The sequence below is a fragment of the Actinoallomurus sp. NPDC052274 genome (genome assembly GCF_040679475.1).
Lineage (GTDB): Bacteria > Actinomycetota > Actinomycetes > Streptosporangiales > Streptosporangiaceae > Actinoallomurus > Actinoallomurus liliacearum.
Genome location: NZ_JBFAUT010000057.1, coordinates 1 through 56734, shown reverse-complemented (window position 1 = coordinate 56734; position 56734 = coordinate 1). Strand labels below are relative to the sequence as shown.

Sequence of the window (56734 nt, the reverse complement as noted above, 5' to 3'; positions counted from 1 at the left end):
CGTAACCGTTTCGTCCCGCTCCGCTCATCATTACGGTGCACGTGACGACTTTTCATTTTTCGGCACTTTAAATGTCCGTACCGCCCTACACTCCTCTCGCAATCCGGTCTCGATCACCATGCGATCGCCCTCTGGAGAGGCAGGTCGATGCCGAGGACGCACCACAGGCAAGGACGGCTCGACCCCCCGCGGCGCCGGAGGCTGACGGCGTCGCTGGGCGACAGGATCTCCGCGCTGGGCGGAGTGGTCGTCATCGCGGTGGGTCTCGCGCTGGCCGCCATCGTCGAGCAGGCCGTCATGCCGCCGGTCGCCCGGCACGCGGTCGCCGACCGCCGCCCCGTGCGCGTCAGGCACTCGCGCACGCCGCGTCCGGCCCCGTCCCGGTCCTCGCCGTCGCCGGCTCCGGTGAGCCCGGCCGTCCAGCTCAGCCGGAAGGTCGAGACGGTCGTCCTCGCCGAGCGCAGCCGCGTGGCCCGGCGGGACTACGGAGTCGGGGCGCTGCCGACCCCCATCGTGCGGCTGACCAGGATGGACCGCGCGCGCACCTGGGCGTTCGGCACCGAGACGATCCCGCCCCCGCGCGGGATGACGGTCATGCCGGAGTCCTCGCTCTATGTCGCGCAGCGCACCCGCGCCGGCTGGCAGGTGGCCCTGGCCGGCACCCCGCAGTTCACCACGCTCCTGCGCAAGGCGCCCGCCGCGGTCGTTCCGGCCGGCGAACGACCGGTGCTCGAGAGGTTCAGCGCCGCGGCCGACCCGCCGCTGGACACCGGCCTGATGCTCCCCTGGGGAGTCGGCCAGTCCTGGACCCTCCTGGCCACGGACGACGGCGTGTCGGGCTTCGACGGCGGTGACGGGCGGGTCCTCGCCCCGGGTGACGGCCGGATCTACCGGCTCTGCTCCTCCGCCGCCGGTCACGGGCTCGTGCTCCTCATCCACCCGAACGGCCTGGCCACCGAGTACTACCAGATGTCCGACGTGACGAAGGTCCGCGACGGCGGCCTCGTGAAGCGCGGCGACTACCTCGGCCGAACCGGTACGGAACAGCCGTGCGGAGGCGGGGAGGCGCCGCAGCGGATGGTGCGGTTCGCGGTCACCGACGCGACCGGCACGATGCGGCTCGACCACTTCCAGCTGGGCGGCTGGACACTGCGCGAGACGGCGGCCGCGACGTTCGCCGAGCGCGCCGGCGTCCGCGTCGACGCCGGCAACCCGCTGCTGAACTTCGGGGCCGCGCCCCCGTCTCCCACCCCCGCGCCGTCCGGGAGCCCCTCCCCTGGCCGTACGCCCAAGTCGGGTCCGCCGAGCGTGCGCGTTCCCAACGTCCCCCTGCCCGGCGGGAGCCCCGGTGCCGTCGTCTGAGCGGGCCACCGCCCCGCGTCACGCTCCCAGGGAGCCCGGGGCACGGAGGCGGGCGCGGCGCCGCCCCTCCCGAAGACCCGGGCGTACCCGGGCGACCTTCCTGACGCTGGTGCTCCTCGCGGTCGTCCTCGTCGTCGGCCGGACCTCGTGGGGAGCGGTGGAGATCGAGCGGCTGCGGCGGTTCCTGGAGTTCTACGTCGGCGTGTTCACCCTGCTGGCGGCGACCGCGGCGGTCGTCGCCGGGGTGGCCGCCGCGCAGCGGACCCTGCCGATCGGACTGCGCATCCTCGCCCAGGGCGCCCACCGCGCGACCGCGGTCATGGCCGTCGGCTTCCTGGTCACGCACATCGCCTTGAAGGTCATGGAGGCGCACGCGACCGTCTTCGACGCGTTCCTGCCCTTCACCGGCCACGGGCGGCGCGCCGTCCTGGTCGGCCTGGGCACCATCGCCGGTGACCTGCTGATCGTCGTCGTCGCCACCGGCGTGCTGCGCGGCCGGTTCGTCACCGGCTCCCGGCCATGGCTGTGGCGCACGGTGCACGCGCTCGCGTACGTCATGTGGGCCGTGGCGATCGGCCACGGCCTGACGGCCGGCCGCGCTCCCAAGGCCTGGGTCACCTGGAGCTACCTGGTCTGCGCCGCCCTGGTACTGGTCGCGGCGACGAGCCGGCTCCCGCGCCTGGCCCGTGACCGTCGCATGCTGCGCGCGCGCAAGGCCAGAGGCGACGGCCGGGTGACGGGAACCGGGACGCGTCACGGCGCCGCCGACCCCCGCGACCGGGTGAGCGCGGAGGCCCGGGCCGCCGCGGAGACCGGCGACCTGCCCGACGAACAGTTCTGGGCGGCGCTGCGCGCCGAGACCGCCCCATGGCTCGGTGACCGGAGATGACGGACTTCCGGTACGTGGGGCCGCCACGCCTCGGCCGCGGACTGGACCGGCACCAGCGCATCGACCAGACGGCCCACCGCGCGGTGCACGGGGAGTTCCGGCGGCGCGGCCTGCGCGAACTGCTGGCACTGGCCGAAGAGGTCGACCTGCGCGGCCGCGGCGGCGCGGCCTTCCCCTTCGCCCGCAAGCTGAAGGCGGTCGTGTCGGCGGCCCGCCGTCAGGACGCCCAGACCGTCGTCCTGGTCAACGCCACCGAGGGCGAGCCGGCCAGCGCCAAGGACAAGCTGCTGATGTCCCGCGCCCCGCACCTCATCCTCGACGGGGCGATGCTCGCCGCCCTCGCGCTCGGCGCCCGCGAGGTGGTCATCGGCGTGACCGACGGCGGCCGGGCCGGCCGGTCCATCCGCAGCGCGGTCGTGGAGAGCAACCTCGGCGGGTTCGTCCGCGTCGTCCGCCTCCCGGAGCGGTTCGTCACCGGGGAGGGCGGCGCGCTGGTCAACGGCGTCAACGGCGCCCCGGCCCTGCCTCCGGGCCGCAAGGTGCGGGCCGCGGAACGCGGCGTGGACGGGCTGCCCACCCTGCTGTCGAACGCCGAGACGTTCGCCCAGCTGGCGCTGTTGTCCCAGCTCGGCGCGGACCTCTACCGGGCGATCGGAACACCCGAGGAACCGGGCACCGTCCTCCTCACCGTCTGGGGGCCGAGCGGCCGGCCCGTCGTCGTCGAGGCACCGGCCGGCACCCCGCTGTTCCAGGTGCTCGACCTGGGCCGGGCGGACGTCGGCCAGGGCGTCCTGATGGGCGGCTACCACGGCGCGTGGCTCACTCCCACCGCCGCGAACCGGGCCCGCGTCTCCCGCGCGGACATCGCCCGGGCGGGCGCCGCCCTCGGGGCCGGCATCATCCTGCCGCTCGCCGCGGACGTCTGCCCGCTGGGCGAGGTCGCCCGGGTCGCCGTCTACATGGGCATGGAGACCGCCGGGCAGTGCGGTCCCTGCCGCCTGGGGCTGCCGGCCCTCGCCCGGTCGCTCCGCGCGCTCGCGGAGGGCGACTCGCGCTCCGAGGCCCTCGCGGCCGTACGGCAGGGCATGCAGGTCGTCAAGGGACGCGGAGCCTGCCACCATCCGGACGGCACGTCCCGGTTCATCGCCTCGGCGCTCGAGGTCTTCGAGGAGGACGTCGCCGCCCACCTGGCCGCCGGAGGCTGCGGCCGCCCGGTACGCGGGCTGCTGCCGATCGACGGCGAGGAGGCGGCCGCGGAGAAGTCCGAGGACACCGGACTGCGGCTGACCGTGGACTGGACCCGCTGCGCCGGGCACGGCCTGTGCGGGCACCTCGTCCCCGGCCTCGTGAGCCTCGACGAACACGGCTTCCCGGTCGTCGAGAGCACGTCGGTGCCGCGGCGACTGCTCCGTCAGGCCCATCAGGCGATCGAGATGTGCCCCGCCCTCGCCCTGCGGTTCAAAGACCCCTGATCACACCTCTGGAGACGCCGTCTCCCCACCGGTCGCGTCCAGGTGGTCCGCGAGGATCCGGCTGATCGCGCCGAGCGACTGGACCTGTTCGGCGTCGAGCGCGTCGAACAGCGCCCGGCGGACGGCCTCGACGTGCCCCGGTGCCGCGGCGGCCAGTGCGGCGAACCCCTCGTCGGTGAGGACGGCGAGCTGACCGCGCCGGTCGGTGGGGCAGTCCTCCCGGCGCACCCAGCCGCGTTCCTCGAGCCGGGTGATCGCGTGGGACAGCCGGCTCGCGGAGACACGGGTGCCCTCGGCGAGCACGGACATCCGCAGCGTACGACCGGGCGTCTCCGAGAGGCGCACCAGGATCTCGTAGTAGGCGTGTGGGATGCCCGAGTCGCGGCGCAACTGCGCGTCGATCTCGTCAAGCAGCAGGCGGTGCGCCGTCAGGTACGCACGCCAGGTGCGCTGCTCATCGGGGCTCAGCCATCGGGTCTCGCTCATCCGGACGAGTCTAGTCCTGTTGTTGAGCTTTCAAGTAGCTGCTAGATTCCTTGAACGTTCAAGTAATCGCCTTTCCGGAGGAGTCCCGACTCATGTCCCGTCGCATTCCCTCACCCGTGGTCGACGTGGCCCTGCTCGTCGCCCGTGTCGCGATCGGCGTCGTCTTCGTCGCGCACGGCTGGCAGAAGCTGCACACCAACGGCCTGACCGCGACCGGGCACGCGTTCAAGATGATGGGCGTCCCCGCGCCGACGCTGTCGGCCTACTACGCCACCTTCGTCGAGCTCGGCGCGGGGCTGTTGCTGATCCTCGGGCTCCTGACGCCCATCGCCGGCGTGCTGCTCTTCCTCGACATGGTCGGCGCGTTCCTGACGGTGCACGTCGACAAGGGCCTGTTCGTGGACAAGGGCGGCTACGAGCTCGTCCTCACCCTCGCCGCCGTCACCCTGGCCTTCGCGGCGGTGGGCGCAGGCCGCCTCAGCGTCGACGGCCTGTTCGGTCGACGCACGCCCACGACCGCGCCCTGAGCGACCGCGTCCTGAGCGACCGCGTCCTGCGACCGCGTCCTGAGCGACCGCGCCCGGCCTGCCAGGGCCGCCTACCGGCCGGGCGCGGCGGGCGGCCCGTCCTCGCTCAGGTCGTGCAGGCCGATCCCGTGCCGCCGCAGCAGCCGTTCCAGCTCGACCAGGTGATAGCAGTAGCCGTCGCCGACCAGGTAGCCCCACCGGCTGACGCGATAGCAGGGACGGTCGTCGAGGACGATCGCCTCGACGACCCAGCCGCCTGCCGCGCTCCAGCGTCCCACCACGCCGCAAAGGCTATGTGACCTGCGACGATGGCCGGAACCGCGAGGAGCGCGGCAGCCCTCCACGCCAGCAGGCGTCGCGCGGGGCGGCCGACGCGCCGCGCCCGTGGAGCTTCGCCCGCGGTGGCCCGCGTTACGCCCGCGGAGCGTCGCCCGCGGTGGCCGGCGTCACGCCGGCAGGGCGTCGCGCGCGGCGATCGCGGCGCCGCGGGCCCCGGCCATGTCGAGGTCGGGGACCAGGGAGAATCGCGCGGCGCGGGCCTGCTCGTCCCGGAGCACCGTGTGCTCGCGGACCTTGTCCAGGAACCACTCGCGGAACTTCGGGCCGGTCTCGACGACGCCCCCGCCGACGAAGTACGCGCTCGGGTCGGTGAAGTTCGCGGCGATCGTGAAGAGGCGGCCGAGCGCGATCGCCTGCTGCTCGAAGATCTTCAGGGCGAGCGGGTCCTCCTTCTCGGCGTACCCCCGTACGAGCTTGGCCGCCTTGCCCGGTGTCTCGTCCGCCAGCGGATGCCCCTCGAACCGCGTGAGCCAGTACGGCAGCAGGTTGTTGGCGATGCCGGTGAGCGAGGCCACGCTCTCGGCGTCGGCGGAGAAGCCGCAGTTGCAGGCGGGCATCGGCTGGGCGTCCTCCAGCAGCCCGTGCATCGGGATGTGGACGTGCCCGAGCTCACCGGCCATCCCGGCGGCGCCCTTGACGACCTTCCCGGCCTCGACCACGCCGCCGCCCAGGCCCGTGCCGACGATCGCGGAGACCGACGAGTGCCGGAACGCGTCGGCCCCGAAGTGGGCGTGGTGGGCGTACAGCGCCGCGGCGTTCCCGTCGTTGTTGTAGACGACCGGCAGCCGCAGGCGCTCCTCGAGAGCGGTGCGGATGTCGAAGCCCCACCACTCGGGCTGGGGGAAGTTGGTGGCGCCCTTACTCGAGATCACGCCGGTCGCGCTCGCCGGGCCCGGGGTGTCCAGGCCGACGGCGCGTACCCGCGCCGGGTCTACACCGGTCACCTCGAGGACCCCCGCCAGGGACGCGGCCAGGGCCTCCACGGCCACCTCGGGCCCTTCCAGCACCCGGCTGGGGGCTTCCACGAGACGGTCGACGAGGAAGTTCCCCTCGGCGTCCAGCACCGTCGCGTTGTTGCTGGTCCCGCCGTTGTCCAACCCGACGACCACCCACGTCTCCGGCATTCCACATCCCCTTTCGGCCCCATGATGGTAAGGCTCGTGACGACACGCACGGGAGGGGCCTGATCCGGCCGCGGTCGTCCCGACTCGCTCACCCCGATCGGCCGGTCGCGTCCCCGTCCCCGCGGTGGCCCGCGCACGCGGTCCGTCGGCGGTGACCCACCCGGTTCAGCGCTCGGGGACCGCTCCAGCGGGCGGCTTGACCGCGACGCCGCCGTATCCCCAGATGTTCCGGACGGCGCGTTCCAGAATCTCCGTGGGCTCCCCGTCGGGGTTCCAGGTGGCGGCCAGTCCGGGCTCGACCAGGTCCAGGCCGTCGAAGAATCGCAGGATCTCGTCGTAGGTCCGCATGTTCATCGTCGACGAGGCGTTGGCCCAGCCGGCGGAGGCGGCCAGGCCGGTCTCCGGGTCCGGGTCCAGTGACGCGTGCGTCAGGATGAGCATGCTGCCGGGCGCGAGGCCGGCCCAGAGCCGCTTCACCAGGCCGTACGGGTCCTCGTCGTCGCGGACGAAGTGCAGCACCGACACCAGCATCAGCGCGACCGGCCGGTCGAAGTCGATGACGTCCCGTATCTCGGGAGTCGCGAGGATCTTCTCCGGCTCGCGCAGGTCGGCCAGGACGATGGTGACGCGGTCCCGGTGCTCGCCGGACAGCAGGGCCCGGGCGTGGGTCAGCACGATCGGGTCATGGTCGACGTAGGCGATGCGGGCGTCGGGCGCCAGTTCGTGGGCGACCTCGTGCACGTTGCCGGCGGTCGGGATCCCGGTGCCGATGTCGAGGAACTGGGTGACGCCCCGGCGCACGGCGTACCGGACCGCGCGGCGCAGGAACAGCCGGCTCAGCCGGATGCTCTGCGGCATGTCCGGCATCGCCTCGAGCACCTTCTTCACGGCCGCCCGGTCGACCGCGAAGTTGTCCTTGCCGCCCAGCAGGTAGTCGTACATGCGAGCCGTGTGCGGCACCGAGGTGTCGAGGCCGGGGCCCCGGCGGGCGTGCGCGTCGGCGTCGGCGGGCGACGAGTCCCCGGGCCTCGCGGAGTCGGACGCCATGGCACCTCCAGCTTCACATCACCACGGATCCGGCGCGGTGATCAAGGATACGACGACGCGCGCCGCACGATCACGCCGCGACGTGGCGTTCCCGAGCGGGTCCGCTCACTTGCGCATGACCTCCGGCTCCTGGCGGCGGAGCATGCGGGCGACCAGGAAGGACAGCACGACCACCTGCAGGAGCATGACACCCATGTCCAGGCTCCAGGTGCCGAGGTCCTGCTTCCACAGCGGGTCCGGCGGGTTGTCGCGGTGGGGGATCAGCTGACCGGCGTCGAGCGTGCCGGCCATCGCGGCGAGCGCCCATCGGGCGGGCACCAGCCACGAGATCTGCTCCAGCACCGGCTTGCCGTCCAGGTGGACGAGGGCGCCGCAGAAGACCACCTGGACCAGCGTCGACATGACCAGGAGCGGCATCGTCATCTCGCTGGTCTTGACCAGCGCGGAGATCAGCAGGCCCATCGTCATCGCGGTGAAGGACAACAGGGCGATCGCGAGCACCAGCTCGATGAGCGGAGTCGTGAGCACGCCCTTGTCGTGCGTCTTCACGCCGAGCATGGCCACCAGGGTCAGGACGATCCCCTGCCCGATGGTGATCAGGCCGAGCACCAGCAGCTTCGAGGCGAGATACGCGGATCTGGACAGCCCGACCGCGCGTTCTCGCTGATAGATCGGTCTTTCCTTGACGAGTTCGCGCACCGCGTTGGCGGCCCCGGTGAGGCATCCGCCGATGCACAGGATGAGCAGGAGGTTGGCCGCCTGACCGTTCGTGCCCGGGCGTGCGAGCAGGTCGCCGGTGGGCACCACCCGGGCCAGCAGACCCATGATGATCGGGAGCAGCACGGTGATGCCGAGGAACATCGGGTCCGCGACGATGCCCCGCACATACCGGCGGATCAGCGTGCTGAGCTGCTCCGGCCAGCTCTGCGGCTTGGGCGTCGGCTGGTACGTCGTGACCGGCCCGGTCTGCGGGGCGGCCGGCTGGACCAGCTCCGACTGGACGTACCGCTGGTGCTCGGCGGACCGCAGGTAGCGGCCGCCCCAGTCGATGGACGGGTCGTCGAACGCCTGGAAGACGTCCGCCCAGTCGTCGAAGCCCAGGAACGGCAGCGCCTCCTTCGGCGGGCCGAAGTAGGCGATCCGGCCACCCGGCGCCATGACGAGCAGGCGGTCGCAGATGTCGAGGTTCGCGACGCTGTGGGTGACCACCGCGACCGTACGGCCGTCGTCGGCCAGGCCGCGCAGCATCTGCATCACCGACTTGTCCAGGCCCGGGTCCAGACCGGAGGTCGGCTCGTCGAGGAAGAGCAGCGACGGCTTGGTCAGCAGCTCCAGGGCGACGCTGACGCGCTTGCGCTGGCCGCCGGACAGCGCGGAGACCTTGTTGTCCCTGCGGTGGTCCAGCGCGAGTTCCTTGAGCACCTCGTCGACGCGCGCCTTGCGCTCGCTCTGCCGGGTGTCGTCGGGGAACCGCAGCTCCGCGGCGTACAGGAGCGCCCGGCGCACCGTCAGCTGGGTGTGCAGGATGTCGTCCTGGGGCACGAGCCCGATCCGGGAGCGCAGCTCGGCGTAGTCGCGGTACAGGTCGCGCCCGTCGTAGGACACCACACCCTGGTCGGCGGGGCGCAGACCGGTGAGGGCGCGCAGCAGCGTCGACTTGCCCGAGCCGCTGGGCCCGATGACCGCGACGAGGCACTTCTCCCCGAGCGGGAACGTCACGTGGTCGAGCAGCACCTTGCCCTTGTCGACGGTGACGGTGAGGTCGTGCGCGCTGAGCCGCACCGCGCCGGCGTCGACGTACTCCATGAGGACGTCGTCGACGAGGTGGAACGTCGAGGGTCCGATGCCGATGATGTCCTGCGGGCCGATCGGCGCCCGCTGCACCAGCCGTCCGTTGACGTAGGTGCCGCTCCGGCTGCCCAGGTCGACGATCTCGTACGTTCCGCCGGTGGAGCGCAGCTCGGCGTGCTGACGTGACACCCGCAGGTCCGCGATGACCATGTCGTTCTCGGGGCCGCGGCCGATGCGCACCACCCGCGAGCCGTCGAGCCGGCGGATCTGCGTGGGCTCGCGGTACTGGCCGCTCATCGTCTGCACGATCGGCGACCGCGGCCGTGGACCGTGCGCCGGCTGCCCGGCCGCGGCCGCCGGCCGGCCGGGAACGCCGCCGGGACCGGGCGGAGCCTGCTGGTACGGAGCCGGGCCGCCGCCGTATCCGGGGGGCGCCTGAGGAGCGGAGCCGCCGTACGGGGCGGAACGGCCCGCGGCGGACGGATCCACCGTCGGGCGCTGACCGGGGTAGGCCTCGGGGGCGGGCGGGTACCCCTGCGGCGCGGTCCCACCGGGGGTGGTGCCGGGGGCGGGCGGGTACCCCTGCGCCGCGGTTCCACCCGGGGCGGCGCCGCCGGAGGCGGGCGGGTATCCGTACGGCGCGGTGCCACCCGCCGGGGCGCCGCCGGAGGTCTGCGGATAGCCGTGCGGCGCGGTCCCGCCCTGCGGCTGCGCTTCGGGCGCGGGCGGGTGGCCGTAGGGCGCGGTCCCGCCCGTGGCGGTCTGCGGAGACGGGGGGTACTGGCCGGGGACGCCCGGCTGTGACGGGCCGGCGGGCGACGCCGCCTGCCAGGGGCCGTCCTGCTGGTACGGCGCGGCCGGGCGGGGGGACGGCTCGGACGCGGGCGGCCGGCCGGGAGACGTGAAACCGCCGCTCTGCCCGGCGGGCGACGCACCGGGAGAGCCCGGCTGTACGGGTCCCGGCCCGGCCGGCGAGGCCTGAGCGGCCCGGAAGACGAGCGGGACGCCCTCCTCCGGGTGACCCAGGCGGACCTGGCTGCCCGGAGCGACGGCGGTCCGCTGGACCCGCCGGCCGTTCTGGAAGGTGCCGTTCGCGCTGCCGTTGTCCTCCAGCACCCACTGGCCGGCTTCGAAGCGAAGGATCGCGTGCGTCCGGGAGACCCCGTCGACGGCGATGACGATGTCCGATCCCGGATCCCGGCCCACGCGGTAGGCGCGTCGTGGATCCAGAGCCACCGAAGTGCCGTTGCCATCCACGAAAAGCTGAGTCACGAAACCGCCTTCCCGTCAACGCCCCGTAGCCCGGCGGAGCGCCTTGCCAGACCCGCGCACCCCACTGGCCGAGGCTAAACATTAGGGGTTCGCCGACATAAGCTGCAATCTTTCGGAAAAGTGGTCGACGTCCCCGAGGACCGCGATGTTGCGGGGGACATCCAATGTCCGGGCGGCGCGCCGGATTTGCCCCCGCGCCGCCTATCCTCGATCATTGACCGAATGTCCCCCGAGCCTCAGGCGTCTCATCAGGCGCATCCGGAGAGTGCCCCCGGGCGATGACCACCACGCTGCAGCCGGCCCCCAGGGCCGATATTCCACGTACCCGCCGGGCGACCCATCGGCGATGGCTGTTCCATCCGATCGTGCTCGCGACGGCCGCCGCGGCGATCCTGCACCTGCTGTGGGCCAGGTTCGCCGCGACCGACGGCGGCGACCTCGCCGCGCAGTACGCCTGGACGCACTTCGCCCTGCGACATCCCGGTTCCGCCTACGACTTCGCGTGGTACGGCGGCATGCACCCAGCGTCCTACAGCGTCATCTCGGCGTACCTCATGGCGCTGATCGGCGTGCGCACGGCCGCGGTGATCGCCGGCACACTATCGGCCGCCCTGGTCGCGCTGCTGCTCGTCCGCTCCGGCGTATCCCGCCCGCTGGCACCGGCCCTCTGGGCCGCGTTCTCCCTGTCCTGCAACGCCGTGTCCGGCCGCGTGACGTTCGCGCTGGGCGTCCTCTTCGGGCTGGCCGCCGTCACCGTGGTGTTCGTGCCGCGCGGGCCGCGGGCACTCCGCGCCGTCGCCGTCATCGCCCTCGGCGTGCTGGCGACGCTCGCCAGCCCGGTCGCGGGGCTGTTCCTGGAGGTCATCGCCGCCGCGCTGTTCCTCACCCGGCGCCGCCCGGCCGCCTACGCGGTGGCCGTCGGCCCACCGATGGTCGTGGGGGGATCCGCGCTGTTCTTCCCCTTCTCGGGTGTCCAGCCGTTCCCCTGGTACCTCGTGGTGGCCCCCGTCGTCGCCTCGGTGGCGGTGGTCGCGTTCGCGCCGCGCGGCTGGCGCGCCGTACGCATGGGAGCGGTGGTCTACGCGATCGGGACCCTCCTCACCTGGGCGATCCCCTCCCAGGTGGGCAGCAACGTCGATCGGATGGCGCTGCTGTTCGGCGGCACCGTGCTGCTGGCCGCGGCACTGCACCGCCGCGCGGCCGTCCTGTACATCGCCTTCGCGGCCACGGTCGTCTCCCAGGTGGCGCGACCGGTCTTCGACCTCGTCAACACGGCCGCGACCGGCGGGCACACGGCGAGCCTGGTGGCCGAGCTGCGCCGGGTGCGCGCCGACCAGAGCCGGGTCGAGGTCGTGCCGGAGCGCACCCACCTGGAGGCGTCCACGCTCGCCACGGAGGTGAACCTGGCGCGCGGCTGGAATCGCCAGGCCGACGTGCAGCGCAACGCCGTGTTCTACGACGGGACCCTCAGCCCGGACACCTACCACGCCTGGCTGCGCCGCTGGGCCGTGGGCTACGTCGTCCTGCCCTCCGCCCAGCCCGACTGGCAGGCCATCGACGAGGCGCGCATCGTCCGGGCGGGCCAGCCCTGGCTGCGGCCGGTGTGGCACAACCGGCACTGGCGGCTGTACCGCGTCACCGACGCCGTCCCGCTCGCCGACGCGCCGGCGACGGTGAACCAGGCGCTCGACAACGAGCTGGACGTCACGGTCCCGACCGGAGGGTCGGTGCTGATCCGGGTTCCCTGGTCCCCGTGGATGAAGGTCCTCGACGGCCGGCCGGGCTGCCTGGCCAAGGACGGCGACTGGACCCGCCTGTACGCCCCCGAACCCGGCCGCTACCGCATCGGCGCGCCGTACCGCCTCCCCCGCGGCTCCTCCTGCCCGAGCTGAGCGACGCCCCGGCGGCACGGCCCACCGGCCGCCGGGTCTTCGCCGCCGGCGTCGCCCGCGCGGCGAGGACGAGCGGGATGTCGGGCGGCCCACCGCGGCGGCGCCGCGACCGCCGAGTCGCCGGAGTCGAGTCGCCAAGGCGGCGTCACGGCGCGCGCCGCGGTCGCGGCGGGCGCGGTCGCGCCGAGGAGACCCGCTCAACCCGCGGAGCGGATCCAGTCCGCGGGCGCGGTCGCGCCGAGGCGGCCGACCAGCCGACGGAGCACAGGGGGAGCCGGCGGGCGCGGTCGCGCCGAGGAGCCCCATCAGCCGACGGAGCCCGGAGTGAGCCGGCGGGCGCCTCACACGCCGAGGCGGCCGTTCAGCCAGCGGAGCGCGGGGGTGAGCTCGCGGTTCCACACGCTGAAGTGGTGCCCGCCGGTGGGCAGGGTGATCGAGGCGACGCGCATCGGGGGACGGGCGAGCGCGATGAACCGCCGCGTCGCCTGGTAGTCCTTCTCCCCCACCTTGCTGGTGGTGACCAGGATGTCGACCGGCGGGGCGGGCCGGTGCCGAAGCCGCCAGGCCAGGTCGTTCTCGTTCCGGTAGGCCGGGCTCCCGCCGTACAGGTCGCCGGTGGTGATGTCGCGCAGCGCCTTGTAGTAGCCCGACAGGGAGATCGCGGCGGCGAACCGGTCGGAGTGGCGCATCGCGAGCTTCAGCGCGCAGTATCCGCCGGTCGAGTCACCCATCGCGCTCCACCCGGTCGGCGCGGGCACCGTGCGGTACGCCGTCTCGACCGCGGCGGGCAGGTCCCGCGCGAAGAACGTCTCGGCGAGCGGGCCGTTCGGGACGTCGGTGCACTCGGTGTCGCGCGGCGGAGTGAGCATGGGCCGCATCATGACGAAGATCATCGGCTTGAGGCGGTGGGCGGTGATCTCCTGGGCGGCGGTCTGCGGCAGGCGCAGGCGGGTGACGAGGTTCTGGGCGTTCCCGGGGTAGCCGGTGAGCGCCAGCGTCACGGGGAAGCGGCGGGTCCGGTCCTGGAAGTACTGCGGCGGCAGGTAGACGTAGGCCAGGGCGGTGATCCCCGATCGCGCGCCGTGGATCGTCACGGCCTCCAGCCGGCCGTCCTTGGCGGGCAGCTGGTGGCCGTCGACGAAGGCGTCGTGCGTCGGAACGAGCAGCGGGTCCCGTCCGCCGAGGACGCTCGCGCCCCGGGCGTGCGGGGCGGCCGGATCGCCGGTGCCGCCTCCCCCGCCTCCGGGCATGCCGAGCAGGTCGCCCCAGGACCCGTAAAAGGCGAAGTACGCGTTGGCGACGGTGAGCAGGGCGGCCAGGAGCAGGACCTGGGAGACCAGCAGCAGGCCGACCCGCGCCGGGACCCGGCGCGCGGCGCGCGGCGCGACCCATATGACACCGGCCAGCGCGGCCAGGGCGAGGACGCAGACGAACAGGATGAAGGGGGTGCCGGTGAGGCCCATCGACGTCAGCTCTCCGGACTCAGCCGGCCGCTGAGCCATCGCAGTACGGCAGGAAGGTCCCGCTGCCAGGTCGGGAGCGTGCCACCGCCGGTGACGGTGAGGGAGTCGGCACTCGTCGGCGGGCGGACCAGGGCGGTGAGCCGCCGGGCCGGCTCGGTGGCCCCGCCGGCGGTGATGACGAGCAGGTGCGCCGGGGGCGGCGGGCGGTGGCCCAGCGTCCAGAGCAGATCGTTCTCGTTCCGGATGGCCGCGCTGCGCCCGTAGAGGTCGCCGGGCGGCGCGCCGTACGACGACGCCGCGCAGGCCGCCGCGGTGAACCGGTCGCCGGCCCGCAGGGCGAGCCGGGCCGCGCAGTAACCGCCGGCCGCGTCACCGATCACCCCCCAGCCGGGGCCGTCCCGCGCGACCCGGTACGAGGCCGTCACCGCCATCGGCACGTCCTCGGCGAAGAACGTGCCGGCCTGCTGGCCGCCGGGCGCGTCGACGCAGGCGCCGACCGGGCTCATGAGGACGTACACGGTCGGTTGCACCGCGCCGCTCGCGATCTGGCCGGCCGCGACCGAAGGCAGGCGCAGCCGGGTGAGCGTGCCCGGCACGTCCGCCGTGAGGACCAGGACGACGGGCAGGCGCCGGCTCCGATAGGCGTGATGGGAGTACTGCGGCGGCACGTACACGTAACCCGTGGCCGTGATGCCGGAGCGGAGGCCGTGGAAGACGACCGCGTCCAGGCGTCCCTCGCGGGCGGGCAGGCCACGCGACAGCGTGTCGGACCGGGGCCGCAGGGACGGCTGCGCCGCCGCGGCGGGCGGCGCCGTCGCGCCCGTTCCGCCGACGACCCGTACCCGGCTCTTGTCCGTGCCGAGCAGGTCGCCCCAGGAGCCGAAGAAGCCGAACGAGGAGTTGACCGCCACGAGCACCGCGAACACCACCACGGACTGGGTGCCCACGACGAGGCCCGCCCGCGCCGCCGCCTGGCGCACGCCGCGGCCCGCGACCAGGGGCAGCAGGACGACGCAGGTCACGAACGCGGCGAACCCCAGGATGCCGAGCAGGATGACGAACGGGCGGTCGGTCAAGCCCATCAAGAGACCTTCCCCGGCCCGGCGATCGGCCGCAGCCGGGTCCGGCGGGCCCGCGCGACGAGACGCCGTACGGGCCCCTCGAACAGGACGAAACCGATCAACGTCACCGTCACCCCGACGACGGCGCCGCCCGCGATGTCCTTCAGCGGAACGCCGCCGACGGCGAAGGTCACAGCCATGATCACCGCGGCGCCGCCCGCCAGCAGGCCCAGCCGGCGGCTCACGAGGAGCAGCCCGGCGGCGGTGGCCGCCGCGACCGCCACGTGGTCGCTCGGCGCGGGCAGCTCGGCCGTACGCGCCGCCATGCCGTGCGGCAGGGGCAGCGGGACGGTCGTCAGGTGCTCGATCGGCTGGTTGACCAGGGCGGCGGCGACGGCGCCGACGGGCGCCCAGATCGCCGCGGCCATGACCGGGGCGCGCCGGTGCCGGGCCGTCCACCACCCGGCCACGAGCAGCACGGCGTACAGGCCCGGCCCGAAGGTCACCCAGCCCACCAGGGCCAGGTGCGACCAGTGGCCGCCGGGCGAATAAGCGCTCATTATGTGTTCTCGCTCCCGTAGGAGCATTGATCCCCTCGACATCGCTGTCGCAAGCGTAGGAACACGTTGGTCAGCGCTCGTTCAACGCATGGTTAGCGTGATCCTCACCTTTCCCGCCGCCGCCCGGCCGCGCGAGAAGCATGATCACCCACAGCAGTCACGTTGTACCATTCAGGCAGTGAGTCGCCCACGGCGGCCGGTGGTCGGCCTGGCCTCGTCCGCCAGTGGATCTGGAGGAACCATCACGTCAGCCGTCCCTCATCCCCTGTTTCACCGATGCTCCATTCGACAGGGGAGGTTGAGGCCATGAGCCCGCGAATCCTGACCCGCCGACGCGAGACCGAGCCGCTCGTCGAACGGTTCGACGGGTCGGTCGTGGGGCGGCTCCCGGTACGGACCTGGGTCGCCGCCGGACTGCTCGCCGCCGCGCTGTGCGGGGTGGTCCTCGGCACCCGGCTGACCGACCTCGGCTTCCACGACATCGACGTGCGCGGTTGGGCCGGGGCGCTGTCCGCCCGGGCCGGCCGGATCCGGTGGGAGTTCGTGCCGCTGGTCGCCGCCCTGGCGACGCTGCACTACCTCGCGTCGGGGCTCGGCGTGCGGGCCGCGGCCGACGGCGTGTCCGGCCGGCGGCTCCGCCTGTGGGAGGTGACGGCGTCGCAGTTCGCCGGGGCCGCGGCCAACCGCCTGGCGCCCAGCGGGCTCGGCTCCGCCGCGGTCACCTGCCGGTACCTCACCCGGCGCGGCCTGCCGATGTACGAGGCGACGGCGGCGATGGCCGCGGCCGGCCTCATGCGGGGCGTGACGAAGCTCGGCCTCGTCGTGCTGGCCGTCGGCGTGTGCAACGGCCTGGACGACCCGTCGATGCCGGACATCCGCGTCGGCCGGGTCATGAGCCGCCACTCCGGGATCATCGTCCCGGTCCTCCTCTCCGCCGCGGGCGTGGCCGTCCTGCTCGCCCTCGTCGTGTTCTACTGGCCGGGCGGCCGGGGACGCGCCTGGGCCCGTGCCACGGTCACGGGTGTCGGCAGGTCGCTGCGGCACCTCATCCACCGGCCGCGCTGCCTGCTGTGGACGGTCGCCGCGTCGACCGGCGCGCACATCGCGCTGGCGCTGGCGTTCGCGGTCAGCCTGCTCGCCGTGCCCGGTACGAACAGCGGCGCCTTCGGCGCGCTGCTGGCCGTCTACCTGCTCGGCGCCACGGCGGGTGCCGCGATCCCGACCCCCGCCGGGGTGGGCTCGACCGAGGCCGCGTTGATCACCGCGCTGGCGGCCGCGCACGTCCCGACCGGCCAGGCGGCCGAGGGGGTCCTGCTGTTCCGGGCCATGACGTTCTGGGCGCCCGTCCCGGTGGGCGTGCTCAGCACCCGGCTCCTGCGCCGCACGCACGCCCTGTAGCCCCGCCCCCCGAGACCGGCCCCGCCGGGCCGGCTCGGCCCCGATCGGCTCGGCCCTGGTGGGCTTGGCCCTGATCGACTCGGCTCGGCTGCTCGTGGCGGTGGTCGGGGGCTTCCTCGCCTCCTCGATCACCTTCATGAAGACGATCGGCGTGGGCCTGGTCATCGCGATCGTCGTCGACGCGACCGTCGTGCGCGGGCTGCTCGTGCCCGCGACGATGCGCCTGCTGGGCGCGCGTCTGGTGGGCGCCACGGCCGCTGGCGCGCTGGCGGGACCGCCACGGCCTGCGCGAGGACGCCGGCCCGGCGGCCCCGGGCCGAACCGACCCGGCGACCTCCCCCACCGGCGCGGCCCGGGCGTAGCGACGCGAGGCACGGACCCGGCTCAGCGGGGTGCGGTCCGGCTCAGCGGGGTGCGGTCCGGCGCAGCCAGAGCAGGCCGAGCACCGGCAGCACGAGCGGCACGAAGCCGTACCCGCTGCCGTAGCCGGACCACACCGTCGGGTCGGGGAAGGCGGCGCGGTCGGTGAGGCTGTAGGTGCCGACCGCCAGCACGCCGATGAATTCGACGGTGCAGGAGACGACGGCGACGCGATGCGAGGTACGGCCGGAGCGGGCCAGCATCACGGTGGCGAGCACGTACACGACCGCGGCGAACGCCGACAGCAGGTAGGCCACCGGCGCCTGGTGGAACTTGGTGGCCATCTGCACCCCGGCCCGCGACGAGGCGGCGAGGGCGAACACTCCGTACACGGCGACCAGCACCCGCCCCGGCCCGGATCGCCGCGCGGTCGGCTCAGCCATGCCACACCTGCTGCATGCGGACGATGAGGACGGCGATCACGAGGAAGCCGGCGGCCAGGACGACCGGGCCCCAGCGGGTGCGCTCGGCCAGTCCCCAGAACGCGGCGATGGGCAGGATCACCAGCGACCCCGCGAGGTAGCCGATGAACATCGGCATCCCGCCGACCGGCCGCGCGCCGCCCGCCAGCCGGACGATCGCCCAGACGACCTGGACGAGCAGGCCGGCCTCGCCCAGCGCGGCGGCGCCCAGCAGGACCACGCCGACCCGGCGGTTCAGGGCGGCCGTCACGAGCGCCAGACCGGCGAGCACGAGCACGCCGATGATCAGTGACACCGCCAGGGCCTGGACCACGCGTCAGCCTTCCTCAGGGATTCGCCGTTCGGTTCGCCTTCGGACGAAGACCGTACTACGGGATGTAGTACACGCCGTCGGCGACCCCGGGGCGCCGTTCGACGCGGCTCTCAGCGCTTCACGAGCTCGATGTCGAGTTCGACCCGGAGGGTGCCGCCGACCGTGGCGATCCCGACGCGCACGGCCTGGTTCCAGTCGACGGCGAACTCGTCGCGGTTCAGCTCCGTGACCGCGTGGAAGCCGCAGCGCGTGCCGCCCCACGGGTCCGGCCCGGTGCCGAGGTACGTCGTGTCCAGCGTCACCGGGCGCGTCGTGCCGCGGATGGTCAGCTCGCCGTCCATCGCCCACCGGTCGTCGGCGAGCCGCCGCAGCCCCTTGCTGCGGAAGGTGATGTCGGGGTACTCCTCGACGTACAGGAAGTCCTTGCTGCGCAGGTGGGTGTCGCGGTCGGGGTTCCCGGTGTCGATGCTGGCCGGCCGCAGGGTGACCTCCACGGTGGAGTTCTCCACGGGGTCGGTGACGACGATCTCGCCGCTGAAGTCGGTGATCCGCCCGCGGACGCTGACGAGCCCGATGTGGCGGGCACGGATCTGGACGGAGGAGTGCACCGGGTCGATGTCCCAGACTCCCGGTTCGGGGAGCCGGCGCCCGCCGGTCCCGGCGATCTCGATGTCCCCGAGGTCGAGGCCGGCCGGGCCGACCACCGCGGTCCGGGCCTCCGGCTGGTGTCCCGCGGCCGAGACGATGAGCGTGTAGACGCCCGGCGGGACTCCCTCCATGGAGGCGCGGCCGCTCGTGTCGACCGCGGCGCGGGCCGCCTGGCGGCCCGTGGAGTCGGTGAGTGTCAGGATCGCGTGCTCGACCGGCCATCCCCCGGGGGCGACGATCCGGGCCGTCACAGCGGCGTTCGCGTAGTTCACTGAGAGGCCCCTTTCAGGCGGTCAGCGTGACGTCGGCGTCCACGGGCCGGCCGCCGGTGATCTGGACGGGGACGGCGGCCGGGCCATGACCGGCGGCGACGAGCGTGTACGTCCCCGGTTCGAGGTCTTCGAAGGAGAACTCACCGGCCGCGCCGCTCACCGCGGTGCCGACGATGCTCCCGGCCTGGTCCATCAGCGTGAGCCGCGCGCCGTCGTACGGCCGGTCCCGCAGCCATACCTCGCCGTTCAGCGTGCCGCGCGCCAGGAGCTCCAGGTCCTGCCGGGTCTGCGTGCCCTGCCGGACCGTGACCGCGGCGGCCACCGGCCGCTGGCCGGGAGCGGAGGCGACCAGCGTGTAGGAGCCCTCGGGGAGGCTGATGAACGAGAAACCGCCGCCCTCGGTGCTGCGCGCCGTCGCGACGACGTCGCCCTGGACGTCGGTCACGGTGATCGCCGCGTCCGCGACGGGCTGGCGGGTGCCGGACATCCGGACGATGCCGATCAGCCCGCCGACACCGGCGATGGTCATGTCGTGGCGGACGGTCCCGGTCCCGACCGCCACGAGCGAGGCGATCGGCTCGTGGCCGGGCGCCGAGGCGATGATCAGGTAGGTGCCGCCCTTCTGCACGGTGAGGCGGTACTCCCCGTCCATCCCGGTGTACGCGGAACCGATCTTGCGGCCGGACATGTCGGCCAGCGTGACCACCGCGTCGGCGACCGGCGGGCCCTCCGTCCGCTGCACCGTGCCGAAGACGGTGAGCGTCTCGCTCAGCGCCGTGTTCTCAGTCATCGGTCCATTCCTCCGTTGTGCGGCCGTTCCGGGGCCGCGGCCAGGGCTTCGAGGGCGGGCAGGGCGGCGGCGAGGCCGGCCCGCTGATCCGCCGGCAGCAGGCGGATCCGGTCCGCGAGGAACCCGGTGGTGCGCCGCCCGAGATCGTCCAGCAGTTCGTCACCGGCGTCGCTGAGGACGAGCCGGCATACCCGGCGGTCCCGTGGGTCGGGCCGCCGGTCGATCAGTTGCAGCTTCGCCAGGGCGTCCACGATGTGGGAGACGGTCGGGGTGCTGACCGCCATCCGGCGGGCGAGCTCCCCCACGGGCAGCGGCCCGCCGGCGGCGATGGTGGTCAACGCCGACAGCCGGCTCGGGGTCAGGTGATCCGGCCAGTCCTTGCGCAACCGGCGGTTGAGGGCTTCGAGCGCGACCCGGAGCCGTCCGGCGACCTCGGCGGACTCCTCGGCTCCGTCCGCGCCGTCGGCCGGCGCCTGTTCCACCCGCGCCTCGGCCTCCCCGCCCGGCGCCGGACCGGCATCCGCGCCGGCGTCCGCAGGGCGGGGTGCCGCCTCCCCGTCCGGGCCGGGGCCGGCGGCCGGGCGGCCCGCGGTCACGCGGTCCGCCCGGGGATCGGCGTCCATGGTCACTCGCCCAGCGCGACGCGCACGGTGGACGGCACTCCGGACGGGACCCGGACGGTGGTCGTCACGGGACGGTGACCCGCCGCGACCAGCGTGTAGCCGCCGTCCGCGAGGCCGGTGATCCGGTAGGCGCCGTTCTCGTCGGTGACCGTGGTCGCGACCACCTCACCGCTCTCGTCGGTGACGGTCGTGGTGATCCCGCCGACCGGCTCGCCGTGCGGAGACCGCACCACGCCGGACAGCACACCGGTCGGAGGGGCGCTGTCGGGTACGAGCGGGAAGTCCCGGACGATCGACGCCTCTCCCACGAGGACGGTCGCGGCCTGCGGGACGCGGCCCGGCGCGGTGACGATGACGAGGTGGTCACCGTCGGTGACCGCGATCGAGTACCGGCCGTCCGGTCCGGTCGTGGCCCGCCCGAGCTGGTGCCCGTCCGGCCCGGTGACCGTGACGGCGGCGCCGGGCACGGGCGTGCCCGCCCCGTCGTGGATGAGGCCCGCGATGACCGGCCCGGACCGGCCGTTCGACATGGCCCGCTGGGCGGCCGCCGGCGCGTGGGAGGTCGTCGGCGCGTGAGAGGTCGTCGGCACCATCTGCGGGACGGTCGGCTCGCTGAGCGCCAGCCCGGCCTCGCCGGTCACCCCGGCCAGCTCCGAGCCGAGCGACTCGTGCTCGGTGGGCTCCTCGCCGGGCTTGTTCCGCTTGGTCAGCAGCGACGCGATCGCGGCGACGACGCAGGCGGCGATCGCGAACCAGAACGCGATCGTCAGGCCGTCGTGGAACGGCTGGGTGATCAGGTGCGGGAAGAAGCTGCGCCCGGTGAGGTAGGAGGCGTGGTCGGCGGACAGCTTGTGCAGCTCCGGGCCGAGGAGCTGCTGCATCGGGTTGTAGCCGAGGAAGGCCGCGAACAGCACCGCGATCGGCGGCAGATGCGAGATCGACTGAGCCGTCTGGTCCGGGACGCCCTGGGCGGTCAGCCCGCCGTACATCGACGACGGCAGGCTGTGCGACAGGCCCGCCACCATGAGGCTGAAGAAGATGCCGATGGACAGCACCATCGCGGCGTTCTGGAACGTTGCGGTCATGCCGGCGCCGACGCCCCGCTGGTCGGCCGGCACCGAGTTCATGATGTCGGCGCGGTTCGGGGAGGCGAACATGCCGGAGCCGATGCCGTTGACGACGAGCAGCACGGCGAACACCCAGTAGGAGAAGTTCACCGGGATGGCGAGGAGCAGCAGGAAGCTGAGGCCCGTGACGAGCGCGCCTCCCACCGTGAACACCCGGACGCCGATCCGGTCGGACAGGATCCCGGACAGCGGCGCCGACAGCAGGAAGCCGACGGTCAGCGGGATCATGTAGATGCCCGCCCACAGCGGCGTGTCCTCGAAGCTGTAGCCGTGCTGCGGCAGCCAGATGCCCTGCAGCCAGATGATCAACATGAACTGCAGGCCGCCGCGGCCGAGCGCGGTCAGCAGGCTCGCCAGGTTCCCCGCGGTGAAGGTGCGGTTCTTGAAGAGCGAGAGGTTGAACAGCGGCTCAGCGATCTTCGTCTCGATGTAGAGGAAGGCGCACAGGACGAGCGCGCCGCCGATCAGCGCGGTGAGCACCCACGGGTTGGTCCATCCCATGGTGTGATCTTTGTACGGCTGGATGCCGTACGTGATGCCAATCAGAACCGAGATCAAACCGATAGCGAAGGTGAGGTTCCCCCACCAGTCGATCCGCGCCTTCTTGCGGACGCCGGTGTCGTGCAGCTTGATGTAGGCCCAGAACGTTCCAAAGACGCCGAACGGCACCGAGACCAGGAACACGTAGTGCCAGTTGACCGGGCCGAGGATGCCGCCGAGGATCAGTCCGATGAAGGATCCGGCGATGCCCGCGATGGCGTTGATGCCGAGCGCCATGCCGCGCTTGGTGGCGGGGAACGCGTCGGTGAGGATGGCGGTGGAGTTCGCGAACAGCAGCGCGCCGCCGACGCCCTGGACGATGCGCCAGCCGATGAGCCAGAGGGCCGCGGACGATCCGTGCATCCAGCTGACCGACAGCAGGATCGAACAGACCGTGAAGACGGCGAAGCCGAGGTTGTACATCTTGACCCGGCCGTACATGTCGCCGAGGCGGCCGAAGGACACCACCAGCACCGCGGTGACGACCATGAAGCCCATCATCATCCACAGCAGGTAGCTGGTGTTTCCAGCGCCGAGGGGGTCGAGGCCGATGCCGTCGAAGATGTTCGGCAGCGCGATGAGCACGATCGACTGATTGATCATGACCATCAGCACGCCGAGCGTCGTGTTCGACAGCGCGATCCACTTGTACCCGGGACCGAGGGCCCGGTGGTCCGGCCGTCCCGGCGCGTGGGCGCCCGTCGTCATAGAGGATTCGCTCCTGTAGTTCGTCAGCACAAATGTTGCTTAGTGCTAACTAACTATAGAGCAAGCCGATTCGCCCGAGACGCCCGCCCAGAGAGGAACATCCCCGAACGCACCCTCGGAGAGCGGCGTTCAGGCCGTATGACGTGCGGAAAGGCCGCCATGCGTCGACGACCCGCCTCGCCGACCTGACCGCCGGCTGATCGGGCCGGCCGCCGGAAATCCGCTCGCCCGCGGCCGGACCGCTCGTGCAGGATCGATCCCGACCGCGAGCAGAGGAGGGCAGGGACATGCGGAAGATCCCGACCGCGTTCGTCCGCGACTGGGACGGTGACCGGCGCTACGTCACCCGCACCCCGAACCCCGAGTGCGGCTGGGTCTTCGACGGCCACGGCCGGCCGACGCGCAAGTTCGACGGCACCTGCGTCCGCTACGACGGCGAGCGCTGGTGGGCACGCCGCGAGGTCAAGCAGGGCAAGGAGCGGCCACCCGGCTTCGTCGAGATCTCCCACGACGAGCAGACCGGCAAGACGGTCGGCTGGGAGCCCGCCGAGCAGTCGGGTTTCCAGAAGTTCCTCGCCGAGGCGATCGGCGCCGATCGCTGGGAGGCCGGCACGTACGAACTCGTCGGGCCCAAGGTCAACGGCAACCCGGAGGGCCTGGACCGCCACACCCTGGTACGCCACGGCGCGGAGGACCTCGGCGACGTCCCCCGCGACTACGCCGGCCTGGCCGCCTGGCTGCGTGCCCACCCGTGGGAGGGCATCGTCTGGCACCACCCGGACGGCCGAATGGCCAAGCTCAAGCGCCGCGATCTCCCGCCGGCCTGAACCTGAGCGCCGAGGATCTCCGTCGTTCCGGCGACGGGAATCCTCGGCCGTACTCGGGAGGACCGCAGGCCGGTCGGCCATGGTCACAGCTCACCGCGGTACCAGGCGTCGACCTCGGCGTCGAGAGCCGCCTGGTCGAGGCGGGCGGGCCGGGCGTTCTCGATCCACCGCCGGATGAGCCGGGCGAGAACATCCACGGTCCCGTCGGTCGCGATCTCATGGACGGCGAAGAAAGTGACGATCGGCCCGGTGATCGGATCATCGAGGTCGCAGCGAGCGCACAGCACGATCTCCGTGAAGCCGGTGACCTCGGTGCCCTGTTCGGTCCGCCAGCCGTGCGGAAGCCGCAGTACGGCGAGGATGTCCCCGGCGCACCGCGGGCACGCGCGGTCCGTCCAGAGCGGTCGCCCCGCCCGGTGGCGCGTGGGCTCGGCGGTCATGCGCCGATCGCGTTCGCGCCCAGAAGGGACTTGATGTCCCCGAAGAACGACGGTTCCGGCTGGACGCGGAACCGGTCGAGTGCGATGAGCAGCCCCTTCGCGCCGGGACGCCCCGGCCGCAGCCTCAGGTGCACGGGGGCGTGGCCGGGGTGGGAGTCCAGGATGCGTTTCAGCTCCCGGACGACGTCGGCGGACACGCGGGCCTCCGAAAGGGAGATCACCACGGGCGGCTCGGCGGCGGTGGCCTGGGAGACGTCGAGGACGGTGACCTCCTCCCCGTAGACGCTCAGTGTCTCGTCCCGCACGTTGACGCGGCCGCGGATCGTGACCACCCGGTCCTCTGCCAGCGTCTCGCCGTACAGGGCGTAGCTCTTGGGGAAGATCAGGCACTCGACCGACGCCTCATGGTCTTCGAGGTTGACGATCGCCCAGGTGTCCCCGTTCTTGGTGATCTTGCGTTGCAGGCCGGAGATGATCCCGGCGACCCGTACGAAGCCCTCCGTACGACCGGAGGCGAGCAGTTCGGCGAGCGTGGTGTCGCGGGCGGCCTCCAGGACGCGCTCGGCGCCGTCGAGGGGATGAGACGAGACGTACAGGCCGAGCATCTCCCGTTCGAAGGTCAGCAGGCTGCTCTTGTCCCATTCCTCTTCGGGGATCGCGACGGAGAACACGCCTCCGCCGCCGTCCTGCGGTTCGTCGAGGGAACCGAACAGGGAGTCCTGGCCGCGGGCCTCGTTGCGTTTGACATCGATGACCGAGTCGATGGCCTGTTCGTGGACCATGACGAGGCCCTTGCGGTGATGTCCGAGGCTGTCGAACGCGCCCGCCTTGGCCAGGGACTCGATGACGCGCTTGTTGCAGACGATCGTCGGGACCTTGTTCAGGAAGTCGTTGAAGTCGACGTATTCGCCCTTCTCCCGACGGGTCTTGACGACCGCGTCGACGACATTGGAACCGACGTTGCGGATCGCGCCCAACCCGAACCGGATGTCCTTCCCGACGGCGGCGAAGTTCAGCTCGGACTCGTTGACGTCGGGCGGGAGGACCTTGATGCCGAGGCGGCGGCAGTCTGACAGATAGACCGCCATCTTGTCCTTGTCGTCACCGACCGAGGTGAGCAGCGCGGCGAGGTACTCGGCGGGGTGGTTCGCCTTCAGGTAGGCGGTCCAGTACGACACGACGCCGTACCCGGCGGTGTGCGACTTGTTGAACCCGTACCCGGAGAAGGGAACGAGGACATCCCAGACGGCCTTGATGGCCTCATCGGAGAAGCCGCGTTCCTTCATTCCGGCGGAGAATCTGCCCCACTCGGCGTCCAGGACGTCCTTCTTCTTCTTGCCCATCGCACGACGCAGCATGTCCGCGCCACCGAGGGAGTATCCGGCGAGTTGCTGGGCGATCGCCATGACCTGCTCCTGGAAGACCACCAGATGGTAGGTGTCGCCCAGGATCGGGTCGAGCGCTTCTTTCAGGTCCGGGTGGATCGGCTCGACATCTTGTCTGCCGGTCTTGCGCAGCGCGTAGTTGGTGTGCGCGTTCATCTCCATCGGACCAGGCCGGTAGAGGGCCGAGACCGCGGCGATGTCGGTGAACTCGCTCGGCTGCATCAGCTTCAGGAGCGTACGCATTCCGCCACCGTCAAGCTGGAACACCCCGAGTGTGTCTCCGCGCGCCAGCAGCTCGTAGGTCTTTCCATCATCGAGAGGGACTTCGAGGATGTCGATCTCGATGCCTTTGTTGGCCTTGACGTTGGCGATGGCGTCGTTGATGACGGTGAGGTTCCGCAGACCAAGGAAGTCCATCTTGAGCAGACCCATGTCCTCGGCCTGGGTGAACGGGAAACCGGTGATGATCGGCCCGTCGGCCTTCGGCTTCACCAGAGGGAGGACATCGATCAGCGGTTTGGAGGACAGGATGACGCCGGCGGCGTGGATCCCGGTGCCGCGGGTCAGGCCTTCGACGCCCATGGCGGTGTCGATGACCCGTTTGACGTCGGGTTCTTCCTCGTACAGCTTCCGCAGTTCGGCCGCCTCGCCGTGCCGGGGGTGCTCCTCGTCGTGGATCGCCGACAGGGGGATCTCCTTGCCGCCGACGGCGGCCGGGAACGCCTTGGTGATGCGGTCGCCGAGCGCGTAGGGGTAGCCGAGGACGCGGCAGGCGTCCTTGACGGCGGCCTTGGCCTTGATGGTGCCGAAAGTGACGATCTGGCAGACCCGGTCGTCACCGTACTTCTTGGTGACGTAATCGATCATCTCGTCGCGGCGGCGGTCGTCGAAATCGAGGTCGACGTCGGGCATCGTGATGCGTTCGGGGTTGAGGAACCGCTCGAAGATGAGTTTGTGCTCGATCGGGTCGAGCTCGGTGATGCCCGTGCAGTAGGCGACCATTGAGCCGGTGGCCGAGCCTCGGCCGGGCCCGAGGCCGATGCCGTTCGCTCGCGCGTACCGGCAGATGTCGGCGACGACGAGGAAGTAGCCGGGGAAGCCCATGTTGTCGATGACGGACAGCTCGTAGTCGATGCGGTCCAGGACCTCTTGCGATGGGTCGCCCTTGTACCGGCGCCGCGCGCCGGCCAGTGTCTCCTTCCGCAGCCACGACGATTCGGTCTCCCCGTCGGGAACCGGGTATTTCGGCATCAGATCGCGGTGGGCGAAGACCTCGCTGTAGTCGTCGACGCGTTCGGCGACCAGGAGGGTGTTGTCGCAGGCGCCGGGGACCTCGCCGTCCCACAGGGACCGCATCTCCCGGGCGGTCTTGAGGTAGTAGCCGGAGCCGGAGAACCGGAAGCGGTTCTGGTCGGCGAGTTGCTTGCCGGTGCCGATGCACAGGAGCGCGTCGTGCGCGTCGGCCTGGTTCTGGGTGACATAGTGGGAGTCGTTGGTGGCCAGTGGCGGCAGGCCGAGCTCTTTACCGAGGCGCAGCAGGTCGTCGCGGACTCGGCGTTCGATGGCGATGCCGTGGTCCATCAGCTCGAGGAAGTAGTTGTCCTCGCCGAAGATGTCCCGGTACTTCGCGGCGGCCTCGACCGCCTTGTCGTACTGGCCCAGCCGGATCCGGGTCTGCACGGCGCCCGACGGGCAGCCGGTCGTGGCGATGATGCCTTCACCGTGCTCGGCGAGGAGGTCATCGTCCATCCGGGGGTACTTCTGGACGTGGCCTTCGAGCCAGGCCCGCGACTGGAGCCGGAACAGGTTTCGCAGGCCCTCAGCGGTGGCAGCCCACATCGTCATGTGGGTGTAGAGGCCGCGACCGGATACGTCGCCGCCCTCACCGGTGTCGTCGTTGGACTTGCGCAGCGAGAGGTTGTCGCTCCAGTACACGGCCTTTTTGTGGTACCGGGAGGCGGGCGCGACGTAGCCCTCGATGCCGATGATCGGCTTGACGCCCGCCCTCTTCGCCGAGTGGTAGAACTCGTACGCCCCGTGCACGTTCCCGTGATCGCTCATCGCGACGGCCGGCATCCCCAGGCGGCCCGCCTCCTCCAAGAGGCGTCCGACCTTCGCGGCACCGTCGAGCATCGAGTACTCGGTATGAACGTGCAGATGGACGAACGAATCCACCGGCCCACTCCCTTCGGTTGTACGGCGTCACGGACGTCCGACATTCGACCGAAGGTGGGGACGGGTTGTCTAACAACCGACAGCCCGGCCTGTGACAACCTCTGGTTGTAAGGCAAGACGAGCCGGACCTCGGCCGTACGCCACCGGCCTCAGCCCTCCAGCCGACGGCCGTCCTCGTACTCGGCGGGCACCTCGTCCTCCCAGGGGTCGATGCCCTTGCGGTCGAGTTCGTCGAACCAGCGCTCCCGCCGTGACTCCGACAACCGGGACCCGCACCATGGACAGAAGTCGATCACCATTTCCTTACATCACGCACCAGGGCCGACCGCGCCGAGCCGTGGGAGGTGGCCGGCGTTATGGTCTTCCTGGCCATCGACTACTCGTCGTACTGACGGGTGAGGTCGTCGCCGTCTCCAGCCAGCACTCCTGAGTCAGCTCCGAGGAAGTCCCATGAGTCCACGACGGCGTGACGCCGAGGGCACCGCCGCCGCCCGAGCCGAGCGGCGGGCCGAACTGCTCGCCACCGCCGCGGAGGTCTTCGCCACCCGCGGATACGCCGCCACCACCGTACGGGAGGTCGCGGACGCCGCCGGCATCCTCGGCGGCAGCCTGTATTACCACTTCGACTCCAAGGAGTCGATGGCCGACGAGATCCTCTCGACCTTCCTGAACGAGATGTGGGCGGCGTACGACCGCGTGCTCGCCATGGACCTGGGCGCGCGCGACACGCTCACCGCCCTCGTCGCCGCGTCGTTCGACTGCATCGACCGGCACCGGCCGGCGGTCGTGATGTACCAGAACGAGTCGCGGCACCTGGCGACCGGTCCACGGTTCGCGTACCTGACCGAGTCGCGGCGGCGGTTCGAGGAGATGTGGATGACGCTGCTCGAGCGCGGCGTCCGGGAGGGCGCGTTCCGCTCCGACCTGGACACCGCCCTGGTCTACCGCTTCATCCGCGACACCGTGTGGGTGGCGGCGACCTGGTACCAGCCCGGCGGGCGGCTCACCGCCGCGCAGATCGCCGAGCAGTACCTCGCCATGGTCCTCGGAGGGATCCAGCACGAGCAGGTCCACTAGTGTGGGCCGGTGGCACACCGGCAGAGCGCTCGAACGGTCGAGGCGAAGGTCGACTCGGGCACCGCGGAGCTGGTCCCCGATCCCTACCGCCCGCGCGCCCACGTCCTCATGCTGGACGGCGCGCCGCAGTCCCACGTGGATCTCGACGACCCCACCTATCTCGACTTCGAGTACGTGCGGCGGCTCGGCCACGTCGTGGACCTCGCGGCCCCGGCGCGGCGGCCGCTCCGGGTGCTGCACCTGGGCGGCGGCGCCCTGACCCTGCCGCGCTACGTCGCCGCGACCCGGCCGCGCTCGACCCAGCAGGTCGTCGAGATCGACGCGGCGCTCATCGAGTTCGTCCGCCGGGAACTGCCCCTCGACCGGGGCCACCGGATCCGGATCCGGCACGGCGACGCCCGCGAGGTCCTGACTCGCGCTCCCGAGGACTCCTTCGACCTGGTGATCGGGGACGCGTACGCGGGAGCCCGGTCGCCCGCGCACCTGACCACCGTCGAGTTCGTCGCGGCCGTCGCCCGGGTCCTGCGCCCGGGCGGGTTGTACGCCGCCAACGTGGCCGACGGGGCGCCGCTGTCCTTCGCCCGGGCCCAGGTGGCGACGCTGCGGTCCGTGCTCCCGGAGGCCGCCCTCATCGCCGACCCCGCCGTGCTGCGCGGCCGCCGGTTCGGCAACCTGGTCCTCGTCGCCGGGCGGACGCCGCCGCCCGTGGCGGAGCTCACCCGCAGCGCCGCCGGGGACCCCTTCCCGGGACGGGTCCTGGACGGGGAGGAGCTGGCCAGGTTCGCGGCCGGGGCCGTCCCGGCCACCGACGCGACCGCCCGCCCGTCACCGCCTCCGCCCAAGGGCGTCTTCGACCGGAGCTGACCGTCGCCGGCCCCGGCCCCTGGAGCGCGACGTGTCCTCGGCCGTTCCCCGCCGGAACGTCTCAGTCCTTGCGGCCGGTGACCGCGACGCCGAGGCACACACGATCCGCTTCGGGTCAGAGCGTGGGGGCGGCTCCGACGTAGTTCTCGGCGAGCGTCGTCGCGGCGGCCTTCGACGCGGCGACGTACTCCAGGTGGGACAGCTGCAGCCGATGCCCGAAGGCGTCCTGACGGGGATCCTTGTGCAGGAGGGTCGTCATCCAGTACGAGAAGTGCTCGGCCCGCCACACCCGCCGGAGGCAGGTGTCGGAGTACGCGTCGAGCAGTTCGGTCGTGCCGGAGTCGTACCAGGCGCCCAGCGCCTCGGCGAGGACGATGACGTCGGAGATCGCGAGGTTCAGGCCCTTCGCGCCGGTGGGCGGGACGATGTGCGCGGCGTCTCCGGCGAGGAACAGGCGGTCGTGCCGCATCGGCTCCGCGACGAAGCTGCGCATCGGCGTGATCGACTTCTCCAGGATCGGCCCGTCCCGCAGCTCCCAGCCGTCGTCGGTGGCGAACCGCGCCCGAAGCTCGGACCAGATCCGCTCGTCAGGCCACGCGGCGACGTCCTCCGCCGGGTCGACCTGGAGATACAGCCTGCTGATCTTCGGGGACCGCAGGCTGTGCAGGGCGAACCCGCGCTCGCTGTACGCGTAGATCAGCTCGTCCGTGGACGGCGGGACGTCGGCGAGGATGCCCAGCCACGCGAAGGGGAACTCGCGCTCGTGGAGCCGGGTGTCCGGAACCGCCGGGCGGCAGACCCCGTGGAAGCCGTCACAGCCCGCGATGACGTCGCACTCCAGCGTCTCGACGCGACCGTCACGGCGGTAGGTCACCGACGGCGCGCTCGGGTCCACCGAGAGGACCTCGGTCTCGAAATGGATCTCTCCCCCGGCGGCCGGCCGCGCGGCGATCAGGTCCTTGACGATCTCGGTCTGCGCGTAGATCGTCACCGTGCGCCCGCCCGTCAGCTCGGACAGCGGGATCCGGTGCCCGGCGCCGCCGAACCGGAGCTCGAGACCGTGGTGGGTGAGGCCTTCGCGGTCGAGCCGCTCACCGACGCCGCTGCCGCGAAGGACGTCCACGGTGCCCTGCTCGAGCATCCCGGCCCGCTGGCGCCGCTCCACGTACGCGCGGTCGCGGCTCTCCAGTACGACCGAATCGATGCCGCGCAGCCGCAGCAGGTGAGAGAGCAGCAGTCCGGCCGGTCCGGCCCCGGCGATCGCCACTTGCGTACGCATCGATCATCCTCTTTCGACGTCCTTCGACACGATCCTCGCGCCGGCGCCCCGACCGTCAGCCCCAGTCCTTCCACTCAGCGGAACCCCCGTGCGCGTTCACGTCCCGGGCCAGGGCGTTCGCCGCGGCGAGGACCGCCGGCACCAGACGCCGCAGGTCCACGACGTTCCGGCGGGTGACGAGCGACAGCGCCGCGAAGACCGCGCCGCCGGGATCACGGACCGGCGCGGCCACCGAGCACGTCCCGAGGGACATCTCCTCACGGGTCACGGCGTATCCGGAACGCCGGATCCCGGTGAGGCAGGCCCGCAGCCGGTCGGCGTCGGTGACGGTGTGCGGGGTGTACGGCGGCAGCCCCTGGGCGATGACCTTCTCCGCGAGCTCCTCCTCGGCGAAGGCGAGCAGGACCTTTCCGACCCCGGTGGCGTGCAGCGGGAGCTCGGCCGCGACCCGGGTCACGATCGGCACCGACCGTGGCCCGCGCAGCCGCTCGAGGTACAGCGCCTTGTCGCCGCTGAGCACCGCGAGCTGGACGTTCTCGTGGGTGGCGGCGTACAGCTCCTCCATGTGGGGCAGGGCGAGCTCGCGCAGGCTCCGCGCCGCCGAGGCCTGCGCGCCGATGCGCCACAGCCGCGTTCCGATGCGATAGGACCCGTCGGGCAGGCGCTCGAGGAAGCCGCCGTCGGTCAGCTCCCGGACGAGCCGGTGTCCCGTCGCGAGCGGCAGGCCGGCCCGGGCGCAGATCTCGGTGAGGGTCAACCGGACACCGCCGGGCGCGAACGACTCGAGGATCGCCATCACCTTGCCCGCCACACTGGGCGGGCGCCGAACGCCCGTCATGGTCCCGCCTCCTCATCCGGGGCCTTCACGATAGGCAACGCCCCGCGTCCCGATGCCGGGTCGCGGGGCGCCGAGAACACCGGTCAGCCGGCGTCGATCTTCAACGCCTCGAGGATCAGGTCGAGCTTCCTGTCCTGCTCATCGAACCGCTGGTCGACCTGCTCGAACCGCTGGTCGATCTGCTCGAAGCGCTGGTCGATCTGCCCGAAGCGCTCGTCGTGCCCGGCGACCTGCTCGACGAGGACCGCGACCGCGCTGTCCAGGTGTTTCAGCCGCTCGCCGTGCTCCTGCTGGGTGGCCCAGACCCGCGTGACGGTGTCGGTGAGCGTCGCCAGTTGCCGGCCCTGCTCGTCGAGCTGACGGCCCTGTGTCTCGAGCTGAAGACCTTGTGCCTCGAGCTGACGGCCCTGCGCCTCGAGCTGACGGCCCTGTGAGGCCAGCTGACGGCCGTGCGTCTGCTGCGTCCGCTGGATGATCGTGAGCTGGTCGTAGATGGCGTTGACGTCGTTGTACAGCTGGTTGATCCGCCGCTCTGTGTCCGCCACGTCCATGACCCTACCTCCCGTGCCGAGCGTTCCCTGGGGGGATCGGGGAACTCGATCACGCACCCGCCGACGCGGAGCGTGAGCGACAGATTACGCTCTGAGTGAACACGATGCGAAATCGATCATTCACTCTGAGCGATCAGACCCTCCTCCACGAGCACCCGCTGGGCGACCGCGAAGGCGGCGTTGGCCGCCGGGACACCGCAATATACCGCGGTCTGCAGCAGGACTTCTTTGATCTCATCGGTGGTGAGCCCGTTGCGGAGGGCGGCGCGCACATGCATCGCGAGTTCGTCCAGGTGGCCGCGGGCGACCAGCGCGGTGAGCGTGACACAGCTGCGCGTCCGGCGGTCCAGGCCGGGCCGGGTCCAGATCTCCCCCCACGCGTACCGCGTGATGAAGTCCTGGAAGTCGGCGGTGAACTCCGTCGTACGCGCCTGTGCGCGATCGACGTACGCGTCGCCGAGGACCTCCCGGCGAACCCTCATCCCCTCGCTCATAGCGTCGTCCTCTCCAAAAGGCGTACCAACGCGTCGGTGACCGGCTCGGGGCATTCGAGGCCGGCCAGGTGGGCCCCGGGCACCACGACCAGCTCCGCACCGGGGATCCCCCCGGCGAGGACATCGGCGTGGTCCAGCGGAGTGGCCAGGTCCTCCGCGCCCGCCACCACGAGGGTGGGAACATTCACGTCGCCGAGCCGGTCCCGGACGTCGAAGCCGGCGAGCGCCTCGCAGCAGGCGGCGTAGCCCTCGGGGTCGATCCGCCGCAGCATGTGCCGTACGGCGGCCACGCCGGGGCCCGTGTAACCGGCGGTGAACCAGCGGCCCAGGAACATGTCGGTCAGCGGCTCCAGCCCTTCCGCCCGCACCCGCGCGGCGCGCTCGTGCCACGGCCCCGCGTCCCCGAACCGAGCGGAGGTGCAGCACAGCGCCAGGCTCGTCAGCCGGTCCGGGTGGCGCAGCGCCAGGGTCGTGCCGATCGCCCCGCCCAGGGACACTCCGGCGTAGGCCGCGCGGCCGACGCCGAGTGCGTCGAGCAGGTCCACGACCCCGTCCGCGAAGTCCGCAACCGAGCCGTGGATCGGGGGGGACCCGTCGTGGCCGGGCAGGTCGAACCGGAGGGTCCGCCAGGAGGCGGTCAGCACCGGAAGCTGCGGCCGCCACAGGTCGAGCGTCGTGCCGAGGGAGGGGCCCAGGACCAGGACCGGCGCGTCCCGCGGACCGTCGAGACGATGGTTCAGCCGACTCACCGCCGGTTCCTCCTCGCGTAGGCGTCGAGGGCACGGTCGACCAGTTCGGGCGCGCAGCCGATCACCGCGGCCAGGTCGACCCCGAAAGCCGCGCCGGACCCGCCCCGTCCGGGACCGGCGCCGGCGGCGTCCTCCGGTTCCGTACGCCCCTCGGCCTCTCCGTCCTGCTCGGAACCGGTTCCGGTGGTCCCGCCCCGCTCCGCGCGGTCGCCTTCCGGGAGCAGGTCGCCGAGCGGGCGCCCCTCGCACACCGCCCGCGCGACCGTCTCCTTGGCGGCCGCCCGCCCGTCTCGTTCGGCGAGCCGGCCGGCGACGTACTCGGCGAGGAGCTCCTCGCGGAGGTTCGCGCGCATGCGGTCCGGGAAGACCTCCAGGCCCGTGGTCAGTTCGGCCGCGGTCTCGGCGGCGCCGCCGACCAGGCGCAGGCAGTCGCTGAACGGCTGCCACTCCGCGTGCCACTCCCCCGCCGGCCGGTCGAGGCCCGCGGCCTGGGCGGTGTACAGGATCTGGGCGTACGCGGGGACGCGCAGCGCGGCCGACCGGATCATCGTGGCGAGGACCGGGTTGCGCTTGTGCGGCATCGCCGAGGAACCGCCGCGTCCGGGGGCGGCCGGTTCGGCGACCTCACCGAACTCGGTCTGGGCGAGCAGCACGACATCGGTGGCGATCTTGCCGATGGCGCCGGCGACGAGGGCGAGCGCGCCGCCGAGCTCGGCGACGGGCGTGCGCAGCGTGTGCCAGGGCAGGACGGGCTCGGCCAGGCCGGTCTCCTCGGCGAACAGCGGCAGCAGTTCGGTCGTCCGGAGCGCGGCCAGTGTCCCGGCGGCCCCGCCGAGCTGGGCCGGCAGCCGTACCGCGGCGAGCCGGTCCCGGGCCTCCGCGACCGCGGCCAGCCAGCCCGCGGCGCGCAACCCGAACGTCGTGGGCACGGCCTGCTGCCCGAGCGTGCGCCCCGCCATCGGAGTGTCCCGATGCCGCCGGGCCAGATCGGCGAGGGCGTCCGCCGTACGGCCGAGGTCCGCCAGGATCGTCCCGCGGACGCGCGACGCCACCAGCATGGCGGCGGTGTCCATGATGTCCTGGCTGGTCGCGCCCGCGTGGACCTGGTCGCCGGCGACCTCGCGCAGCGCGGCGACAAGGGGCACCACCGGGTTGCCCGCGCCGCGCGCCCGTACGGCCAGGTCGGCCGGGTCGATCCGGGCGCCGGCGACGGCGCGCGCCACGTCGCCGGGGATCAGTCCGAGCCGGGCCTGCGCGCGGGCCAGTGCCGCCTCCGCGTCGATCAGGGCGCGCACCCACGCCTCGGCGGACGTCGCCGCCTCGGCCACGGTGCCGGCGGCGACCGGCGACAGCAGGTCAGCCGAAGTACCGCTCAAAGAAGACCGTCTCCCGTTCTCCACCGAGGTGGACGTCGAAGCGGTAGGACCGCTCGTCCTCCCGCACCGCGACGAGCGTGTCACGCCGCTCCGCCGGGACCCCGGACAGCACCGGGTCCGTCGCGTTGCCCGGTTCGCCGGGGAAGTACAGGCGGGTCGCGACCGGCTTGAGCAAGCCCCGGGCGAAGACCAGCACCGCGATGTGCGGGGCCGGGCCGCCGGGCTTGATCGTGGAGAACCAGTAGTTCCCGGCCGCGTCGGTCCCGCAGCGGCCGAACCCGGAGAAGTCCTTGCCGGCCCGCCGCAGCGCGCCGCCGCCCCGGGGAACGTTCCCGTCCGCGTCGGCCTGCCAGATCTCCACGAGCGCGTCCGGCAGCGGCTCGCCGGCGCCGTCCAGGACCCGGCCGCGGATCCGGATCGCGTCCGGGCGCCACTCCGGGACGACGTACGGGCCGTCGGCGTACGGGAGGGCGTAGCCGAAGAACGGGCCGACCGTCTGCGAGGGGGTGCTCATCAGGCCTCCATCGGGGTCGCGCCGAGGACGATGTCCCACTGGTAGGCGAGGGCCCACTCCGGCACGGTGGTGTCGATGTCGAACCGGGAGATGAGACGTTCCCTGGCCTTCTCGTCGGGGATCGACTGGAAGATCGGGTCATAGGCGAAGAGCGGGTCGCCCGGGAAGTACATCTGCGTGACCAGCCGCTGGGTGAACGCCGTGCCGAACACCGAGAAGTGGATGTGCGCGGGCCGCCACGCGTTGTGGTGGTTCCCCCACGGGTAGGCGCCCGGCTTGACGGTGACGAAGCGGTACCGGCCGCCGGCGTCGGTGAGGCAGCGGCCGGCGCCGGTGAAGTTCGGGTCCAGCGGCGCGGGATGCTGCTCGCGCAGGTGGACGTACCGCCCTGCGGCGTTCGCCTGCCAGATCTCGACCAGCGCGCCCGGTACGGGGCGTCCGCCGGAGTCCAGGACCCGTCCGGTGACGACGATCCGTTCGCCGAGCGGCTCACCGGAGTGCTGCCTGGTCAGGTCGTCGTCGAGCGGGCCCAGCTCCTCGTGGCCGAAGACGGGGCCGGCCAGCTCGATCGCGTCGGGCCCGTACTCGGGCATCACCAGCGGCCGGGACGGCGCCCGCAGCGGCGTGCTCCGGTACGGCGGGTAGAGGTACGGCGGATTCGGGTCGGTCATCGGGTCACTCCGATCGGCGGTTCGGTGCGGTCGCGGATCTCCCGCTCGCTCACGCCGGGCGCGGTCTCGACCAGGGCCAGACCGTCGGGGGTGACGTCCAGGACCCCCAGGTCGGTGATGATCCGCTGGACGCACGCCGCCCCGGTCAGCGGCAGCGAGCACTCCTTGACGATCTTTGGGCTGCCGTCCTTGGCGGTGTGCTCCATCACCACGATCACCCGCCGCGCGCCGTGGACGAGGTCCATCGCCCCGCCCATCCCCTTGATCACCTTTCCGGGGACCGCCCAGTTCGCCAGGTCGCCGCGGGCCGACACCTGCATGGCGCCGAGCACCGCCACGTCGACGTGACCGCCGCGGATCATCCCGAACGACAGCGCCGAGTCGAAGAACGACGCCCCGCGGCGGACGGTCACCGTCTCCTTGCCCGCGTTGATCAGATCCGGGTCGATCTCGTCCTCGGCCGGGTACGGGCCGACGCCCAGCACGCCGTTCTCCGAGTGGATCACCACGTCGACGCCCGCGGGCAGGTGCCCGGGGATGAGCGTCGGCAGCCCGATCCCGAGGTTGACGTACATCCCGTCCGACAGCTCCGCCGCCGCCCGCGCGGCGATCTCATCCCTGCTCCAGCTCATTTCCCGCTCCGGCTCGATGGTCGCTGGGCCTTCTCGCTCGCCGCGGCGGCCCCGCTCACGGTGCGCTTCTCGATCGGCTTGTCCGCGGCCTGCTCCGGGGTCAGCGCGACCACGCGCCGGACGAAGATCCCCGGCAGGTGCACGTCGTCCGGATCGAGGAAGTCGACCAGCTCCTCGACCTCGGCGATCGCGGTCCGCGCCGCCATGGCGCACAGGGGGTTGAAGTTACGGGCGGCCTTGTCGAAGACCAGGTTGCCGTGCCGGTCCCCGCCCACGGCGCGGACGAGCGCGAAGTCGGTCCGGACGCTCTCCTCCAGGACGTACGACCGGCCGCCGAACTCACGGACCTCCTTCGGCGGGGAGGCCACGACCACGTCGCCGTCCGGCCCGTAGCGCCACGGCAGGCCGCCCTCCGCCACGAGCGTGCCCACGCCCGCCGGGGTGTAGAACGCCGGGATGCCGCACCCACCGGCGCGCAGCCGCTCCGAGAGCGTCCCCTGCGGTACGAGCTCCAGTTCGATCTCTCCGGACAGGTAACGACGGGCGAGTTCCTTGTTCTCCCCGACGTAGGACCCCATCGCCCGGGTGATCCGGCCGGCGTCCAGCAACCGCCCCAGGCCGCGTCCGATGGTGCCGCAGTTGTTCGACACGATCGACAGCTCCGAGCTGCCCCGTTCGTACAACGCGTCGATGAGTGTGAACGGGACGCCGCACAGCCCGAACCCGCCGACCGCGACCGACGCGCCGTCGCCGATGTCCGCCACCGCCTCCGCCGCCGAGGGAAGCACCTTGTCCATGCCTTCACCCTGCCAACCCGCGCCGTTTCCGCCGCCGTCGCCTTCCACTGAGCGGAAACCCCCAGGTTCGGAGGGTCGGCGCGCGCCGCGCTGCGCCCCGGACGGGCGTGTGCCGTCCGCCGCGCGCGAACATCGCGCAACGCGGCGATCGAGGTGATCACGATCGAGGACATGCGACTTCTGGTGATCGGCGGATCCGTCTTCCTCGGCCGTGCCTTCGTGACACAGGCGCTGCGGCGGGGGCACCGGGTCACGACCTTCAATCGTGGGCGGAGCGGCACGGACCCGGCCGGAGCGGAGGTGATCCGCGGCGATCGGGAGAACGACGATGACCTGCGCCGGCTCGTCGAGGGCCGCCGCTGGGACGCGGTCATCGACACCTGCGGGTACGTGCCGCGGGTCGTCGGCCGGTCGGCGCGCGCGCTGTCGGAACACGCGGACGCCTACCTGTTCGTCTCGTCCATCCACGCCTACGCCGACTGGCCGGCACGCCGGGTCGACGAGAGTTCCGCGCTCCTGCCGTGCCCCCCGGACGCCGGGCTGGACGCCGACGTCCCGTACAACGCCCTCAAAGCCGGGTGCGAACGCGCCGTCGAGTCGGGATTCGACGGCCGGGTCCTGATCCTGAACCCGGGCCTGATCACCGGACCGGGGGAACAGGTGCCGCGGCTGACGTGGTGGCTGACCCGGATCGCCACCGGCGGCCCGGTCCTCGCGCCCGGCGACCCCGGCCGCGCCATGCAGCTGATCGACGCACGGGACATCGCCGAATTCGGCCTGGCCCGGCTGGCGGCCGGGGCGGCCGGCCGGTTCCTGGTGAGCGGCGTACCGGGCAACACCACCTTCGGCGCGCTCCTGGACGAGTGCGTCCGCGTCACCGGGTCGGACGCCGTGCCGACCTGGGTCGACGACACGTTCCTCCTCGAACGCGAGGTGGTCGCGTGGACGGAGCTGCCGATGTGGACTCCGGACGGTCCCGAGGAGGCGGGCGTCTGGCTGCCGTCCTCGGCGAAGGCGCTCAAGGAGGGGCTGCGCTGCCGCCCGGTCCCCGACACCGTCCGCGACACATGGTCCTGGATCCGCGAGGAGGACATCACCGCGGATCGGGCCACGGAGGCCGGCCAGGGCATCGCTCCGGAGAAGGAGCGCCGTGTCCTCGCCGCCTGGGCGGCGGCGCGCGGGAAGGTTGATCGGGGCGGTTGATTGATAACGTCGGGGCGGAAGTGAGGAGGAGCGGCTGATGCAGTTGGCCGATGGGGTGGGCGCCGTCATCTGCGACCGGTCGGGCGGGACGAGCGCCGCGCCGTACGACTCGCGCAACCTCGGGGGCGGCGTCGGGGACGATCCGGCCGCGGTCCGGGAGAACCGCGCCAAGACGGCGGCCGAGCTCGGTGTCGAGCGGGTCGTCTACATGCGCCAGGTGCACAGCGCCGACGTGCGGTACGTCACCGGGCCGTTCGGCGACGATCCGCCGGCCCTCGACGGCGTCTACACGGACGAGACGGGCCTGGCGCTGGCGGTGCTCGTCGCCGACTGCGCGCCGGTGCTGATCGCCGACCCGGTCGCGCGGCTGGTGGGCGGCGCCCACGCGGGCCGCGCCGGCACGGCCGCCGGGGTCGTGCCCGCGCTGGTCGAGGCGATGGCGTCGCGCGGCGCCGACCCGGCCCGGATGGTCGCGCTGATCGGCCCGAACGCCTGCGGTTCGTGTTACGAGGTGTCCGCCAAGCTGCGCGACGAGGTGGCGGCCGTGCTGCCCGCGGCCTGGTCGACGACCCGTCAGGGGACGCCCGCGCTGGACATCAGGGCGGGCATCACCGCCCAGCTCACCGCCGCCGGCGTGACCGACGTACGGCACGACGCGCGCTGCACCATCGAGAGCCCCGAGCTGTACTCCTACCGCCGCGAGGGCCGTACCGGCCGGTTCGCGGGCTTCGTCTGGCTGGATTGAGGGGATCCGGCACAGGTCGCCGTCCTGGAACAGATCACGACGAACCGGCGTTGGAACGGTGGCCCCGGTCCGCCGGCCTGAGGGCGGCGGAAATCGGGTGGCGCGATGTCCGCCGATCGGGCACGGTGGACGCCGGAGGCTGGACTTGTCCGGCTGCCTGCCTATCCTTCCGGTTGCGATGGGATCTTCGATTACCGACCTGCAGACCCGCCTGCCCGAGCTGATGCTGCGCGACCGGCATCGGCTACGTCGTCGTCTCGACGGACTGCGCAAGGTGCGCGCCGCCGAGGCCCGGGACAAGATCCTCGCGGAGGTCACCGCGGAGGTGGAGGCCGCGGAGCGCCGCGTCGCGCGCCGCCGGGCCTCGATCCCGGCGGTCACCTATCCCGAGGCGCTGCCGGTCAGCCAGAAGAAGGACGAGATCCTCAAGGCCGTCGCGGACCACCAGGTCGTGATCGTCGCCGGTGAGACCGGGTCCGGCAAGACCACTCAGTTGCCCAAGATCTGCCTGGAGCTCGGCCGGGGCGTCAAGGGGCTGATCGGGCACACCCAGCCGCGCCGGCTGGCGGCGCGGACGGTCGCCGACCGGATCGCGGAGGAGCTGGACACGGAGCCGGGCGAGACCGTCGGTTACCAGGTGCGCTTCGCCGACCACTCCGGTGAGGACACGCTGGTCAAGCTCATGACCGACGGCATCCTGCTGGCGGAGATGTCCCGCGACCGGATGCTGCGCCGCTACGACACGCTGATCATCGATGAGGCGCACGAGCGCAGCCTGAACATCGACTTCATCCTGGGCTACCTCAAGCGCCTGCTGCCCAAGCGCCCCGACCTGAAGGTGATCATCACCTCGGCGACGATCGATCCCGAGCGGTTCTCCAAGCACTTCGACGACGCACCGATCATCGAGGTGTCCGGCCGCACCTACCCGGTCGAGGTGCGCTACCGCCCGGTCGAGGAGGACGACGACCAGGTCCAGGCGATCATGGACGCGGTGGACGAGCTGGCCCTGGAGCAGCCGGGCGACGTCCTGGTGTTCCTGTCCGGCGAGCGGGAGATCCGCGACACCGCCGACGCCCTGGAGAAGCGCAAACTCAAGAACACCGAGGTGCTGCCGCTGTTCGCCCGGCTGTCGACGGCCGAGCAGCACCGGGTCTTCCAGCCGCACCGCGGCCGGCGCATCGTCCTGGCCACCAACGTCGCCGAGACGTCGCTGACCGTGCCGGGCATCAAGTACGTCATCGACCCGGGCACCGCTCGCATCTCGCGCTACAGCCACCGCACGAAGGTCCAGCGGCTGCCGATCGAGCCGGTCTCGCAGGCCTCGGCCAACCAGCGCAAGGGCCGCTGCGGCCGCGTCTCCGAGGGCATCTGCATCCGGCTGTACTCCGAGGAGGACTTCCTCGCCCGCCCGGAGTTCACCGACGCCGAGATCCTGCGCACCAACCTCGCCTCGGTCATCCTGCAGATGACGGACCTGGGGCTGGGCGACATCCTCGACTTCCCCTTCATCGACCCGCCGGACCGCCGCAACGTCAAGGACGGCGTGAACCTCCTGCAGGAGCTCGGCGCGCTCGACGGGGACCGGCTGACGTCGCTGGGCCGCAAGCTCGCGCAGCTGCCCGTCGACCCGCGGCTGGCCCGCATGGTGCTGGAGGCCGACCGGAACGGCTGCGTGCACGAGGTCATGGTCATCGCCGCCGCGCTGTCGATCCAGGACCCGCGCGAGCGCCCGGCGGACAAGCGGGCCGCCGCCGACCAGCAGCACGCCCGGTTCGCCGACAAGGAATCGGACTTCCTGGCCTACCTCAACCTCTGGAACCACCTGAGAGAGCGGCAGAAGGAGCTGTCCGGCAACCAGTTCCGCAGGCTGTGCAAGCAGGAGTACCTCCACTACCTGCGCATCCGCGAGTGGCAGGACATCTACGGTCAGCTGCGGCAGGTCGGCAAGGACCTCGGCATCACCCTCAACACCACTCCCGCGGATCCGCAGCGCGTCCACGTGTCGCTGCTGGCGGGCCTGCTGTCGCACATCGGCCTGCTCGACACCGAGAAGAAGACCGGCGGCAAGGACGACGCCCGGCGCGGCCCACGCGAGTACCTCGGCGCCCGGAACGCCCGGTTCGCCGTCTTCCCGGGCTCCGCGCTCGCCAAGCGGCCGCCGCGCTGGGTGATGGCGGCGGAGCTCGTCGAGACGTCCCGGCTGTGGGCGCGCATGGCCGCCAAGATCGAGCCCGAGTGGGTCGAGCCGCTCGCCGGCCACCTGGTCAAGCGCACCTACAGCGAGCCGCACTGGGAGAAGAACCAGGGCGCCGTGATGGCGTACGAGAAGGTCACGCTGTACGGCGTGCCGATCGTCGCGCAGCGCAAGGTGAACTACGCCAGGATCGACCCGGAGCTGTGCCGGGAGCTGTTCATCCGCCACGCGCTCGTGGAGGGCGACTGGGACTCCCACCACCGCTTCCTGCGCGACAACCGGCGGCTGCTCGAGCAGGCCGAGGAGCTGGAGCACCGGGCGCGGCGCCGCGACATCGTCGTCGACGACGAGACCCTCTTCGCGTTCTACGACGAGCGCGTGCCCGCCGACGTGGTCTCCGCACGCCACTTCGACGCCTGGTGGAAGAAGGCGCAGCGCGACGAGCCGCAGCGGCTCACGTTCTCGACCTCCATGCTGGTCAACGACGCCGCCGGGGAGGTCAGCGAGGCCGACTACCCGGACGTCTGGCAGGCGGACGGGCACCGGTTCCGGCTGTCGTACCAGTTCGAGCCGGGCACGGACGCCGACGGCGTGACCGTGCACATCCCGCTGCCGGTGCTGAACCAGGTCGGCGGCGAGGAGTTCGACTGGCAGATCCCCGGCCTGCGGCAGGACCTCGTGACCGAGCTGATCCGGTCGCTGCCCAAGCAGCTGCGCGTCAACTTCGTCCCCGCGCCGAACGTCGCCCGCGACGTCCTGGCGCGGATGACCCCCGGCTCGGGACCGCTGCTCGACGCCCTGGAGCGCGAGCTGCGCGCGATGACCGGCGTCACGGTTCCCCGCGAGGCATGGGACCTGTCCCGCGTCCCCGACCACCTGAAGATCACTTATCGGGTGACCGACCACCGCCGGACCCTCGCCGAGGGCAAGGACCTCGCCGCGCTGAAGCGCCGCCTGGCGCCGAAGGTGTCCGCGACGCTGTCGAAGGCCGCCGACGACATCGAGCGGAAGGGCCTGCGCGCCTGGGACATCGGCGCGCTCGCGCGGGTGTACGAGCAGGGCCGCGTCAAGGCGTACCCGGCGCTCACCGACGAGGGCGACAGCGTGGCCGTGCGCACCTACGCCACCGAGGCCGAGCAGGCACGGGCCATGTGGCGCGGCACCCGGCGGCTCGTCCTGCTGAACAGCCCCTCCCCGCTGAAATACCTGCAGGGCAGGCTGGACAACCAGGCCAAGCTGGTGCTCAGCCACAATCCGCACGGCGGCGTCGCGGCGCTCCTCGACGACTGCGTCGCCTGCGCGGCCGACCACCTGATCACCGAGGGCGGCGGGCCCGCCTGGGACGAGGCGGGCTTCCGGCGCCTCACCGATCACGTCCGCGCCGACCTCGCCGACACCGCGGCCGACGTCCTCGCCCACGTACAGCGCATCCTGGCGGCGGCCCACCAGGTCGAACGCAGGCTGAAGAGCACGAACAGCCCCACGCTGATCCCCGCGCTCACCGACGTCCGCGCGCAGCTGTCCCGGCTGATCTATCCCGGCTTCGTCACCACCACCGGCCGCCGGCGGCTGCCCGACCTCCTGCGCTACCTGCGGGCGGTCGAACGCCGGCTCGACAAGCTCCCCGAAGACCCGTACGGCGACCGCCAGCGCATGCAGCGGATCCAGCAGGTCGAGGCCGCCTACATCCGGGCCCGCGACGCCCGGCCCGGCAACGCGGACATCCGGCAGGTCCGCTGGATGATCGAGGAGCTGCGGGTCAGCTTCTTCGCCCAGCAGCTCGGCACCGCGTACCCCGTCTCGGAGAAACGCATTCTCAAGGCCCTCGACCAGGCCGCCGCGTCTTAGGACCCGCCGGTCAGGCGACGAGTTCCGCCTCGATCCGGGAACGGCCCCGGGCACGGGGGGCGAGCCGTACGGCTCCCAGCCATGAGGTGAGCCGGGCGGCCTCGGCGGCGACGGCGGAGGCCGCCTCGGCGCCGACGTCCTCCAGCAGCCGGTAGACCACTTCGCCGTCCGGGCGCTGCGCCCAGCCGCCGACGACCCGCCCGTCGCACCAGACCGTGGGGCCGGCGTTGCCGTTGCGGTCGAACAGGAGCGGACCGTGCGCGCCGAGATACCAGCCGCGCCCCGCCCAGCCCATGACCGTCGGGTCCAGGGCGGGCAGCAGCGCCACCCAGGGGCCCGGATCGGGCACGGGCTCCACGTCATCGGCCAGGACGTACCCGTCCTCGCCGTCGAGTTCGACCCGCTCGACGGCGATCCGCTCCAGGGCCTTCCTGACCTGGGTGAGGGTCAGCCCGGTCCACCACTTCAGGTCCGTGGCGGTCCCGGGCCCGTACGCGCCGAGCCACCGGCGGATCAGCTCGGCCCGCGCCTCCTCCACGGGGACGCGCGGCAGGCCGTCGGGCAGCCACCCCTCGATCGGCGACCAGCTGAACTGGCTGCTCGTCCAGGAGCCACGCGGCCGGCCGCGGACGATCCGGCCCTCGGCGGCCAGGACGAGCAGCACCCGGTTGGCGATGGTCGGCCGGGCCTCGTACGCCTTGCCCTCGGACAGCAGGATGCGCTCCTTCAGCCGTGGCACGTCGTCGGCCAGGTCGGCGGCGAACGCCTCGCCGCGGGCCCGCAGCGCGGCCACCGTGGCCTCCTCCACCTCGCGCAGCCAGGCGTCGTCGCCGAGGCCCGCCTGCCCGATGAACCCGAGGGTCTTCCGGCGCTCACGCCGCGCCACGTCGTCGGAGCAGGCCGCCTGGACGACCGGGGCCGACTCGGTCGGGACGGTGAAGACCGTCCGCCGCATGGCCAGCATCCGCAGCAGCAGCCGGTCGTCGTACAGTGCCCGCTCGACGGCGCCGACGTCGGGAACCCGCATCCGGGCCGCCGCGGCGAGGTGCACCGACGCCGGGTCGGTGCCGTGCAGCGCGACCAGCGCGCGGGCGACGTCGACGGCGGTGTCCGCCGGATTCGCGAGAAGATGCCGTGCCCCGAGGCGCGCCCGGCGCTCCTCGGCCTTGATCGCCCGTACGGTCATCCGTCGATTATCACGGACTCGGCCGACACTTCGGGATTCGCGGAGACCACCGAGAGTGACGATCACGCTACCTGGGTACACGAGGCGCCATGACGCGCCGGTCCGGCACGGCGTCCTCCGGAGGACGGCCGGTCACCGGCGCCGGCCGCACCGGTGACCGGGCCGCAGACCGTGAGGAGTCGCCATGCCCGAAGCGTTCGCGGCCGTGGGGAACCCGTTGAACCTGCTGGCGGCGCGTGGGCAGATGGGGTTCTCCCTCGGCTGGCACATCATCCTGGCCTGCTTCGGGGTCGGCATGCCGGCGTTCACCGTGTTCGCCGAGTGGCGCGGGTACCGCACCGGGAACGAGGACTACATCCGCCTCGCGCACCGCTGGGCGAAGGCGATGGGAGTGCTGTTCGCCGTCGGCGCGGTGTCCGGCACGATCCTGTCCTTCGAGATGGGACTGCTGTGGCCCGGGCTCATGGCGAGGTACGGCCAGGTCGTGGGGTTGCCGTTCGCGCTGGAGGGGTTCGCGTTCTTCATCGAGGCGATCTTCCTGGGCATCTACCTGTACGGATTGGACCGGCTGCCGCGCCGCTGGCACGTGCTGACCGGACTGCCGGTCTGCGTGGCCGGCGTCGCGTCCGCGTTCTTCATCGTGGCGGCGAACGCCTGGATGAACCAGCCCCGCGGCTTCGACCTGGTCGACGGGCGGCCCGTCCACGTACGGCCGTGGGCGGCGATGTTCAACCCGGCGATGCCCCGGCAGGTCCTGCACATGGTCCTGGCCGCCTTCATGGTCGCCGGTTTCGGGATCGCGAGCGTCTACGCGGTGGGCATGCTCCGCGGGCGCCGGGACCGGTACCACCGGATCGGGTTCCTGCTCCCCTTCACCGTGGCCGCGGTCATCGCTCCGGTGCAGGTCGTCGTCGGCGACTCGATGGCGAGGTTCCTGGCGACCAACCAGCAGACGAAGCTCGCCGCGATCGAGGGGCTCAACCACACCGGGTCACACGTTCCGCTGTCGGTCGGCGGGGCGTACATCCGCGGGAGGATGCGGTACGCCCTGCGCGTCCCGGACGCGCTGTCGCTGCTCGTCGGCTACCGGCCCGGCACGGTCGTGCACGGCCTCTCCGAGGTCCCGCCCGCCGACCGGCCGCCGATCAACCCCGTCCACCTGGGCTTCCAGGCCATGGTCGCGATCGGGTTCGGTCTGGTCCTGCTGGGGCTCTGGCTGGCGCTCGCCTGGTGGCGGCACCGCGACCTGCCGCGATCCCGCTGGTTCCTGCGGCTGGCGGCGATCTCGGGCGTGGCCGCCGCCGTCGCCCTGGAGGCCGGCTGGGTCACCACCGAGGTGGGCCGGCAGCCCTGGATCGTCTGGCGGTGGCAGCGCACCGCCGAGGCCGTCAACCCGGTTCCGGGCCTGTGGATCGGCCTGATCTCGGTGCTGACCGTCTACGCCGTCCTGACGGTGGCGGCCGTCTACGTGCTGAACCGCCTGCGGAGCCGGCCGGTCACCGCGCCCCAGGAGGGCTGGACCGAGGAGTACGCGCCGTGACCTCGGCGCAGGCGCTGCTGGCCCTGGCCTGGGCCGGGGTCACGATGTACGCCCTGCTGGGCGGCGCCGACTTCGGCGGTGGGTTCTGGGACGCCCTGGCGGGCGGCCCGCGTCACGGTTACGCACAGCGCCGCCTCATCGAACACGCGATCGGACCGGTCTGGGAGGCCAACCACGTCTGGCTGATCTTCGTCCTCGTGCTCTTCTGGACGTGCTTCCCGATCGTGTTCGCCTCGGTCGCCTCGACGATGTACATCCCGCTGACGCTGGTGGCGTTCGGCATCATCGCCCGTGGCGCGGCGTTCGCGTTCCGCAAGGCCAGCACCGAACTCTGGCAGCTGCGGCTGTTCGGCGGCGCGTTCGCGCTGTCCTCCGTGGTGACCCCGTTCTTCCTCGGCACCGTCGCGGGCGGCGTGGCCTCCGGGCGGGTCCCGGCCGGGCTCGCGAAGGGCGACATCGTGGGAAGCTGGCTGAACCCCACCTCGTTCCTCGGCGGCGTGCTCGCGATCGCGACGACCGCGTACCTCGCGGCCGTCTACCTCACCGCCGACGCGCGCCGGGAGGGTGAGCCCGGCCTGGCGGACGCCTTCCGGCGCCGCGGGATCGTCACCGCGGTGGTCACGGGCGTCATCGTGATCGGCGGCATCTTCGTCATCCGCCAGGACGCGCCGCGCCTGTACGCCGGCCTGACCGGCCAGGCGTTCCCCGTCGTCATCCTGTCCGCGGTCGCCGGAATCGTCTCCCTGGCGCTGCTCGCCGTGCGGCGGTACGCCCTCGCGCGGGTCACCGCCGCCACCGCCGTCGCCGCCGTCATCTGGGGCTGGCCGGTCGCGCAGTACCCCCTCCTCCTGCCCCCGCACGTCACCGTGGCGAACGCCGCCGCCCAGCCCACCGTCCTGCACGCCACGCTCGCCTCGGTCCTCATCGGGCTGGTCCTGCTGGTGCCGTCGCTCGTCTGGCTCTTCGCGCTGTTCCAGCGCGGCAGGCGCGCCGAACCGCACTGAGCCGCACCCACCACGGGGGACGGCTCGAGTGTCGTGACCTTCTATGCTCGGGCCCATGACGTCCGACGTCGCACCGCATCCCCCGCAGGACAACGACGACCGCATCGGGCCCGCGAACGGGACGGTGCCCGAGACCGTCGCGCCGGCCGAACCCGCCGAGGTCGGGGTCGGCCCGCATCCGCTGCCCTGGCCGGACGACCCGCGGTTCGACCCGGCACTGCTCGCGGGCGGCGACCGCCGCAACGTCGTCGACGAGTACCGCTACTGGAGCAACGAGGCGATCGTCGCCGACCTCGACGCCCGGCGGCACCCCTTCCACGTCGCCGTCGAGAACTGGCAGCACGACTTCAACATCGGCTCCGTCGTCCGCAACGCCAACGCGTTCCTCGCCGCGGAGGTGCACATCGTCGGCCGCCGGCGCTGGAACCGGCGCGGCGCCATGGTCACCGACCGCTACCAGCACGTACGGCACCATCCGGCGACCGGCGATCTGGTGGCCTGGTGCCGCGAACGCGACCTGCCGATCATCGGCATCGACAACCTGCCCGGATCCCGTCCGATCCAGAGCGCGGAGTTGCCGTCCGCGTGCCTCATGCTCTTCGGCCAGGAGGGACCGGGCCTGTCGGAGGAGGCCCGGGAGGCCGCCGACGTCGTCCTGCACATACCCCAGTTCGGCTCGACCCGCTCGATCAACGCCGGCGTGGCCAGCGGCGTCGCGATGTACGAGTGGATCCGGCGGCACGCCACCGCCTGATCCTCGACGGCATCGCCTCCCCCTGCCGGGGCCGTCGCCGTCCAAGTGGGTCAGCGGGACGGGCCCGGTCCGCGCCTCTGATCGGCCTCCAGCCGGTACGCCTGCGCCTGCAGGTCGTACAGCTCGCCGAAGACGCCGCCGGCCGCCAGCAGCGCGGCGGGCGGCCCCTCCTCGACGACCCGGCCGTGGTCGAGGACGTAGACCTGATCGGCGTGGCGGACGCTGGCGAGCCGATGCGTGATCAGTAGCACCGTGCGGCCGTCGGCATGGCCGCGGATCCGCTCGAACAGCGCGTGCTCGGCGCGGGCGTCGAGAGCGGCGGTCGGCTCGTCGCAGATCAGCAGTGGGGCGTCCCGGTAGAAGCCGCGGGCGACCGCGATCCGCTGCCACTGCCCGCCCGACAGTTCGTGACCGTCCTTGAAACGCCGGTCGAGCAGCGTGCCGTACCCGTGCGAGAGCGGCTCGATCACCTCGTCCGCCCCGGAGGCCCTGGCCGCCGCCGCGATCATGGCATCGTCGGGCGTACGGCCCATCGCGATGTTGTGTCGCGCCGTCATGGGCCAGTGGGTGTAGTCCTGCGGGATCACCGAGACGTTCTCGCGCAGCCGCTCGAGGTCGACCTCGGACAGGCGGACGGCGTCCCAGCGGACCTCGCCCGCGTCCGGCCGGTACAGACCCGCCAGGATCTTGGCCAGAGTCGTCTTGCCGGAGCCGTTCTCCCCGACGAGGGCGACGACCTGCCCCGCGCGGATCCGGACCGACACCCCGCGAAGGCTGGGCTCCTCCGCTCCCGGGTAGGTGAACCAGACGTCCTGGGTGCTGATCGAGTCGAAGGTCACGGGCACCGGGCCGGTCCGTCGTTCGGGGATCCGGCGCTCGGCCTCGGCGCAGAAGTCGAGGTAGTCGGCGAAGTACAACCCGGACTCGTAGCACTGGTTGACCGCGTACAGGAGCGACGCGAGCGAGGTCTTCCCGCTGCGGATCGCCAGCACCGCGGTTCCCGCGACGGCCAGGGGCAGGGCCCCGGTCGCGAGCAGGACGCCGAGCACGACGTACACCGCCCCGGTCGCGAGCCCGCCGGCGATCTCACCGAGCACCTGCACGACCGTCTGACGGCGGGCCAGACCGACGTGGACCGCGCACTCGTCGGCGCCGAGCCGGTCGTGTTCGCGACCCAGGAAGCCGCGCATCGTGAAGGCGCGGATCTCCGCGGCGGAGTCCCGATCGGCCATCAGGTCGGCGAGGACCCACTTGCGACGGCGTACCGGGGACAGCGTGAAGATCGTCAGGTAGCGCATCCGGGCCGACCGCGCCGCCGCCCATCCGTCGGGCACCGCCGTCAGGAGCAGCAGCGGCAGCAGTACGGGATGGAGCACGCCGAGCGCTCCGGCCGCGGCCGTCAGCCCGACGAGGCCGGTCAGGATGTCGATCGCCTCCTGGACCACCGCCGACGCCTCGTACAGGCCGCGCTGGCGGGCCCGGTGCATGGCGTCGTGGAAGTCGGTGTCGTCGAACGCCGTCAGGTCCACCCGCATGGTCAGGTCGAACAGGCGGGTCTCGACCATACGGTTGACCTTCGGTTTGAGCCGGGCCTGCGCCCACCCCGCTCCTGACTGCAACCCGGAGCGGAGCGCCGCCGCGCCCGCGACCAGCGCCAGTGCCGGCAGGGCCGCCCGCACCCGGTCGGGCGTCGCCCCGCCGGCGAACAGCGCCGTGAGGACGCCGGACGTGGCCAGCAGCCCGTACGCCGTGAAGACTCCGGCGGCGAGGTTGAGCAGGACGGTCGCCAGCGTGTCGAACCGGCTCGCCCGCCAGGCCAGGCGGATCGCCGCGCCGACCAGAGTGGGCAGGCGACGGCTCATCCCCGCCAGGCTCGTCGCCGCCAATTCTCCCAAGTGCGCCTGCCAGGGCAGCGCCGCCATCTCCCCGACGACGGCGCCCTCCCCCGTGCTCGCCTCCCGCGCGTCCTCCTGAACCTGCCCTATCCGCCGGTCCCCGCCCTGCTCGACACGGTCCCGACCGCGACCGCCCTGCTTCGCACGGGCCTGGTCGTCGTTCCCCCGCTGCTCGCTCCCCGCCTGCTCGTTCCCGGCTCGCGTGGTCGAACCACGTCGCATCGTGCCTCCCCCAGTGGCAGCCGACCGCAGTGTCTCTCCGTGCTGGAAAGATCACCGGCCTTAGGACGGTTCGGGTATTGATCGTCCGTTTGGCGAGATGGATGATCCGGGAATGGACGTGCAGGAGATCGCCGACCGGCTCGAGCTCGGCGAGTTACTCGCCCGCTATGTCCGCGCCGTGGACGGCGGGGACTGGGCACTGCTCGACTCGGTCTTCACCGCCGACGCGGTCATCGACTTCTCCGCGTCCGGCGGCGTACGGGGCGACCGCGACGCGGTCAGGCGCTGGCTCGCCGAGGTGCTGGCGGCCTGGCCCGGCCGGCAGCATCTGATCGGGGCGGTGACGATGACGGTCGAGGGCGACGAGGCACGGGTCAGCGCGTCGTTCGCCGACACCCTCGCCCCGTCGCGGTCGACGGTCGCCGCGACCACGCCCGGATTCGTCCGCGGGGGCGGCTGGTACCACCACCGGCTGGTCCGTACACCCGACGGCTGGCGCAGCCGCGAACTGATCCAGGAGCAGTGCTGGCGCACGATCGGCTGATCGCCGGCCAGCCCCGCTCAGTCCGCGAGCGCCCCGGTGTCGATGGTGAGCTTCCACGGCTCCGGCAGCTCGAGCGGGCGGCCGAGGGCGACGTCGGTCTTCTGCTCGTAGCCGTCGGCTCCCGGCTGCGACAGGAGCCGTACCTTCCGCGCGAAGACGTCCACCACCAGGCGGAGCGGCACTCCGCCCGCCGCGTACTGCAGGGGTTTCACCTGGTGATCGTCGGTCACGCTGCTCGCCGAGACCACCTCGACGACGAGGAGCACCTGGTCGCCGTGAACATGGTCCTTCGCCCACATCTTCGGCTCGGCCGGCACGACGGTCAGATCCGGCCGGTAGCGATCCCGTTGCGGTCCCAGAAAAAGCGTGATGTCGTTCCAGATCTGCCACCCTTGGCCCTGCACCACGGCGAGAAGTTGCAAGAGCAACTGGTAGACGATGCGGTTGTGGTCTCCTGTCGGCACCGGATTCACCACGATCCGGCCGTTGACGAGCTCCACCCGATGCTGCGGGAAGATGCCGCAGACCTCTCGGAAGGCGCTTCGGATGTCGTCGTTGCGAGCCACGGGCACCTCAAGGGCTTGGACGGCCATAGGTGCATCATTCCCTCTGCGGTGCGAGGACACAAAGTGACAGGAGTAGGACTGACCGTAGTCGAAAATCCTGTCGAGTCAACTTTTCGTAATCGATCGACCACTCTCAGCTCACGCCCGCGTCGGTTTCAGTCAGCGGCGGGAGAGTTCAGGGTCGCGAGGCCGATCCAGGTGAGGTCCATGAGGTGGGCGGCGGCCTCTTCGGGGGTGACCTCGGGGTTGCGCGCCCGCCACAGGGCCATCCGCTCGCAGGCGCCGATGATGCTCTCGGCGTAGGCCTCCAGGGCGCGGCGCGGCCGGTCCGGCAGGTGGACGGCGAGCAGCCCGACCATCATCTCGCTCTGCTGGCGGCGGATCCCCTCGATCTCCTCGGCCGCGCTCTGCAGCAGGACCGGCTCCTGGAGGAGGACGAGCCACGCCCGGCGGTGCGCCTCATTGAACCGGAAGTAGGCGATGTAGCCGCGCCGCAGCATCTCCTCGGGTGTTCCGCCCGCCTCGACGGCGCGCTCGGTGACCTCGCGAAGCTCTCCCCGCGCCCGCCGGATGACGCCGAGCAGCAGCCCCTCCTTCGAACCGAAGTACTCGTACAGCATCGGCTTGGACAGCCCCACGAGCTCGGCGATCTCCTCCATGGAGACGGCGCCGTAGCCCCGCTCGGCGAAGACCTCCTCGGCGACGTCGAGCATCTGCCGCTCGCGGTCTGCACGGGACATCCGCGTGCGGCGCGGCTTCACGGAGTCATTGCGGATCACGTGTGAACTCTATCTCACCACCTACCGGCGGTAACCTACCGCTGGTAACTTACTGGTGGTAACTCCGAAAGAGAGCGGCGGCGGCCCAGGAGGCGCAGTGAAGATCGCGATCATCGGCTCCGGATTCGGCGGCCTCGGCATGGCCATCCAGCTCAAGCGGGCGGGCTTCCACGACTTCGTCATCCTGGAGAAGTCCGACGACCTCGGCGGCACCTGGCGCGACAACCAGTACCCCGGGTGCGCGTGCGACGTGCCGTCGCACATGTACTCCTTCTCCTTCGAGCTCAACCCCGACTGGTCGCGGATGTTCGCCCCGCAGCCGGAGATCTGGGACTACCTGCGGCACTGCGTCGACAAGTACGACCTCGGCCCGCACCTGCGCTTCGGCTGTGCCGTCGAGACGATGGAGTGGGAGGAGACGGCACGTCACTGGCGGGTCACCCTGACCTCCGGCGAGGTCCTCACGCCGAAGGCCGTCGTCTCCGCGATCGGCGCGCTGCACGTGCCGTCCATCCCCGACATCCCCGGCGCCGAGCGGTTCCGGGGCACGGCCTTCCACTCCGCGCGGTGGGACCCGTCGGCCGACCTGTCCGGGAAGAGGGTCGCCGTCATCGGCACCGGCGCGTCGGCGATCCAGTTCATCCCGCGGGTCGCCGAGGAGGCGGGCCGGCTGCACGTGTTCCAGCGCACGCCCCCGTGGATCCAGCCGAAGCCCGACTTCACGCTGTCCAAGCGGGTGCGGCGCGTCTTCCGGCACGTTCCCGGGGCGCAGCGCGCCTTCCGTAACGGGATCTACTGGGTGCTGGAGACGCGTGCGGTCGGATTCACCCTCGACCCGCGGCTCATGGGGCCGATGGAGCAGCTGGCCCGCCGCCACATCGAGCGGCAGATCGACGATCCCGAGCTGCGCGCGAAGGTCACCCCGGACTACACGATCGGATGCAAGCGCATCCTGCTGTCCTCGGACTACTATCCGGCGCTGACCCGCCCGCACGTCGACCTGGTGACGGAGCCGATCAAGGAGATCACCGAGACCGGGCCGGTGACCGCGGACGGCACCGCGTACGACGTGGACGTCATCATCTACGGCACCGGGTTCAAGGTCACCGAGGCGCTCTCCGAGCAGCACATCGTCGGGCGGGACGGGCTGAAGATCCAGGAGGCCTGGGCCGACGGCATCGAGGCCCACCACGGCGTGACGGTGGCGGGCTTCCCGAACCTCTTCCTGCTCCTGGGCCCCAACACCGGTCTCGGCCACAACTCGGTGGTGTTCATGATCGAGTCGCAGGTGCAGCACGTGCTGAGCTGCCTGCGCCTGCTCTCGCGGGAGAACGCCGAGGCGATCGAGGCGCGGCCCGAGGCCCAGCGGCGGTTCAACGACCGTCTGCAGAAGAGGCTGCGCCGGGCGGTCTGGAACGAGGGCGGCTGCAAGAGCTGGTACCTCGACGAGCACGGCGTCAACCGCACGCTGTGGCCCGGCTTCACCTTCGAGTACTGGGCGCGCACCCGGCGCGCCCGCCGGGAGGACTACGACCTGACGCCGACCGGAGCCGGAGAGCCCGTCCGGGCGTGACGAGACAGGGGCCGGGCCCCGGCCGAGCGGGGCCCGCCCGTCACGGCGTGGCGAAGCGGCGGTGCCGGGCGAGCGCCGCCAGGTCCGCCCAGTCCTCTCCGGAATGGGAGTGGTCGGGGATGATACAGCCGAAGGTCAGCGGGCGCGGGACGTCGTACCTCGGGACCTTCAGCCGCGGCCGCTGTGTGAAGTCGAGGACCTCGGCGAGGTTGCGCGCCGCCGCGTCCCGTACGGTCAGCGGGTCCAGGCCGAACCGCCACTCGATCATCTTCAGGATCGACGTGTGGTCGTAGAGGCGGTGGGCCACGTGGCCGCGCCGGGCCCACGGTGAGATGACCACGCAGGGCACCCGGAAACCGCGCAGGCCGGCGCCGAGGTCGGGGTTGGGGTCCGGGCCGGCGGGCGGGGCGACGTGGTCGAAGAAGCCGCCCCACTCGTCGTACGTGACGACCAGCACCGTCCTGGACCAGTCGGGGCCGGCGACCACCGCGTCGTGCACCTTGCCCAGGAAGTGCTGGCCCAGGCGGATGTCGGCCAGCGGGTGCTCGTCCTCGGACAGGCCGGGCACCGCCTCGCCGAGGAAGCCGGGCTCCACGAACGAGACCGCGGGAAGCGTCCCGGTCGCGGCCGCCGCGTAGAACTCCGCGATCGGGCGGCTGATCCCGAGATACCGCGTGCCCCAGAGCGCGGTGTAGGGCACGTCGCTGTAGTAGTAGCGGCCCTTGACGCCGCCGGCGGCCAGGCGGTCCCAGATCGTCGGCATGGTGGCGAGCTTGTCCACCGACGTCGTACGCCGGTCGGTCTGCGCCGCGTGCAGGAAGAACCGGTTGGGGAACGTCGGGCCCATCATGGCGGCGAAATACCGGTCGCAGACCGTCCAGTCCCGTGCCGCGCGGCCGTAGAACCCCAGGTCGGCGGCCTCGTAGTAGCCGATGGAGAGCAGATCGTTCGTCCCGGCGCGCAGCCAGCCGTCACAGGCGCCGTCGTTGAACTCCACCCGCCCGCCCTCGTAGGAGTGGTCGGGGTCGTTGAAGCCGCAGCCGTGCGGCACGGTCAGGTGGTGCGTCTCGTGCGGCACGCCGTCGCGGTCGGTGTACGTCAGCCCGGCCTGCCGGCCGTCCGCGCCCGGCAGCCAGCCGAGGTAGTGGTCGAAGGAGCGGTTCTCCATCATCACGACGACGATGTGGTCGATGCCCGACCGCTGTGGCGCGGGCAGGCGTACGGCCGCCTCCGCCCTGCCCTCCGTCAGGTGCTCGGTGGCGACGACGCCCGCCGCCACCGCCCCGGCCGTCCCGGCGATGAACCCGCGTCGGCTGACCTCGCCCACCGTCGCCTCCCAGCGTGATGATCGGCTGCCGAGCCGAGTATGACGGCTGCGGCCGAGCGGGAACGGCCGATCATGAGGCCGGTTCCGGACACGAGGTGACGCGGAGTCGCACGGCGTCCTCGGTCACGTGGGAAGGGCGGGACCGCGGCCGAAGCCCGCCGGGACACACGGGCGAATCGATACCAAGCAAGTGCTTGACCAAATGCCCGACGCCGCCGTATAACCGGCGCAAGCGTTGACGCTCACGTGCCCTGACGGCTCCGGCCACCTCCGCGGCCGAGTCACCCCGGCGGGACGCCTCCGGCCGGCACCCGCCGTCTTCTCGCTGCTTTCCGGCGGCCCGCCGCCACGGACCGCCGCTCCCCCCGGGAGCACCCCATGGATTCCTCGTCCCACCTCTCCCGCCGCGGCCTGCTCGCCGCCGCGGGCGCGGCCGCCCTCACCTGGGTCCCCGCCTTCCGAGTCCCCGCCCGCGCCGACACGCTGCCCGGCTTCCCCCTGCCGCTGTACCGGCAGGCGTACCAGAACTGGTCCGAAGAGATCACCATCGCGAACGCCCTGACGTGCGCGCCGAACACCCCGGCCGACGTCGTGGCCGTCGCGAACTGGGCTCAGGCGAACGGCTACCGCGTCCGGCCGAAGGGCATGGGACACAACTGGTCGCCGATCCTCGTGCCGAACGGCGCCGACGTCGGCAAGGTCATCCTCGTCGACACGACCCAGCACCTGACGTCCGTCAGCGTCGGCTCCGGCACGGTGACCGCGCAGACCGGCGTCACGATGGACGCCCTGCTCGCCACGCTCGAGTCCGCCGGTCTGGGGTTCGCCGCCATCCCCGCGCCCGGGGACATCACGCTCGGCGGCGTCCTCGCGATCAACGCGCACGGCTCGGCGATCCCCGCCCAGGGTGAGAGCCGACTCGCCGGGACCAGCTACGGCTCACTGAGCAACCTCATCCGGTCCCTCACCGCCGTGGTGTGGAACGGCAGCGCGTTCACGCTGCGGACGTTCACCCGGACCGACCCCGCGATGAAGGTGTTCCTGGCCCATCTCGGCCGGGCGTTCGTCACCGAGGTCACCCTGGAGGTGGGCGCGAACCAGCGCCTGCGGTGCCAGAGCCGGTACGACATCCAGGCCACGGACGTGTTCGCCGCGCCGGCCACGGCCGGATCGAACTCCTTCGCGAGCCTCCTGAACGGATGCGGGCGGATCGAGGTGATCTGGTTCCCGTTCACGACCGTGCCCTGGATCAAACTCTGGTCGCTCAGCCCCACCAAGCCGCTCCTGTCCAAGCAGGTGACCGCCCCGTACAACTACACGTTCGCCAACTTCATCAATCAGCAGCAGTCCGACTACATCGAGCAGATCGTGGGCGGGAACGTCTCCGTCACCCCCACCTTCGAGAACCTCGAGATGTCGATCGTCGGCTCGGGCCTGATCACCACCGGCACCTGGGACGTCTGGGGCTGGTCGAAGAACACCCTGCTGTACGTGCAGCCGACGACCCTGCGGATCGTCGAGGCCGGCTTCGCCGTGCTCACCGCGCGGGCGAACATCCAGCGCGTGGTCAGCGAGTTCTACGCCCAGTACGTCTCGCGGATCAACGCCTACAAGGCGCAGGGGCAGTACCCGATGAACGGCCCGATCGAGATCCGGGTGACCGGCCTGGACCAGCCGGCGGAGTCGGGGGTGAGCGGCGCGGTCACGCCCCAACTGTCGTCCGTACGGCCCCGGCCCGACCATCCCGAGTGGGACGTCTGCGTCTGGCTCGACATGGGGACCATCCCCGGCACGCCACAGTGCAACGCCTTCTACCGCGAGATGGAACAGTGGATCTTCGCCAACTACACGGGCTCGTACGCGACCGTACGGCCCGAGTGGTCCAAGGCGTGGGCGATCACGAACAGCGCGGCGTGGGCCGACACGACGATGCTCACCTCGACCATCCGGAACGCCGTGAACGCGGGCCAGGCGGCCGGCGACGGTTTCGACGCCGCGCGGAGCACGCTGAACGGCTACGACCCGTACCGGGTGTTCAGCAACACGTTCCTGGACACGCTCCTGCCCTGAGCCACCGACGTCGCCCGTATCGGCGGGCGGCCGCACAGCAAGCATCAATCTGGGCGCCTAAGCCGC

At 72.1% G+C, this 56734-nt stretch carries 49 protein-coding genes; 18 read left to right on the top strand and 31 right to left on the bottom strand.

Annotation, left to right across the window (positions count from 1 at the left end):
• Window positions 1–147 precede the first annotated feature (147 nt).
• From AB0K82_RS35270 to AB0K82_RS35260, 3 genes are all read left to right on the top strand, one after another.
• Window positions 148–1362 (top strand): M23 family metallopeptidase, encoded by a 1215-nt coding sequence (locus AB0K82_RS35270; RefSeq protein WP_364405390.1) that lies wholly within the window; start codon window positions 148–150, stop codon window positions 1360–1362.
• Between the two features lie 109 nt (window positions 1363–1471).
• Window positions 1472–2251: a hypothetical protein gene (locus tag AB0K82_RS35265; RefSeq protein WP_364405388.1), complete on the top strand. Its 780-nt coding sequence runs from the start codon at window positions 1472–1474 to the stop codon at window positions 2249–2251.
• Window positions 2248–3723 carry an NADH-ubiquinone oxidoreductase-F iron-sulfur binding region domain-containing protein gene (locus tag AB0K82_RS35260; protein ID WP_364405387.1) on the top strand — a complete coding sequence of 492 codons (1476 nt, stop codon included), beginning with the start codon at window positions 2248–2250 and terminating at the stop codon, window positions 3721–3723. The genes AB0K82_RS35265 and AB0K82_RS35260 overlap by 4 nt, the downstream gene beginning before the upstream one ends.
• Here the strand turns inward: AB0K82_RS35260 and AB0K82_RS35255 are convergent, their stop codons facing one another.
• On the bottom strand, window positions 3724–4209 hold the full coding sequence (locus tag AB0K82_RS35255; protein ID WP_364405385.1) for a MarR family transcriptional regulator: 486 nt from the start codon (window positions 4207–4209) through the stop codon (window positions 3724–3726). It lies immediately after the preceding gene.
• A gap of 92 nt (window positions 4210–4301) precedes the next feature.
• Between AB0K82_RS35255 and AB0K82_RS35250 the strand changes: the two genes are divergently transcribed.
• Complete coding sequence (locus tag AB0K82_RS35250) at window positions 4302–4736, top strand: DoxX family protein (protein ID WP_364405383.1); 435 nt, start codon at window positions 4302–4304, stop codon at window positions 4734–4736.
• Between the two features lie 71 nt (window positions 4737–4807).
• Here the strand turns inward: AB0K82_RS35250 and AB0K82_RS35245 are convergent, their stop codons facing one another.
• From AB0K82_RS35245 to AB0K82_RS35230, 4 genes are all read right to left on the bottom strand, one after another.
• Complete coding sequence (locus AB0K82_RS35245; RefSeq protein WP_364405381.1) at window positions 4808–5017, bottom strand: hypothetical protein; 210 nt, start codon at window positions 5015–5017, stop codon at window positions 4808–4810.
• A 165-nt stretch (window positions 5018–5182) separates the two neighbouring features.
• Entirely contained in the window at window positions 5183–6199 is a 1017-nt protein-coding gene (locus AB0K82_RS35240; protein WP_364405380.1) for an ROK family protein, read from the bottom strand.
• A gap of 165 nt (window positions 6200–6364) precedes the next feature.
• Window positions 6365–7246, bottom strand: coding sequence for an SAM-dependent methyltransferase (locus AB0K82_RS35235; protein WP_364405378.1), 882 nt, complete (start codon window positions 7244–7246; stop codon window positions 6365–6367).
• Between the two features lie 105 nt (window positions 7247–7351).
• Window positions 7352–10309 carry an FHA domain-containing protein gene (locus tag AB0K82_RS35230; protein WP_364405376.1) on the bottom strand — a complete coding sequence of 986 codons (2958 nt, stop codon included), beginning with the start codon at window positions 10307–10309 and terminating at the stop codon, window positions 7352–7354.
• A 278-nt stretch (window positions 10310–10587) separates the two neighbouring features.
• On the opposite strand from AB0K82_RS35230, the gene AB0K82_RS35225 reads away from it, so the two are divergent.
• Complete coding sequence (locus tag AB0K82_RS35225) at window positions 10588–12201, top strand: MFS transporter (RefSeq protein ID WP_364405375.1); 1614 nt, start codon at window positions 10588–10590, stop codon at window positions 12199–12201.
• A gap of 341 nt (window positions 12202–12542) precedes the next feature.
• On the opposite strand, the gene AB0K82_RS35220 is transcribed toward AB0K82_RS35225, so the two are convergent.
• From AB0K82_RS35220 to AB0K82_RS35210, 3 genes are read right to left on the bottom strand one after another with little or no spacing between them, the layout of a single operon-like run.
• Window positions 12543–13703, bottom strand: coding sequence for an alpha/beta hydrolase-fold protein (locus AB0K82_RS35220; protein WP_364405373.1), 1161 nt, complete (start codon window positions 13701–13703; stop codon window positions 12543–12545).
• A complete protein-coding gene (locus AB0K82_RS35215) occupies window positions 13670–14746 on the bottom strand; it encodes an alpha/beta hydrolase-fold protein (protein ID WP_364405371.1) in 1077 nt (358 codons plus the stop codon). The genes AB0K82_RS35220 and AB0K82_RS35215 overlap by 34 nt, the downstream gene beginning before the upstream one ends.
• The gene (locus AB0K82_RS35210; protein WP_364405369.1) at window positions 14746–15285 is read right to left on the bottom strand and encodes a hypothetical protein; all 540 of its coding nucleotides are present in this window, start codon (window positions 15283–15285) and stop codon (window positions 14746–14748) included. The genes AB0K82_RS35215 and AB0K82_RS35210 overlap by 1 nt, the downstream gene beginning before the upstream one ends.
• A gap of 306 nt (window positions 15286–15591) precedes the next feature.
• On the opposite strand from AB0K82_RS35210, the gene AB0K82_RS35205 reads away from it, so the two are divergent.
• Window positions 15592–16683 (top strand): lysylphosphatidylglycerol synthase transmembrane domain-containing protein, encoded by a 1092-nt coding sequence (locus tag AB0K82_RS35205; RefSeq protein WP_364405367.1) that lies wholly within the window; start codon window positions 15592–15594, stop codon window positions 16681–16683.
• Between the two features lie 404 nt (window positions 16684–17087).
• On the opposite strand, the gene AB0K82_RS35200 is transcribed toward AB0K82_RS35205, so the two are convergent.
• The 6 genes from AB0K82_RS35200 to AB0K82_RS35175 all read right to left on the bottom strand — a co-directional run bounded on the left by AB0K82_RS35200 (window position 17088) and on the right by AB0K82_RS35175 (window position 22546).
• Entirely contained in the window at window positions 17088–17486 is a 399-nt protein-coding gene (locus tag AB0K82_RS35200; protein ID WP_364405365.1) for a hypothetical protein, read from the bottom strand.
• On the bottom strand, window positions 17479–17838 hold the full coding sequence (locus AB0K82_RS35195; protein WP_345364504.1) for a hypothetical protein: 360 nt from the start codon (window positions 17836–17838) through the stop codon (window positions 17479–17481). The genes AB0K82_RS35200 and AB0K82_RS35195 overlap by 8 nt, the downstream gene beginning before the upstream one ends.
• A gap of 110 nt (window positions 17839–17948) precedes the next feature.
• Window positions 17949–18758 (bottom strand): YceI family protein, encoded by an 810-nt coding sequence (locus AB0K82_RS35190; RefSeq protein ID WP_364405363.1) that lies wholly within the window; start codon window positions 18756–18758, stop codon window positions 17949–17951.
• A 13-nt stretch (window positions 18759–18771) separates the two neighbouring features.
• Window positions 18772–19548 (bottom strand): carboxypeptidase regulatory-like domain-containing protein, encoded by a 777-nt coding sequence (locus AB0K82_RS35185; protein ID WP_364405361.1) that lies wholly within the window; start codon window positions 19546–19548, stop codon window positions 18772–18774.
• Entirely contained in the window at window positions 19545–20171 is a 627-nt protein-coding gene (locus AB0K82_RS35180) for a MarR family transcriptional regulator (protein WP_364405359.1), read from the bottom strand. The genes AB0K82_RS35185 and AB0K82_RS35180 overlap by 4 nt, the downstream gene beginning before the upstream one ends.
• A 2-nt stretch (window positions 20172–20173) precedes the next feature.
• Window positions 20174–22546, bottom strand: coding sequence for an MFS transporter (locus AB0K82_RS35175; RefSeq protein WP_364405357.1), 2373 nt, complete (start codon window positions 22544–22546; stop codon window positions 20174–20176).
• A 287-nt stretch (window positions 22547–22833) separates the two neighbouring features.
• Between AB0K82_RS35175 and AB0K82_RS35170 the strand changes: the two genes are divergently transcribed.
• Complete coding sequence (locus AB0K82_RS35170; RefSeq protein WP_364405355.1) at window positions 22834–23373, top strand: DUF5565 family protein; 540 nt, start codon at window positions 22834–22836, stop codon at window positions 23371–23373.
• A gap of 83 nt (window positions 23374–23456) precedes the next feature.
• On the opposite strand, the gene AB0K82_RS35165 is transcribed toward AB0K82_RS35170, so the two are convergent.
• Together AB0K82_RS35165 and dnaE are read right to left on the bottom strand one after the other, a co-directional pair.
• Window positions 23457–23813 carry a DUF6300 family protein gene (locus tag AB0K82_RS35165; protein ID WP_364405353.1) on the bottom strand — a complete coding sequence of 119 codons (357 nt, stop codon included), beginning with the start codon at window positions 23811–23813 and terminating at the stop codon, window positions 23457–23459.
• Window positions 23810–27373: a DNA polymerase III subunit alpha gene (gene dnaE / locus AB0K82_RS35160; RefSeq protein ID WP_364405351.1), complete on the bottom strand. Its 3564-nt coding sequence runs from the start codon at window positions 27371–27373 to the stop codon at window positions 23810–23812. Before dnaE ends, AB0K82_RS35165 begins: the two co-directional genes overlap by 4 nt.
• A gap of 450 nt (window positions 27374–27823) precedes the next feature.
• Between dnaE and AB0K82_RS35155 the strand changes: the two genes are divergently transcribed.
• Both AB0K82_RS35155 and AB0K82_RS35150 read left to right on the top strand, forming a co-directional pair.
• The gene (locus AB0K82_RS35155; protein ID WP_364405349.1) at window positions 27824–28450 is read left to right on the top strand and encodes a TetR/AcrR family transcriptional regulator; all 627 of its coding nucleotides are present in this window, start codon (window positions 27824–27826) and stop codon (window positions 28448–28450) included.
• A 9-nt stretch (window positions 28451–28459) separates the two neighbouring features.
• A complete protein-coding gene (locus tag AB0K82_RS35150; protein ID WP_364405347.1) occupies window positions 28460–29314 on the top strand; it encodes a fused MFS/spermidine synthase in 855 nt (284 codons plus the stop codon).
• 115 nt (window positions 29315–29429) lie between these two features.
• On the opposite strand, the gene AB0K82_RS35145 is transcribed toward AB0K82_RS35150, so the two are convergent.
• The 10 genes from AB0K82_RS35145 to AB0K82_RS35100 form a co-directional block, all read right to left on the bottom strand.
• A complete protein-coding gene (locus tag AB0K82_RS35145; RefSeq protein ID WP_364405345.1) occupies window positions 29430–30593 on the bottom strand; it encodes a 4-hydroxybenzoate 3-monooxygenase in 1164 nt (387 codons plus the stop codon).
• 55 nt (window positions 30594–30648) lie between these two features.
• Complete coding sequence (locus tag AB0K82_RS35140; RefSeq protein ID WP_364405343.1) at window positions 30649–31431, bottom strand: IclR family transcriptional regulator; 783 nt, start codon at window positions 31429–31431, stop codon at window positions 30649–30651.
• A gap of 83 nt (window positions 31432–31514) precedes the next feature.
• Window positions 31515–31976: a hypothetical protein gene (locus tag AB0K82_RS35135; RefSeq protein WP_364405342.1), complete on the bottom strand. Its 462-nt coding sequence runs from the start codon at window positions 31974–31976 to the stop codon at window positions 31515–31517.
• 122 nt (window positions 31977–32098) lie between these two features.
• Window positions 32099–32476, bottom strand: coding sequence for a 4-carboxymuconolactone decarboxylase (gene pcaC, locus AB0K82_RS35130; RefSeq protein ID WP_364405340.1), 378 nt, complete (start codon window positions 32474–32476; stop codon window positions 32099–32101).
• A complete protein-coding gene (pcaD, locus tag AB0K82_RS35125; RefSeq protein ID WP_364405339.1) occupies window positions 32473–33225 on the bottom strand; it encodes a 3-oxoadipate enol-lactonase in 753 nt (250 codons plus the stop codon). Before pcaD ends, pcaC begins: the two co-directional genes overlap by 4 nt.
• Window positions 33222–34601 carry a 3-carboxy-cis,cis-muconate cycloisomerase gene (pcaB, locus tag AB0K82_RS35120; RefSeq protein ID WP_364405337.1) on the bottom strand — a complete coding sequence of 460 codons (1380 nt, stop codon included), beginning with the start codon at window positions 34599–34601 and terminating at the stop codon, window positions 33222–33224. Before pcaB ends, pcaD begins: the two co-directional genes overlap by 4 nt.
• Window positions 34582–35115, bottom strand: a complete 534-nt coding sequence (gene pcaG / locus AB0K82_RS35115) for a protocatechuate 3,4-dioxygenase subunit alpha (RefSeq protein ID WP_364405335.1) — start codon at window positions 35113–35115, stop codon at window positions 34582–34584. The genes pcaB and pcaG overlap by 20 nt, the downstream gene beginning before the upstream one ends.
• On the bottom strand, window positions 35115–35786 hold the full coding sequence (gene pcaH, locus AB0K82_RS35110; protein ID WP_364405333.1) for a protocatechuate 3,4-dioxygenase subunit beta: 672 nt from the start codon (window positions 35784–35786) through the stop codon (window positions 35115–35117). Before pcaH ends, pcaG begins: the two co-directional genes overlap by 1 nt.
• Window positions 35783–36418 (bottom strand): CoA transferase subunit B, encoded by a 636-nt coding sequence (locus AB0K82_RS35105; RefSeq protein WP_364405331.1) that lies wholly within the window; start codon window positions 36416–36418, stop codon window positions 35783–35785. The genes pcaH and AB0K82_RS35105 overlap by 4 nt, the downstream gene beginning before the upstream one ends.
• The gene (locus tag AB0K82_RS35100; protein WP_364405329.1) at window positions 36415–37215 is read right to left on the bottom strand and encodes a CoA transferase subunit A; all 801 of its coding nucleotides are present in this window, start codon (window positions 37213–37215) and stop codon (window positions 36415–36417) included. Before AB0K82_RS35100 ends, AB0K82_RS35105 begins: the two co-directional genes overlap by 4 nt.
• Before the next feature lie 171 nt (window positions 37216–37386).
• On the opposite strand from AB0K82_RS35100, the gene AB0K82_RS35095 reads away from it, so the two are divergent.
• From AB0K82_RS35095 to hrpA, 3 genes are all read left to right on the top strand, one after another.
• Window positions 37387–38418 carry an NAD-dependent epimerase/dehydratase family protein gene (locus tag AB0K82_RS35095; protein ID WP_364405327.1) on the top strand — a complete coding sequence of 344 codons (1032 nt, stop codon included), beginning with the start codon at window positions 37387–37389 and terminating at the stop codon, window positions 38416–38418.
• 37 nt (window positions 38419–38455) lie between these two features.
• Window positions 38456–39163, top strand: a complete 708-nt coding sequence (gene pgeF / locus AB0K82_RS35090) for a peptidoglycan editing factor PgeF (RefSeq protein WP_364405325.1) — start codon at window positions 38456–38458, stop codon at window positions 39161–39163.
• Window positions 39164–39341: 178 nt separating this feature from the next.
• The gene (hrpA, locus tag AB0K82_RS35085) at window positions 39342–43208 is read left to right on the top strand and encodes an ATP-dependent RNA helicase HrpA (RefSeq protein WP_364405323.1); all 3867 of its coding nucleotides are present in this window, start codon (window positions 39342–39344) and stop codon (window positions 43206–43208) included.
• A gap of 10 nt (window positions 43209–43218) precedes the next feature.
• Here hrpA and AB0K82_RS35080 read toward each other — a convergent pair whose 3' ends face one another.
• Window positions 43219–44394, bottom strand: coding sequence for a winged helix DNA-binding domain-containing protein (locus AB0K82_RS35080; protein ID WP_364405322.1), 1176 nt, complete (start codon window positions 44392–44394; stop codon window positions 43219–43221).
• Between the two features lie 184 nt (window positions 44395–44578).
• Between AB0K82_RS35080 and AB0K82_RS35075 the strand changes: the two genes are divergently transcribed.
• From AB0K82_RS35075 to AB0K82_RS35065, 3 genes are read left to right on the top strand one after another with little or no spacing between them, the layout of a single operon-like run.
• On the top strand, window positions 44579–45934 hold the full coding sequence (locus tag AB0K82_RS35075; RefSeq protein ID WP_364405320.1) for a cytochrome ubiquinol oxidase subunit I: 1356 nt from the start codon (window positions 44579–44581) through the stop codon (window positions 45932–45934).
• Window positions 45931–46938, top strand: coding sequence for a cytochrome d ubiquinol oxidase subunit II (locus AB0K82_RS35070; RefSeq protein ID WP_364405318.1), 1008 nt, complete (start codon window positions 45931–45933; stop codon window positions 46936–46938). The genes AB0K82_RS35075 and AB0K82_RS35070 overlap by 4 nt, the downstream gene beginning before the upstream one ends.
• 55 nt (window positions 46939–46993) lie before the next feature.
• Window positions 46994–47692, top strand: a complete 699-nt coding sequence (locus AB0K82_RS35065) for an RNA methyltransferase (protein WP_364405316.1) — start codon at window positions 46994–46996, stop codon at window positions 47690–47692.
• 50 nt (window positions 47693–47742) lie between these two features.
• Here the strand turns inward: AB0K82_RS35065 and AB0K82_RS35060 are convergent, their stop codons facing one another.
• Window positions 47743–49809, bottom strand: a complete 2067-nt coding sequence (locus AB0K82_RS35060) for an ABC transporter ATP-binding protein (RefSeq protein WP_364405314.1) — start codon at window positions 49807–49809, stop codon at window positions 47743–47745.
• Between the two features lie 112 nt (window positions 49810–49921).
• Here AB0K82_RS35060 and AB0K82_RS35055 point away from each other — a divergent pair, with 112 nt between their 5' ends.
• A complete protein-coding gene (locus tag AB0K82_RS35055) occupies window positions 49922–50353 on the top strand; it encodes a nuclear transport factor 2 family protein (RefSeq protein WP_364405312.1) in 432 nt (143 codons plus the stop codon).
• 17 nt (window positions 50354–50370) lie between these two features.
• On the opposite strand, the gene AB0K82_RS35050 is transcribed toward AB0K82_RS35055, so the two are convergent.
• Entirely contained in the window at window positions 50371–50919 is a 549-nt protein-coding gene (locus AB0K82_RS35050; protein WP_364405310.1) for a Uma2 family endonuclease, read from the bottom strand.
• 155 nt (window positions 50920–51074) lie between these two features.
• Window positions 51075–51698 carry a TetR/AcrR family transcriptional regulator gene (locus tag AB0K82_RS35045; protein ID WP_364405308.1) on the bottom strand — a complete coding sequence of 208 codons (624 nt, stop codon included), beginning with the start codon at window positions 51696–51698 and terminating at the stop codon, window positions 51075–51077.
• A gap of 97 nt (window positions 51699–51795) precedes the next feature.
• Between AB0K82_RS35045 and AB0K82_RS35040 the strand changes: the two genes are divergently transcribed.
• Window positions 51796–53271 (top strand): NAD(P)/FAD-dependent oxidoreductase, encoded by a 1476-nt coding sequence (locus AB0K82_RS35040; protein WP_364405306.1) that lies wholly within the window; start codon window positions 51796–51798, stop codon window positions 53269–53271.
• A gap of 40 nt (window positions 53272–53311) precedes the next feature.
• On the opposite strand, the gene AB0K82_RS35035 is transcribed toward AB0K82_RS35040, so the two are convergent.
• A complete protein-coding gene (locus AB0K82_RS35035; RefSeq protein ID WP_364405305.1) occupies window positions 53312–54598 on the bottom strand; it encodes an alkaline phosphatase family protein in 1287 nt (428 codons plus the stop codon).
• Window positions 54599–54976: 378 nt separating this feature from the next.
• On the opposite strand from AB0K82_RS35035, the gene AB0K82_RS35030 reads away from it, so the two are divergent.
• Entirely contained in the window at window positions 54977–56668 is a 1692-nt protein-coding gene (locus AB0K82_RS35030) for a cholesterol oxidase substrate-binding domain-containing protein (protein ID WP_364405303.1), read from the top strand.
• The last annotated feature ends 66 nt before the right edge of the window (window positions 56669–56734 follow it).

Bases quoted from the DNA above. Each gene is read 5' to 3' on its own strand.
- AB0K82_RS35240 (WP_364405380.1), bottom strand. From the start codon at position 6,199: ATGCCGGAGACGTGGGTGGTCGTCGGGTTGGACAACGGCGGGACCAGC.
- AB0K82_RS35225 (WP_364405375.1), top strand. From the start codon at position 10,588: ATGACCACCACGCTGCAGCCGGCCCCCAGGGCCGATATTCCACGTACC.
- AB0K82_RS35175 (WP_364405357.1), bottom strand. From the start codon at position 22,546: ATGACGACGGGCGCCCACGCGCCGGGACGGCCGGACCACCGGGCCCTC.
- AB0K82_RS35255 (WP_364405385.1), bottom strand. From the start codon at position 4,209: ATGAGCGAGACCCGATGGCTGAGCCCCGATGAGCAGCGCACCTGGCGT.
- AB0K82_RS35200 (WP_364405365.1), bottom strand. From the start codon at position 17,486: ATGGCTGAGCCGACCGCGCGGCGATCCGGGCCGGGGCGGGTGCTGGTC.
- AB0K82_RS35140 (WP_364405343.1), bottom strand. From the start codon at position 31,431: ATGACGGGCGTTCGGCGCCCGCCCAGTGTGGCGGGCAAGGTGATGGCG.
- AB0K82_RS35235 (WP_364405378.1), bottom strand. From the start codon at position 7,246: ATGGCGTCCGACTCCGCGAGGCCCGGGGACTCGTCGCCCGCCGACGCC.
- AB0K82_RS35250 (WP_364405383.1), top strand. From the start codon at position 4,302: ATGTCCCGTCGCATTCCCTCACCCGTGGTCGACGTGGCCCTGCTCGTC.
- AB0K82_RS35260 (WP_364405387.1), top strand. From the start codon at position 2,248: ATGACGGACTTCCGGTACGTGGGGCCGCCACGCCTCGGCCGCGGACTG.
- AB0K82_RS35055 (WP_364405312.1), top strand. From the start codon at position 49,922: ATGGACGTGCAGGAGATCGCCGACCGGCTCGAGCTCGGCGAGTTACTC.
- AB0K82_RS35145 (WP_364405345.1), bottom strand. From the start codon at position 30,593: ATGCGTACGCAAGTGGCGATCGCCGGGGCCGGACCGGCCGGACTGCTG.
- AB0K82_RS35155 (WP_364405349.1), top strand. From the start codon at position 27,824: ATGAGTCCACGACGGCGTGACGCCGAGGGCACCGCCGCCGCCCGAGCC.
- AB0K82_RS35075 (WP_364405320.1), top strand. From the start codon at position 44,579: ATGCCCGAAGCGTTCGCGGCCGTGGGGAACCCGTTGAACCTGCTGGCG.
- AB0K82_RS35270 (WP_364405390.1), top strand. From the start codon at position 148: ATGCCGAGGACGCACCACAGGCAAGGACGGCTCGACCCCCCGCGGCGC.
- AB0K82_RS35060 (WP_364405314.1), bottom strand. From the start codon at position 49,809: ATGCGACGTGGTTCGACCACGCGAGCCGGGAACGAGCAGGCGGGGAGC.
- AB0K82_RS35105 (WP_364405331.1), bottom strand. From the start codon at position 36,418: ATGAGCTGGAGCAGGGATGAGATCGCCGCGCGGGCGGCGGCGGAGCTG.
- AB0K82_RS35080 (WP_364405322.1), bottom strand. From the start codon at position 44,394: ATGACCGTACGGGCGATCAAGGCCGAGGAGCGCCGGGCGCGCCTCGGG.
- AB0K82_RS35205 (WP_364405367.1), top strand. From the start codon at position 15,592: ATGAGCCCGCGAATCCTGACCCGCCGACGCGAGACCGAGCCGCTCGTC.
- AB0K82_RS35165 (WP_364405353.1), bottom strand. From the start codon at position 23,813: ATGACCGCCGAGCCCACGCGCCACCGGGCGGGGCGACCGCTCTGGACG.
- AB0K82_RS35095 (WP_364405327.1), top strand. From the start codon at position 37,387: ATGCGACTTCTGGTGATCGGCGGATCCGTCTTCCTCGGCCGTGCCTTC.
- pcaG (WP_364405335.1), bottom strand. From the start codon at position 35,115: ATGAGCACCCCCTCGCAGACGGTCGGCCCGTTCTTCGGCTACGCCCTC.
- pcaC (WP_364405340.1), bottom strand. From the start codon at position 32,476: ATGAGCGAGGGGATGAGGGTTCGCCGGGAGGTCCTCGGCGACGCGTAC.
- AB0K82_RS35065 (WP_364405316.1), top strand. From the start codon at position 46,994: ATGACGTCCGACGTCGCACCGCATCCCCCGCAGGACAACGACGACCGC.
- AB0K82_RS35100 (WP_364405329.1), bottom strand. From the start codon at position 37,215: ATGGACAAGGTGCTTCCCTCGGCGGCGGAGGCGGTGGCGGACATCGGC.
- AB0K82_RS35220 (WP_364405373.1), bottom strand. From the start codon at position 13,703: ATGGCTCAGCGGCCGGCTGAGTCCGGAGAGCTGACGTCGATGGGCCTC.
- AB0K82_RS35185 (WP_364405361.1), bottom strand. From the start codon at position 19,548: ATGACTGAGAACACGGCGCTGAGCGAGACGCTCACCGTCTTCGGCACG.
- AB0K82_RS35215 (WP_364405371.1), bottom strand. From the start codon at position 14,746: ATGGGCTTGACCGACCGCCCGTTCGTCATCCTGCTCGGCATCCTGGGG.
- pcaH (WP_364405333.1), bottom strand. From the start codon at position 35,786: ATGACCGACCCGAATCCGCCGTACCTCTACCCGCCGTACCGGAGCACG.
- AB0K82_RS35210 (WP_364405369.1), bottom strand. From the start codon at position 15,285: ATGAGCGCTTATTCGCCCGGCGGCCACTGGTCGCACCTGGCCCTGGTG.
- hrpA (WP_364405323.1), top strand. From the start codon at position 39,342: ATGGGATCTTCGATTACCGACCTGCAGACCCGCCTGCCCGAGCTGATG.
- AB0K82_RS35170 (WP_364405355.1), top strand. From the start codon at position 22,834: ATGCGGAAGATCCCGACCGCGTTCGTCCGCGACTGGGACGGTGACCGG.
- AB0K82_RS35030 (WP_364405303.1), top strand. From the start codon at position 54,977: ATGGATTCCTCGTCCCACCTCTCCCGCCGCGGCCTGCTCGCCGCCGCG.
- pgeF (WP_364405325.1), top strand. From the start codon at position 38,456: ATGCAGTTGGCCGATGGGGTGGGCGCCGTCATCTGCGACCGGTCGGGC.
- AB0K82_RS35180 (WP_364405359.1), bottom strand. From the start codon at position 20,171: ATGGACGCCGATCCCCGGGCGGACCGCGTGACCGCGGGCCGCCCGGCC.